At 68.2% G+C, this 56,138-nt stretch carries 52 protein-coding genes, 1 pseudogene and 1 riboswitch (1 of these 54 running past the window's edge); of the genes and pseudogenes, 23 read left to right on the forward strand and 30 right to left on the reverse strand.

The features are described from left to right. The first annotated feature begins 245 nt into the window (after positions 1-245). On the forward strand, positions 246-1,115 hold the full coding sequence (locus ACFUEJ_RS12640) for a hydrolase (RefSeq protein ID WP_205333192.1): 870 nt from the start codon (positions 246-248) through the stop codon (positions 1,113-1,115). Here the strand turns inward: ACFUEJ_RS12640 and galE are convergent. After that, entirely contained in the window at positions 1,100-2,119 is a 1,020-nt protein-coding gene (gene galE, locus ACFUEJ_RS12645) for a UDP-glucose 4-epimerase GalE (protein ID WP_065630506.1), read from the reverse strand. The two genes, ACFUEJ_RS12640 and galE, sit on opposite strands and share 16 nt — an antisense overlap. 182 nt (positions 2,120-2,301) lie before the next feature. Next, positions 2,302-3,306, reverse strand: coding sequence for a dTDP-glucose 4,6-dehydratase (rfbB, locus tag ACFUEJ_RS12650; protein ID WP_388029734.1), 1,005 nt, complete (start codon positions 3,304-3,306; stop codon positions 2,302-2,304). 130 nt (positions 3,307-3,436) lie between these two features. Between rfbB and rfbA the strand changes: the two genes are divergently transcribed. Beyond that, complete coding sequence (gene rfbA, locus ACFUEJ_RS12655) at positions 3,437-4,312, forward strand: glucose-1-phosphate thymidylyltransferase RfbA (RefSeq protein WP_388029736.1); 876 nt, start codon at positions 3,437-3,439, stop codon at positions 4,310-4,312. 52 nt (positions 4,313-4,364) lie between these two features. After that, positions 4,365-4,982 (forward strand): dTDP-4-dehydrorhamnose 3,5-epimerase family protein, encoded by a 618-nt coding sequence (locus ACFUEJ_RS12660; protein WP_068970630.1) that lies wholly within the window; start codon positions 4,365-4,367, stop codon positions 4,980-4,982. Between the two features lie 57 nt (positions 4,983-5,039). Here ACFUEJ_RS12660 and ACFUEJ_RS12665 read toward each other — a convergent pair whose 3' ends face one another. The 3 genes from ACFUEJ_RS12665 to ACFUEJ_RS12675 all read right to left on the reverse strand — a co-directional run bounded on the left by ACFUEJ_RS12665 (position 5,040) and on the right by ACFUEJ_RS12675 (position 7,459). Continuing rightward, a complete protein-coding gene (locus ACFUEJ_RS12665) occupies positions 5,040-5,834 on the reverse strand; it encodes an ABC transporter permease (RefSeq protein ID WP_058251389.1) in 795 nt (264 codons plus the stop codon). An 8-nt stretch (positions 5,835-5,842) separates the two neighbouring features. Then, positions 5,843-6,784, reverse strand: coding sequence for an ABC transporter ATP-binding protein (locus ACFUEJ_RS12670; RefSeq protein WP_388029740.1), 942 nt, complete (start codon positions 6,782-6,784; stop codon positions 5,843-5,845). Between the two features lie 132 nt (positions 6,785-6,916). Further along, entirely contained in the window at positions 6,917-7,459 is a 543-nt protein-coding gene (locus ACFUEJ_RS12675) for an EXLDI protein (protein WP_388029743.1), read from the reverse strand. 125 nt (positions 7,460-7,584) lie between these two features. Between ACFUEJ_RS12675 and ACFUEJ_RS12680 the strand changes: the two genes are divergently transcribed. Further along, the gene (locus tag ACFUEJ_RS12680) at positions 7,585-8,316 is read left to right on the forward strand and encodes a hypothetical protein (protein ID WP_388029746.1); all 732 of its coding nucleotides are present in this window, start codon (positions 7,585-7,587) and stop codon (positions 8,314-8,316) included. Here the strand turns inward: ACFUEJ_RS12680 and ACFUEJ_RS12685 are convergent. Next, entirely contained in the window at positions 8,313-8,666 is a 354-nt protein-coding gene (locus tag ACFUEJ_RS12685; protein ID WP_388029749.1) for a DUF2304 domain-containing protein, read from the reverse strand. The two genes, ACFUEJ_RS12680 and ACFUEJ_RS12685, sit on opposite strands and share 4 nt — an antisense overlap. A gap of 7 nt (positions 8,667-8,673) precedes the next feature. Further along, complete coding sequence (locus ACFUEJ_RS12690; RefSeq protein WP_065630497.1) at positions 8,674-9,375, reverse strand: glycosyltransferase family 2 protein; 702 nt, start codon at positions 9,373-9,375, stop codon at positions 8,674-8,676. Between the two features lie 91 nt (positions 9,376-9,466). On the opposite strand from ACFUEJ_RS12690, the gene ACFUEJ_RS12695 reads away from it, so the two are divergent. Next, positions 9,467-10,321, forward strand: a complete 855-nt coding sequence (locus ACFUEJ_RS12695; RefSeq protein WP_159369966.1) for a glycosyltransferase family 2 protein — start codon at positions 9,467-9,469, stop codon at positions 10,319-10,321. A gap of 297 nt (positions 10,322-10,618) precedes the next feature. Here the strand turns inward: ACFUEJ_RS12695 and ACFUEJ_RS12700 are convergent, their stop codons facing one another. Further along, a complete protein-coding gene (locus ACFUEJ_RS12700; RefSeq protein ID WP_058251382.1) occupies positions 10,619-11,887 on the reverse strand; it encodes a hypothetical protein in 1,269 nt (422 codons plus the stop codon). Between the two features lie 8 nt (positions 11,888-11,895). Continuing rightward, positions 11,896-13,263 (reverse strand): M1 family metallopeptidase, encoded by a 1,368-nt coding sequence (locus ACFUEJ_RS12705; RefSeq protein ID WP_058251381.1) that lies wholly within the window; start codon positions 13,261-13,263, stop codon positions 11,896-11,898. A gap of 222 nt (positions 13,264-13,485) precedes the next feature. Between ACFUEJ_RS12705 and ACFUEJ_RS12710 the strand changes: the two genes are divergently transcribed. Continuing rightward, a complete protein-coding gene (locus ACFUEJ_RS12710; protein WP_058251379.1) occupies positions 13,486-13,911 on the forward strand; it encodes a DoxX family protein in 426 nt (141 codons plus the stop codon). 4 nt (positions 13,912-13,915) lie between these two features. Here the strand turns inward: ACFUEJ_RS12710 and ACFUEJ_RS12715 are convergent, their stop codons facing one another. After that, positions 13,916-14,497, reverse strand: a complete 582-nt coding sequence (locus tag ACFUEJ_RS12715; RefSeq protein ID WP_175404303.1) for a hypothetical protein — start codon at positions 14,495-14,497, stop codon at positions 13,916-13,918. Between the two features lie 129 nt (positions 14,498-14,626). Between ACFUEJ_RS12715 and ACFUEJ_RS12720 the strand changes: the two genes are divergently transcribed. Beyond that, on the forward strand, positions 14,627-15,121 hold the full coding sequence (locus ACFUEJ_RS12720) for a DUF5709 domain-containing protein (protein ID WP_058251378.1): 495 nt from the start codon (positions 14,627-14,629) through the stop codon (positions 15,119-15,121). Between the two features lie 158 nt (positions 15,122-15,279). Here ACFUEJ_RS12720 and ACFUEJ_RS12725 read toward each other — a convergent pair. After that, a pseudogene (locus tag ACFUEJ_RS12725) lies at positions 15,280-16,005 on the reverse strand (Clp protease N-terminal domain-containing protein); the annotation flags it as partial. Positions 16,006-16,177: 172 nt separating this feature from the next. On the opposite strand from ACFUEJ_RS12725, the gene egtB reads away from it, so the two are divergent. Together egtB and egtD are read left to right on the forward strand one after the other, a co-directional pair. Next, on the forward strand, positions 16,178-17,491 hold the full coding sequence (egtB, locus tag ACFUEJ_RS12730; protein WP_058251377.1) for an ergothioneine biosynthesis protein EgtB: 1,314 nt from the start codon (positions 16,178-16,180) through the stop codon (positions 17,489-17,491). Further along, positions 17,488-18,477: an L-histidine N(alpha)-methyltransferase gene (gene egtD, locus ACFUEJ_RS12735; protein WP_058251376.1), complete on the forward strand. Its 990-nt coding sequence runs from the start codon at positions 17,488-17,490 to the stop codon at positions 18,475-18,477. The genes egtB and egtD overlap by 4 nt, the downstream gene beginning before the upstream one ends. Here egtD and ACFUEJ_RS12740 read toward each other — a convergent pair. Next, positions 18,458-19,522, reverse strand: coding sequence for an LLM class flavin-dependent oxidoreductase (locus ACFUEJ_RS12740; protein ID WP_388029757.1), 1,065 nt, complete (start codon positions 19,520-19,522; stop codon positions 18,458-18,460). The genes egtD and ACFUEJ_RS12740 overlap by 20 nt on opposite strands. 194 nt (positions 19,523-19,716) lie before the next feature. On the opposite strand from ACFUEJ_RS12740, the gene ACFUEJ_RS12745 reads away from it, so the two are divergent. Continuing rightward, entirely contained in the window at positions 19,717-20,106 is a 390-nt protein-coding gene (locus ACFUEJ_RS12745) for an SHOCT domain-containing protein (protein ID WP_065630488.1), read from the forward strand. A gap of 89 nt (positions 20,107-20,195) precedes the next feature. On the opposite strand, the gene thiD is transcribed toward ACFUEJ_RS12745, so the two are convergent. Both thiD and thiC read right to left on the reverse strand, forming a co-directional pair. Beyond that, complete coding sequence (gene thiD, locus ACFUEJ_RS12750) at positions 20,196-21,116, reverse strand: bifunctional hydroxymethylpyrimidine kinase/phosphomethylpyrimidine kinase (protein ID WP_388029761.1); 921 nt, start codon at positions 21,114-21,116, stop codon at positions 20,196-20,198. Beyond that, positions 21,116-22,840 (reverse strand): phosphomethylpyrimidine synthase ThiC, encoded by a 1,725-nt coding sequence (gene thiC, locus ACFUEJ_RS12755; protein ID WP_388029763.1) that lies wholly within the window; start codon positions 22,838-22,840, stop codon positions 21,116-21,118. Before thiC ends, thiD begins: the two co-directional genes overlap by 1 nt. A gap of 7 nt (positions 22,841-22,847) precedes the next feature. Beyond that, positions 22,848-22,937, reverse strand: a riboswitch (TPP riboswitch). Positions 22,938-23,156: 219 nt separating this feature from the next. On the opposite strand from thiC, the gene ACFUEJ_RS12760 reads away from it, so the two are divergent. Then, positions 23,157-23,504, forward strand: coding sequence for a GNAT family N-acetyltransferase (locus ACFUEJ_RS12760; protein ID WP_068971202.1), 348 nt, complete (start codon positions 23,157-23,159; stop codon positions 23,502-23,504). A gap of 166 nt (positions 23,505-23,670) precedes the next feature. On the opposite strand, the gene ACFUEJ_RS12765 is transcribed toward ACFUEJ_RS12760, so the two are convergent. Next, positions 23,671-25,341: a (2,3-dihydroxybenzoyl)adenylate synthase gene (locus ACFUEJ_RS12765; RefSeq protein ID WP_388029767.1), complete on the reverse strand. Its 1,671-nt coding sequence runs from the start codon at positions 25,339-25,341 to the stop codon at positions 23,671-23,673. Between the two features lie 157 nt (positions 25,342-25,498). Here ACFUEJ_RS12765 and ACFUEJ_RS12770 point away from each other — a divergent pair, with 157 nt between their 5' ends. The 6 genes from ACFUEJ_RS12770 (at position 25,499) to ACFUEJ_RS12795 (ending at position 31,679) form a co-directional block, all read left to right on the forward strand. Beyond that, the gene (locus ACFUEJ_RS12770; RefSeq protein ID WP_259935324.1) at positions 25,499-26,839 is read left to right on the forward strand and encodes a salicylate synthase; all 1,341 of its coding nucleotides are present in this window, start codon (positions 25,499-25,501) and stop codon (positions 26,837-26,839) included. A gap of 46 nt (positions 26,840-26,885) precedes the next feature. Further along, positions 26,886-27,134: an acyl carrier protein gene (locus tag ACFUEJ_RS12775; protein WP_058251371.1), complete on the forward strand. Its 249-nt coding sequence runs from the start codon at positions 26,886-26,888 to the stop codon at positions 27,132-27,134. Between the two features lie 17 nt (positions 27,135-27,151). Next, positions 27,152-28,333, forward strand: a complete 1,182-nt coding sequence (locus ACFUEJ_RS12780) for an acyl-CoA dehydrogenase family protein (RefSeq protein WP_388029772.1) — start codon at positions 27,152-27,154, stop codon at positions 28,331-28,333. Between the two features lie 41 nt (positions 28,334-28,374). Continuing rightward, positions 28,375-29,682, forward strand: coding sequence for a wax ester/triacylglycerol synthase domain-containing protein (locus ACFUEJ_RS12785; RefSeq protein WP_226512343.1), 1,308 nt, complete (start codon positions 28,375-28,377; stop codon positions 29,680-29,682). Between the two features lie 107 nt (positions 29,683-29,789). Beyond that, positions 29,790-30,641 (forward strand): hypothetical protein, encoded by an 852-nt coding sequence (locus tag ACFUEJ_RS12790; protein ID WP_165630650.1) that lies wholly within the window; start codon positions 29,790-29,792, stop codon positions 30,639-30,641. 63 nt (positions 30,642-30,704) lie between these two features. Further along, positions 30,705-31,679, forward strand: a complete 975-nt coding sequence (locus ACFUEJ_RS12795; protein ID WP_388029775.1) for an ABC transporter substrate-binding protein — start codon at positions 30,705-30,707, stop codon at positions 31,677-31,679. A gap of 268 nt (positions 31,680-31,947) precedes the next feature. On the opposite strand, the gene ACFUEJ_RS12800 is transcribed toward ACFUEJ_RS12795, so the two are convergent. From ACFUEJ_RS12800 to ACFUEJ_RS12830, 7 genes are read right to left on the reverse strand one after another with little or no spacing between them, the layout of a single operon-like run. Next, complete coding sequence (locus tag ACFUEJ_RS12800; protein WP_058251367.1) at positions 31,948-33,282, reverse strand: lysine N(6)-hydroxylase/L-ornithine N(5)-oxygenase family protein; 1,335 nt, start codon at positions 33,280-33,282, stop codon at positions 31,948-31,950. Continuing rightward, complete coding sequence (locus tag ACFUEJ_RS12805) at positions 33,279-34,823, reverse strand: pyridoxal-dependent decarboxylase (protein ID WP_058251366.1); 1,545 nt, start codon at positions 34,821-34,823, stop codon at positions 33,279-33,281. The genes ACFUEJ_RS12800 and ACFUEJ_RS12805 overlap by 4 nt, the downstream gene beginning before the upstream one ends. A 50-nt stretch (positions 34,824-34,873) precedes the next feature. Next, positions 34,874-36,334, reverse strand: a complete 1,461-nt coding sequence (locus ACFUEJ_RS12810) for a condensation domain-containing protein (RefSeq protein ID WP_058251365.1) — start codon at positions 36,332-36,334, stop codon at positions 34,874-34,876. Beyond that, complete coding sequence (locus ACFUEJ_RS12815) at positions 36,322-38,739, reverse strand: penicillin acylase family protein (protein ID WP_388029779.1); 2,418 nt, start codon at positions 38,737-38,739, stop codon at positions 36,322-36,324. Before ACFUEJ_RS12815 ends, ACFUEJ_RS12810 begins: the two co-directional genes overlap by 13 nt. A gap of 5 nt (positions 38,740-38,744) precedes the next feature. Next, positions 38,745-40,559 carry an IucA/IucC family protein gene (locus ACFUEJ_RS12820; RefSeq protein ID WP_388029782.1) on the reverse strand — a complete coding sequence of 605 codons (1,815 nt, stop codon included), beginning with the start codon at positions 40,557-40,559 and terminating at the stop codon, positions 38,745-38,747. Between the two features lie 4 nt (positions 40,560-40,563). Further along, entirely contained in the window at positions 40,564-41,172 is a 609-nt protein-coding gene (locus ACFUEJ_RS12825; protein ID WP_388029785.1) for a GNAT family N-acetyltransferase, read from the reverse strand. 57 nt (positions 41,173-41,229) lie between these two features. Further along, entirely contained in the window at positions 41,230-44,940 is a 3,711-nt protein-coding gene (locus ACFUEJ_RS12830; RefSeq protein ID WP_388029788.1) for an amino acid adenylation domain-containing protein, read from the reverse strand. A gap of 378 nt (positions 44,941-45,318) precedes the next feature. Between ACFUEJ_RS12830 and mbtM the strand changes: the two genes are divergently transcribed. Together mbtM and ACFUEJ_RS12840 are read left to right on the forward strand one after the other, a co-directional pair. Continuing rightward, complete coding sequence (gene mbtM, locus ACFUEJ_RS12835) at positions 45,319-46,968, forward strand: long-chain-fatty acid--ACP ligase MbtM (protein WP_078111733.1); 1,650 nt, start codon at positions 45,319-45,321, stop codon at positions 46,966-46,968. Positions 46,969-47,073: 105 nt separating this feature from the next. Then, positions 47,074-47,820 (forward strand): siderophore-interacting protein, encoded by a 747-nt coding sequence (locus tag ACFUEJ_RS12840; protein ID WP_388029792.1) that lies wholly within the window; start codon positions 47,074-47,076, stop codon positions 47,818-47,820. 158 nt (positions 47,821-47,978) lie between these two features. On the opposite strand, the gene ACFUEJ_RS12845 is transcribed toward ACFUEJ_RS12840, so the two are convergent. Genes ACFUEJ_RS12845 through ACFUEJ_RS12860 form a run of 4 tightly spaced genes read right to left on the reverse strand, consistent with a single transcriptional unit; the run spans position 47,979 to position 51,240 of the window. After that, entirely contained in the window at positions 47,979-48,767 is a 789-nt protein-coding gene (locus tag ACFUEJ_RS12845; RefSeq protein ID WP_338856686.1) for an exodeoxyribonuclease III, read from the reverse strand. Continuing rightward, entirely contained in the window at positions 48,764-49,747 is a 984-nt protein-coding gene (locus ACFUEJ_RS12850; RefSeq protein ID WP_388029795.1) for a GNAT family N-acetyltransferase, read from the reverse strand. The genes ACFUEJ_RS12845 and ACFUEJ_RS12850 overlap by 4 nt, the downstream gene beginning before the upstream one ends. Before the next feature lie 24 nt (positions 49,748-49,771). Next, complete coding sequence (locus tag ACFUEJ_RS12855) at positions 49,772-50,374, reverse strand: peptide deformylase (RefSeq protein WP_159369990.1); 603 nt, start codon at positions 50,372-50,374, stop codon at positions 49,772-49,774. A gap of 20 nt (positions 50,375-50,394) precedes the next feature. Next, entirely contained in the window at positions 50,395-51,240 is an 846-nt protein-coding gene (locus ACFUEJ_RS12860; protein WP_388029798.1) for an esterase/lipase family protein, read from the reverse strand. A 273-nt stretch (positions 51,241-51,513) separates the two neighbouring features. On the opposite strand from ACFUEJ_RS12860, the gene ACFUEJ_RS12865 reads away from it, so the two are divergent. From ACFUEJ_RS12865 to ACFUEJ_RS12880, 4 genes are all read left to right on the forward strand, one after another. After that, positions 51,514-51,879, forward strand: coding sequence for a DUF3263 domain-containing protein (locus ACFUEJ_RS12865; protein ID WP_065630471.1), 366 nt, complete (start codon positions 51,514-51,516; stop codon positions 51,877-51,879). A gap of 47 nt (positions 51,880-51,926) precedes the next feature. Continuing rightward, a complete protein-coding gene (locus tag ACFUEJ_RS12870) occupies positions 51,927-52,412 on the forward strand; it encodes a LytR C-terminal domain-containing protein (RefSeq protein WP_388029800.1) in 486 nt (161 codons plus the stop codon). 85 nt (positions 52,413-52,497) lie between these two features. Beyond that, positions 52,498-53,178 carry a superoxide dismutase family protein gene (locus ACFUEJ_RS12875; RefSeq protein WP_065630469.1) on the forward strand — a complete coding sequence of 227 codons (681 nt, stop codon included), beginning with the start codon at positions 52,498-52,500 and terminating at the stop codon, positions 53,176-53,178. A gap of 33 nt (positions 53,179-53,211) precedes the next feature. Next, entirely contained in the window at positions 53,212-54,339 is a 1,128-nt protein-coding gene (locus tag ACFUEJ_RS12880) for a glutamate--cysteine ligase (RefSeq protein ID WP_058251353.1), read from the forward strand. A gap of 38 nt (positions 54,340-54,377) precedes the next feature. Here the strand turns inward: ACFUEJ_RS12880 and ACFUEJ_RS12885 are convergent, their stop codons facing one another. The 4 genes from ACFUEJ_RS12885 to ACFUEJ_RS12900 form a co-directional block, all read right to left on the reverse strand. Further along, the gene (locus ACFUEJ_RS12885) at positions 54,378-54,767 is read right to left on the reverse strand and encodes a DUF1304 domain-containing protein (RefSeq protein ID WP_078111731.1); all 390 of its coding nucleotides are present in this window, start codon (positions 54,765-54,767) and stop codon (positions 54,378-54,380) included. 308 nt (positions 54,768-55,075) lie between these two features. Beyond that, positions 55,076-55,408: a monovalent cation/H(+) antiporter subunit G gene (gene mnhG / locus ACFUEJ_RS12890; protein ID WP_058251351.1), complete on the reverse strand. Its 333-nt coding sequence runs from the start codon at positions 55,406-55,408 to the stop codon at positions 55,076-55,078. Continuing rightward, entirely contained in the window at positions 55,405-55,668 is a 264-nt protein-coding gene (locus ACFUEJ_RS12895; protein ID WP_058251350.1) for a monovalent cation/H+ antiporter complex subunit F, read from the reverse strand. Before ACFUEJ_RS12895 ends, mnhG begins: the two co-directional genes overlap by 4 nt. Further along, positions 55,665-56,138: the 3' portion of a Na+/H+ antiporter subunit E gene (locus ACFUEJ_RS12900; protein ID WP_388029806.1), read on the reverse strand. The gene runs 384 nt beyond the window's last position; only the last 474 of its 858 coding nucleotides appear in the window; its start codon lies beyond the right edge, outside the window; the stop codon is at positions 55,665-55,667. The genes ACFUEJ_RS12895 and ACFUEJ_RS12900 overlap by 4 nt, the downstream gene beginning before the upstream one ends.

Consider the following 56,138-nt stretch of genomic DNA (forward strand, 5'->3'; position numbering starts at 1 on the left):
CCCCACCTAGATCGATCACCACGACCACACCCCGGAACCGACACATCCCCGCAGCAGGAACCTCAACCCAGGCTGGACCCTAATTCAGCAGGCTCTTAGGGAGCAGTGGGGCCGCGTCTTGCTCCTCGGAAGCAGTGGGGCCGCGTCTCGCTCCTCGGGGAGCAGTGGGGTCGCGTCTCGCACCTCACGGAGCGAGGGCGGCCATTCACCCCGTTCGACGAGCGGGCACGGGCTAGCGTCGGGACATGCGGCCCTGGATGTGTGTCTTCTGCGCCAACGAGTTCCCGCCGGGCGAGACGCCGCCCGCGATGTGCCCGATCTGCGACGACGACCGGCAGTGGCTTCCGGTCAGCGGTCCCAGCTGGACTCCGCTCGACGAGACCGCCGACAACGCGCTGACCGCCCACGAACTGGAGCCCGGTCTGACCGCGCTGACGGTGCAACCCTCCGTGGGGATCGGGCAGCGTGCCCTGCTCGTCGCGACTCCCGACGGGAACATCCTCTGGGAACCGCCGGGTTTCCTCGGGCCGTCCCTCGTCGACTGGCTGGAGCAGCACGGCGGGGTCGCCGCCATCGCCGCGAGTCACCCCCATCTGGTGGGCGCGAGCGTCTCGCTCAGTCATCGATTCGGTCGAGTTCCGGTGTACTACAACGACTCCGACCGGCGATGGGTCACCCGACCCGACCCCGTCGTGCGCTTCTGGTCGGACACCACCGAAGTCCTCGGCGGGGTGCGACTCGTCCAGTGCGGCGGTCATTTCCCCGGCAGCGCGGTGCTACACCTTCCCGACGCCGCCGACGGCCGGGGTGCGGTGCTGACCGGCGACACCATCAAGGGCGTGATGCAATCCGGCATGGTGACCTTCATGCGCAGCTACCCGAACATGATCCCGCTGTCACCGCGGCTCGTCCGCCACATCGTCGACCGGGTGAACGAACTTCGGTTCGACCGGCTCTACGACGCGTTCGGTGTCGTCGTGGCCGAGAACGCCCGGGACGTGGTGGACAGTTCGGCGCGGCGCTACATCGGCTGGGTCACCGACTCGATCGTCGATCCCGACGATCCGCACGCGCCGGCCCGAGGACCTGCCGGTTCGAGTCAGGCGTCCGGGTAGCCCTTCGGGTTGCCCGACTGCCAGCGCCAGGTGTCGGCGCACATGTCGTCGATTGTCTTGGCGGCGTGCCAGTTCAGGTCGTCGTTCGCCCGGGTCGGATCGGCGTAGGACGCGGCGATGTCGCCGGCCCGCCGCGGGGCGACCTCGTAGGGGATGGGGCGCCCACTGGCCTTCTCGAACGCGTGCACGACCTCCAAGACGGAAACACCTTGCCCCGTACCGAGATTCCAGGTCGACATGCCGGTCTCGCCGGTGCTGATGCGGTCGAGGGCCGCGACGTGGCCGGCGGCCAGGTCGTCGACGTGGATGTAGTCGCGCACGCCGGTGCCGTCGGGGGTGTCGTAGTCGTTGCCGAAGACCGCCAGCTTCTCGCGCCGGCCGACCGCGACCTGCGCGACGAACGGCATCAGGTTGTTCGGAATGCCCGACGGGTCCTCGCCGATCTGCCCGCTCGGATGCGCGCCCACCGGATTGAAGTACCGCAGTGCCGCGATGCGCCACACGTCCGAACTGGCGGCGACATCGCGCAGGATCTGCTCGATCATCACCTTGGTCCAGCCGTACGGGTTGGTCGCCGACGTGGGTAGGTCCTCGGTCATCGGCAACTGTGGCTCGGCGCCGTAGACCGTTGCCGACGACGAGAACACCAGCGTGTGCACGTCGTGGCGCTCCATCGCGCGGAGCAGGGCGAACGTGGTGCCGAGGTTGTTCTGGTAATAGTCGAGCGGCTTGGCCACCGACTCGCCTACCGCCTTGAACCCCGCGAAGTGGATGACCGCGTCGATGTCCTCGTGGGCGAAGAAGTGTTCGGTCTTGTCGACGTCGGCGAGGTCGAAGGCGTGGACGGGGATGGAACGGTCGGTCAGTGCCTCGAGCCGGCCGACGACGGCCGGCTTGGCGTTGCTGAAATCGTCGACGATGACGACGTCGTGTCCGGCCGAGACCAATTGGATGACGGTGTGCGAGCCGATGTAGCCCGCTCCTCCGCTCACGAGTACGCGCATGACGACCACCGTAAGCGGCGACCCTGGGAATGGGCCAAGTGGACTGCATGGAGGTCACCAGGTGGCTTCGACTCGGCGCCTCGCTTCGCTCGGGGCCGGCTCAACCAGCGGGGGGCCGGGTCAACCAGCGGAGGTGTCGGCTTAACCAGCGGAGGGGCCGGCTCGATCAGCGGAGGTGCCGGTCAGCCGGTGACGCGTTCGGTGGTGGCGTACTTCTGTTCGACGGCTTCCTTGGCGGGTTGCCACCAGCCGGGGTGGTCGCGGTACCAGTCGATGGTGGCGGCGAGGCCGGCGCGGAAGTCGAGGTAGTTGGGGGTCCAGCCGAGTTCGGTGCGCAGGCGGGTGGAGTCGATGGCGTAGCGGCGGTCGTGGCCGGGGCGGTCGGTGACGAAGTCGAAGGCGTCGGCGGGCTGGTCGAGGAGTTCGAGGATGGTTTCCACGACGGTGCGGTTGTCGACCTCGCCGTCGGCGCCGATGAGGTAGGTCTCGCCGATCTGGCCGCGGTCGATGATGGTCCACACGGCGTCGTTGTGGTCGTCGACGTGGATCCAGTCGCGGACGTTGCGGCCGTCGCCGTAGAGCTTGGGGCGCACCCCGGAGAGCACGTTGGTGATCTGGCGGGGGATGAACTTCTCGATGTGCTGGTACGGGCCGTAGTTGTTGGAGCAGTTGGAGATGGTCGCGGCCACGCCGAAGGAGCGGACCCAGGCGCGCACGAGCAGGTCGCTGCCGGCTTTGGTCGAGGAGTAGGGGCTCGACGGGTTGTAGGCGGTCTGTTCGGTGAAGCGGGCCGGGTCGTCTAGATCGAGGTCGCCGTAGACCTCGTCGGTGCTGATGTGGTGGTAGCGCACCTGGTGGGCGCGGACGGCTTCGAGCAGGGTGTAGGTGCCCACGAGGTTGGTGGAGACGAACGCCGACGGGTCGGCCAGGGAGTTGTCGTTGTGGGATTCGGCGGCGAAGTGCACGACGAGGTCTGCGTCGGCGACGAGTCGGCCGACCAGGGCGGCGTCGGTGATGTCGCCCTCGATGAGTTCGACGCGGTCGGCGACCGGGGCGAGGGTGTCGGGGTTGGCGGCGTAGGTGAGTTTGTCCAGGACCCGGATCGAGACGTCGGGGCGGGTCGTCAGGGTGCGCAGCACGAAGTTGGCGCCGATGAACCCGGCACCCCCGGTCACGAGAACACGCACGCGCGGCGCCTTTCGTCGAGGTCGATGGTCGCAGTCACTCTACCGAGCAGCTGACCTGCTCGCCTCGGGTGAGCGCAGCGGTGCGACTCGCGTGCCGTCGCGAAAGGCCGCGGGCATTACCCTGATCGCCATGAAAGGGATCATCCTGGCCGGCGGTACGGGCACGCGGCTGCACCCCATCACGCAGGGGGTGAGCAAGCAACTCGTCCCGGTCTACGACAAGCCGATGATCTATTACCCGCTCTCGACGCTCATGCTGGCCGGGATCCGCGACATCCTGATCATCACCACCCCGCACGACGCCCCGGCCTTCGAGAACCTGCTCGGCAACGGCGACCAGTTCGGCATCGACCTCACCTACAAGACCCAGACCTCCCCGGACGGACTCGCGCAGGCCTTTGTCCTCGGCGCCGACCACATCGGTACCGACTCGGTTGCTCTCGTCCTCGGCGACAACATCTTCTACGGCCCCGGACTCGGCAGCCGGTTGCAGGGTTTCGAGAACGTCGACGGCGGCGCGGTGTTCGCCTACTGGGTCGCCAACCCGGAGGCCTACGGGGTGGTCGACTTCGACGCCGACGGCACCGCCATCTCGCTGGAAGAGAAACCGGCACAACCGAAGTCGAACTTCGCGGTGCCCGGTCTGTACTTCTACGACAACGATGTCGTCGACATCGCCCGGAACCTGCGGCCCAGCGCCCGCGGCGAATACGAGATCACCGACGTCAACGCCCACTACCTCGACCGCGGCAAACTGTCGGTCACCGTCCTGCCGCGCGGCACGGCGTGGCTCGACACCGGCACGTTCGACAGCCTCCTCGACGCCGGCAACTTCGTCCGCACCGTCGAACAACGCCAGGGACTCAAAATCGCTGTCCCAGAAGAGATCGCGTGGCGGCAAGGCTATCTCTCCGACGAGGAGTTGCGGGCTCGTGCCGACAAACTCCGCAAGTCGGGTTACGGTGACTACCTGCTCGAACTGTTGCAGCGGGGCAAGGGTTTCTAAGCGCCGCCCCCGAGGCGCATGTCCGACGACCGACTCTGGGAAAGGTGTCCGCATGAAGGTCCGCCCGCTCGCCATCGACGGAGCGTGGGAGTTCACCCCGGTCCAACACGGCGATGCCCGTGGGTTGTTCGCCGAGGCGTTCAAGGCCGACGTGATCGCCGAGACCATCGGCCACCGCTTCGACCTCGCGCAGGTGAATCTCTCGGTGTCCGCGGCCGGGGTGCTGCGCGGCGTGCACTTCGCCGACGTCCCGCCCGGGCAGGCGAAATACGTCACCTGCCCCACCGGGGCGATTCTCGACGTCATCGTCGACATCCGCGTCGGCTCACCCACTTTCGGTACCTACGACACCGTCCTGCTCGATGACGTGGATCGTCGTGCGGTCTACCTGTCCGAGGGTCTCGGCCACGCGTTCTGCGCGCTCGCCGACAATTCGACCGTGACCTACCTCTGTTCCACCGGATACAACCCGACGGGTGAGCACGGCATCAACCCGCTTGATCCGGAATTGGGTATCGAATGGCCGACGCACGCCCGGGACGGTTCGCCGCTGGAGTTCGAACTCTCGCCGAAGGACACCGCGGCACCGGGGCTCACCGAGGCGCGCGAGTCGGGTCTGCTGCCGAACCACGACGAGGTGGCCGACTTCCTGGGTTCGCTGCGGGACTGAGGCGCGAACGCCGAAACGTGCACGGCGCGAGCCGTACACGTCGCAGGGCGGGAAGCGTCAGCCGGTAGTGGATCGCCGAAACGCGGTGACCGCCCAGAAGTAGCCGACCACCAGGAACACCACGCACCATCCCAGCGCCCACGGCCAGCGATCACTGATGTCGAGACCCATGAGGAGTCCGCGCAGCGTGTCGGCGATGGGACTGAACGGCTGGTACTCGGCGAACTGGCGGACACCGTTGGGCATGCTGTCGGTCGGGACCAGCCCACTGCCCAGATAGGGCAGGAACAGCAGCGGCAGCGGCATGTTGCTCGCACTCTCCGGATTCGGCGCGACGACGCCCATGGCAACCGCGATCCACACGAGGCCGGCGGTCAGTAGCAGGAGCAGTCCGCCGGCCGCGAACCAGTCGAGAAGGCTTGCGTCGGCACGGAAGCCCATCGCGAACGCGACTGCGAGCAGGAAGCAGACCGCGACCACACCTTGGATGAGGGCGCCGACGAAGTGTCCGGCCAGGATCGCTGTCGGCGGAGTTGCCAGTGATCGCAACCGATTGATGATGCCCTCGGTGACGTCCTGATTGACCGAGACCGCAACCGCCACCGTCAGGAACGACGGCACGAAGAGCAGTAGGCCGGGGAGAAGATAGTTGATGTACTTGCCGTCCAGCGGTCCGTCCGCGGCGAGGGCGCTCTCGATGGCACCGCCGAAGAAGTAGGTCATCATCAGCAGGATCACGACCGGCATCGCAATCGTGGAGAACATCATCGTGGGGTAGCGCCGTAGCCGGATCAGGTTGCGGCGCACCATCACCGCGGAGTCGGACAGGGTGTGGTCGAGCGTGGTGGTCATGACTTCTCCTAGTTGGCGGTGGTAGCGGCGGTGCGGCCGGTGATGGTGAGGAAGACGTCGTCGAGATCCGGTGTGTGGACCGAGATCCCGGCAGCGTCGATCCGGGCGTCGTCGAGGGTGGCGAGCACGCCGCGGACAGCGCCGACCCCGGCGCCACCGGGGACGGCGAGGGTGTTCTCGCCCGGGGTGTCGACCGCCGAGGGGAACTGCGACCGCGCCCGTTCGAGGTCGTCGGCGTTCGTGAAGTCGATCCGGATGTATCCGCCCGGCACGAGACGCTTCAGTTCGGCCGCCGTCCCCTCGGCCACGATGCGGCCGCGGTCGAGCACAGCGATCCGGTCCGCGAGGTGATCCGCTTCCTCGAGGTACTGCGTGGTGAGGAAGATGGTGGTGCCGCCGGCGACGAGACCGCGGACGGTGTCCCAGACCGCGCGGCGGGACCGTGGATCGAGTCCGGTCGTCGGCTCGTCGAGAAAGATGATCGACGGTTCGCCCACCAAAGTCATGGCCAGGTCGAGGCGCCTGGTCATACCGCCGGAGTATTCGGCGACCCGACGGTCCGCGGCGTCGGTGAGGTCGAAGTCGCGCAGCAACCGGTCGACCCGTTCGCGGGTCGCCGCTTGCGAGAGATGTCGCAGGCGGGCGACCATGGTGAGGTTCTCCCGCCCGGTCAGCAACGTGTCGACGGCGGCGAACTGCCCGGTCAGGCCGATCTGCGCGCAGATCTCGGCGCGGTCGGTCCGCGGATCGAGTCCGGCGACCTCCACCTCACCAGCGTCCTGTTGCGACAACGTGGACAGAATCTTCACGGTGGTCGTCTTCCCGGAGCCGTTGGGTCCGAGCAGGGCGAACACCGTGCCCGCCGGTACGTCGAGATCGATACCGTCGAGGACGGTGTGGTCGCCGAAGGACTTCGTGAGTCCGGAGGCGCGGATGGCGGTTGTTGTCATGATCGTGCTCCCAGTGGTTGATGGATCAATAAATAAACTCATGCGCATATATGCATGTGTGGGTAGACGACCGTCCCTGATGGACGTCGCCGGGAAGTACTCGGTGGTTCTAGCGGTGCGGTCGGGTGGGGTTCACACGTCCAGGTCTTCGACCTCGGGTCGGAGGGCGGCGGCGGTACGTGTGTAGAAGCGTTCGGGGACAAGCGGTTTGAGCTGGTCGGGAGAGTCGACGATGTCGACGCGGTAGTCACCCCAGTCGGGTAGATCGGCGGTGAACAGGCTGCGGACACTGGGAAGGCCGGTCAGGTCTTTCAGCCAGTTACCGGTCTTCTGGCGATGTGTCACCCCGTAGTTCGCCCAGTCGACGTGGTGGACCGCGAGGACGATCTTGCCGGTCCGCCCTTCGTATGCGGTCAATTTGGTTGCATTGCCGGTGGTTTCGTCGTACTCGGTCTCCTCGGCGAGGAGTCTGCCGAAGAACCGTTTACGACGCACTCCGTCGGGACCGTCGCGCAGGACGACCTCGTCGTAGCCGGCGTCGCGGTAGTCGGCCGCCCGCACGTACGCGCGCAATGCCTCCACGACTGCGCCGGAGAGATTGCCTCCCGACACCTGTTGAGCGCGTTCGAGGACTTTGAGGTCCTCGTCGGAGACGTAGATGGTCTTGTTGGGCATGCGGTAATTATATGTAGATGTATACGTAGACGCAAGGGGTTGGCGAAACTGCGTCCGGGGGGCAGTCCGGAAGGGTGACGGCTCCGAATCGTTCAGTAAGCTGAGCGATGGGAGGTGGCAAGCTGATGCTCACTGGACTGATGGGAAATTCGGCGATCATGGCCGCGATAGGGCTGGGGATGATCGCGTTGACCGCGTGTGCGTTCCGCCTGAGGCGGTCGGGTGGGGCCGTGACCTGGTTGGTGGTCTTGCTGGGCGTGGCAGTGACATTCGACAACATGGCGGTTGCGGTGGGACGGTTCGTCGGCTTCGGTGACCTCCTGTACGCGATCAATCTGCCCCGCTTCTGGATTCATGGGCTGATGACTCCGTTGATAGTCGTTGCCGCCGCCGTGCTGGCCTGGCGTCTGGGTGTGCGGTGGAGTCGCCCGGTGGTCGTGGTCGGGGCCGTTCTCGTCGCCGCGTTGGTGGTCGTCGGGATCGTCGAGTGCTTCGTGGCGCTGGAGCTGACGCCGGCGACCGACGGTGATGCGCTGCGGTACGCCAACGCCGCCGCTGCCGGCCCGCCGGTCCCCGCACTGGGCACCGTGCTGATCCTCATCGCGATCGGGATGACCGCGTGGCGTCAGGTGCGGTCGCTCTGGCTGTTGCTCGGCTCGGTGACGATGCTGTTCACCGCGGCCGCGGGCACGTCGATTCTCTGGCTCGGCAATTTCGGCGAGCTGGTGTTGTACGCCTCCATCGTCGCCACCATGTTCCAGGTGGCCGCCGCCGAAAGCCGTTCCGCCGCCGAAGGTGCGAACGATCGGCCGGAGTCGGGGAGGGCTGCGGCGCAGTCGATGACGGTCCGGAGCTAGTCGGCCGTTCCGGAATGGTTCTCGCGCTCCGCGTCCTGCAGCGCGATCGCGCGGGCCAGCCGCGCGTACTTGACCTCCAGGTCGCGGAACCGCAGATACGTCGACACCGTCGTGAAGGCGAATGCGATGACCAGCAGGAACAGGACCAGGTCGAGGCCGCGTTGGATGCCGATCTTGTTGGCCACCCATGTGACGTCGTCCTGCCGCAGCATCGCGTAGAGGCCGAAGCCGATGAACGCGACGAACAGCAGCTTCACGCCTGCCGACGCGCGGGCCGTGCCCCGGTTCACCACGAAGAACCCGACGAGCGCGACCAGACCGAGGATCGCGAGGATCTGGAACCAGATCATCGTGGCATCACTTCCTCATCCGGGTGTGGAACAGGCCGTCGGCGACGATGTTGACCCCGTTGATCAGCGACTGTCCCTTCGCCCGCGAGTAGTCGGTGTAGAGGATCGTCACCGGTTGTTCGGCCACCCGCCACCGGTGGTGATCGATGAGCGCGATGAACTCCGACGCGTGGCTCATCCCGCTCATGAGCAGGTCGAGCTGATCGGCCACGGTCTTGTTGAACGCCCGAAGTCCGTTGTGCGCGTCTGACAATCCGAGGCGACGAGTGCGCGGGCTCAGGAACACGATGGTGCGCAACGCCATCCGGCGCAGGATCGGAACCGATTCGCTGCGACCGTCGGCGAAGCGGGTCCCGACGATGATGTCGACCGGCTCGCGTCGTAAGCGCTCGATCATGGCCGACACGTCGTCGACCCGGTGCTGTCCGTCGGCGTCGAAGGTCACGAAGAACCGTGCCCCCGGCCGGCGACGCGCGTACTCGACGCCGGTCTGGATCGCGGCGCCCTGACCGAGGTTCACCGGGTGCCGAACCAGATGCACCCCGGCGGCCCGGATCTCCTCGGCCGAGTTGTCCGAGCTGCCGTCGTCGACGCAGACGATGTTGGGAAACGTCTCGCGGGCCTTGGCCGCCACCTCGCGGATCACCTGGCCCTCGTTGAAAACGGGTACCACCAGCCACACGTCGGCGTTGGTACTGGGGTCGGCCATGGTCAACAACCCTAACCCGCTTCCGCGCGGGGTCTGCCGCCCGGCACGCCTCGGGGGCCGCGTGGTGATCGGACCTGGTTAGTCTTGTGCGGTGACGATCGACGTGATGATGCCGTTCTACGGCGACGTCGCCCAGTTCCGGCAAGCCGTCACCAGTGTGCTCGACCAAGACGACCCGGACCTTCGGCTCGTCGTCGTCGACGACTGCTACCCGGATCCGACGCCGCGGCAATGGCTGGAGTCGCTCGGCGACGCCCGGGTCCAGTACCTCCGCAACGAGACCAACCTCGGTGTGAACGGGAACTTCCGGCGCTGCGTCGAGCTGGTCACCGCCGACTGGTTCGTGGTCATGGGGTGCGACGACGTGATGCACCGCGCCTACCTCGCCACCGTCCGTACGATGACCCGCCACCATCCCGACGCCGCGGTCATCGCGCCCGGCGTCGACGTCATCGACGAGAACGGGCAACCGGTCACGCCGCTCGGCGACCGGATCAAGTCGGTTCTCGCGCCGCCGCGGGCGACCGTGCTGTCCGGGGAACGGTTGGCCACCTCGCTGTACCACGGAAACTGGACCTATTTCCCGTCCCTGTTGTGGCGGACCGCCGCCGTCCGTGAGGTCGGGTTCCGGCCCGGACTCGAGATCGTCCTCGATCTCGCACTCCTCGTCGACCTCGCGAGTGCCGGCGGATCGCTGGTCTACGACCCCGAGGTGGTCTTCTCCTACCGCAGGCACCGCGCCTCGGTGAGTTCCGTGCAGGCCGTCGACGGTCGGCGGTTCGCCGAGGAGAACCGATTCTTCGCCGACGAAGCGCAGCGTTGCGAGGCGCACGGCTGGCCGAAGGCGGCACGCGCCGCCAGGTGGCACGCGACGTCGAGGCTGAACCACCTCTCGGCTCGCGTCGGGGCGGGGGTCGGCCGGTTGCGGGGTTCGGCCGGGAGCTAGGAGCGCCCCCGCTCCTCGAGGTGCGTGTGAAGCGAGCCCAACCCCTGCTCCCTGAGGTGCGGGCGAAGCGAGCTTAACCCCTGCTCCCTGAGGTGCGAGCGAAGCGAGCCTCGAAGGGCTCGTAGCGCGCCTCACCAGCCCTTCGAGGCTCGTCGCTTGCGCTCCTCGCACCTCAGGGAGCAGGGGGTATGCGGTTCTTTCGGTCAACGACGGCCGCGAGGCCGCAGGTACTGAGGAGCGAGCTTGCGAGCCGACCCCCTGCTCCCTGAGGAGCGAGCTTGCGAGCGTCACGAAGGGTCAGGCCCGCAGCACCCCGACGAGATGCACGCCGAGGCCGACCAGGGGTCCGACGACGAGGGCGACGCAGGTCCGGGTCGCGACGTCGAGCGGCAGCAACAACATCGCGATCGCGACCAGGGTCGACACCCACCATCCGGCCGCGTACCAGCGGTGGGCGCCCGCGGCGATCGCGGCGGCGCCGGTCACCGTCAGCAGCGCCAGGCACGTCGCGCCGAGCGTCAGCATCGCCACGACCACACCGTCGAGATCGAAGTCGGCGCCGAACACCGATCGCAGCAACCACGGGCCCACCAGCCACGCGGCCGTCACCCCGACGCCACCGACCGCGGCGACGATCCCGAGGGGAGCACCCAGCGCGGCGAGGCGGTGGTCCCGGCGGTCGACGAACCTCGAGATCAGCACACCCTGAAAGCTGTTGAGCGGCACCAGTAGTGGTGCGCGGGTCAGGGTGACGGCGAGGATCAGCGCGCCGATCGTCCGGACGTCGTCGGCGTCGGGGCCGCCACGCAGGTCGGTGGTCAGGTTGATGAGCACGGGAAAACCCATGACGAGGACGGCGCTCGCGGCGGCGGCGGCCATCGCGGTCAGGGTGTTGCCCGTCAGACGTCGGGGCGCGACGTCGCCGGCGACGCCGATCGCACGGCGGGCCGAGGCCGACACCACGAGCAGCAGGCACCACGACACCGACCCGACGACGGTGACGACCAGGAACGCGGTGACGCCCCAGCCGGCCGCCACCGCGACACCGGCACCAGCGAGCCGGATCAGCGCGTCGACCGACAGCAGCACCGCGAACGACGACCAGTCCAGCCGCCCCGACAACGCTCCGCACAGGTGCGCGTACACCGCGAAGCTCGCCACGCCGACGGCGAGCAGCAGCACCGACAGGCCGCGATCCGCGGTGAACACCCGTGAGCTCCACAACGGTGACGTCGCGACGACCAGAACGGCCAGGCCGAGCCCGATGCCCGCGTTGACCAGCAACGGGCGCGACCGGGCGAGCCCCTCCGATGCGGCGGTCCGGACCGCCCGCGTCGTCTCCTGCAGTTGCCCGTTCTGCGCCCCGGTCACCAGGCCGTAGGCAGCCCAGAACACGGCGAACACGCCGTAACCGACGGCCCCGAGATGCCTGGCCGCCAAGAGCAGGACGACATACCCCGACGCGGCCGCGACGATCGTCGCCATCGTGACCCGGCCCAGTGAACGTGCGTCGGTGTCGCCTGCCGAACCGGCGTCCGGACCCGGCGTCGTCGGATCGGTCGTCATCGAACGGATCAGGAAGGACCTGGGAACGGCGGCAACTCGGGCGTGAACAGCCAGTCGTCCCAGAGATCCTTGAGCGGCTTCGACGAGTGGGTGGCGGCGAGTGCCATGAAGTCCTCGGTGGTCACCGAGCCGTACCGATACTTGTCGGTCCACCGCTGCAGCAGCGCGAAGAAGTCGCCGTCACCGATGGTCAGCCGCAGTGCGTGCAGGGTGAGTGCGCCGCGTTTGTAGATCCAGTCGTCGAACATCTTGCGCGGACCGGGATCGGCGAGTGGCACACGCACCGGCGACGATTCGAGTTTCGCGTAGTAGTGACGCGCCCATTCGTCGGCGCTGCGGCCGCCCGAGTGCTGACTCCACAGCCATTCGGCGTAACAGGCGAAACCCTCGTGGAGCCAGATGTCGCGCCAGCGGGCCGCGGTCACCGAATTGCCGAACCACTGATGCGCGAGCTCGTGGGCGATCAACCGCTCCGCGTGCCGGCTGCCGTCGCAGTGATTGGCCCCGAAGGTGGAGAAACTCTGTGCCTCGATGGGGATCTCGAGTTCGTCGTCGGTGACCACGACGGTGTACCGGGGGAACGGATACGGCCCGAACATCTCGACGAACGCCGCCATCATCTCGGTCTGCTGACCGAAATCGACCCCGAAGTTCTCCTCGAGTCGCGAGGGGACGAGGCCCGAGACCGGAATCGGTTTGGACGCCAACGAGATCTGCTTGTACTGACCGATCTGGATCGACGCCAGGTAGGTGGGCATCGGTTCCACCTGCTCGTAGACCCAGGTGGTCTGCGCGGCGCGGACCCGCTTGGACTCCAGGACGCCGTTGGCGAGCGCGTGATACGGGCTGTCGGTGGTGATCGAGATCCGGTACGGCGCCTTGGCGCTCGGGTGGTCGTCGCAGGGGAACCACGACGCCGCCCCGTTGGGCTGGTTCGCACAGAGCGAGCCGTCGGTCAGTTCCTCCCAACCGACCTCACCCCACGGGCCGCGGATCGGATGCGGACTGCCGTGGTACCGGACGGTGACGGTCATCGCCCCGCCCGGGGGGAGTGGAGTGTCGGGGGTGATGGTCAGCTTGTGCCGACGATGCGAGTAGCGGGCGCGCTTGTCGTTGACCGACACCCGTTGCACCGACAGCGAGCTCGCCAGGTCGAGGGTGAAACGCTTGAGCTCGGCGTACGACGTCGCGGTCAGGATCGCGGTGCCCTCGAGTCGATTGCTCGACACCTTGTACTCGAGTTCCAGATCGTATCGAGAGATGCGATAGCCCAGATTGCCGTTGTCGGGCAGATATGTATCGAGGACGTCGGCGGGTGCCCCCAGCACGGGTTGCCCGGAGTTGCCACGTGAACCCAGCCCAGACTTTCCCGGCACTCTCGACTCCTACTCCGTTCTGCCCCGGCGGGCTGACGTGCGGCGGCGCGCCTCGACGAGTCGCGTCGGCGACGCGCTGCGACCGGTCACGAAGCGGTTGCGGTTCGGTGGTGACGTCTCGATTCGGCTGTTCACCCGCGACGGGGCGATGCTGTCCCGGACACTGAGAGAGTACCTGGCGGCGGCACGGCCGGCCCGCCCGATCGATACGAGGAGTGCGGAATGAGCGGATTCGGTAGTGTGGCGCAGTTTCTCGCGCGCCTGATACTCGGCATCATCTTCATCGCCCACGGGTGGCAGAAGCTGGTCACCCAGGGTATGGACGCCACCAAGGCGGCATTCGGCCCGGCCGGCATGGACATCCCCTACCCGGAGCTCGCCGCGTACTACGCGACATGGGTCGAGCTGATCGGCGGCATCCTGCTGATCCTCGGACTGCTGCTGCCGATCGTCGCGACCCTGCTGATCGCCGACATGATCGGCGCGATCGTGTTCGTGCACTGGGACGCCGGGTTCTGGAACATGGACGGCGGTTACGAGTGGCCGCTCGCGCTGATCGCGGGCCTGCTGGCCGTCGGCTACACGTCGGCCGGCCGGATGGGCGCCGACAGCTACATCATGCGACGCCGACGCCGAGACGTCGTCTGACGGCTCACACCAGAGCCAGACCGTCGATGGTGGCCGCGCTCGCCGGAGCGCCGCCACCATCGGCCAACCTCTCGACCAGGCGCGTGAGCAGTTCCCGTTCCTCGTCGGCATGACGGAGTCCGACACCGTCGATGAGCCCCGGCGAGATCAGCGCGAGGGGATCGGTGTCGTGCCGGTGGACCACCGCCGCGCCGAGCAGACGTTGCGCCTGGGCGGGATCGGACTCCCAGAGCGCGTCGGCGGTCAGCAGGTACAACCGGACGGCCGGCGAATAGTCGTGCAGGTGCACGAGCGCCCAGGCCCAGTGCTTCGCGACGTCGACCGTGTCGGCTTCGGCGCGCCCGTGCGTGCGCACGTACTTGCCGTGCAGTTCACGACACAGGTGGCTGGCGTCGGACCACAGCATGAGATGGGACATGCAGCGGACGCAGTCGTGCAGATTGGACAGGTACATCACCGAATACGGTCCCTCGCGGCGCGACCTGATCTCGCGGAGCACGGAGAACTCGGCCAGCGCGTGGTCGTATTCACCGGCCGAGAGCAGCGCCCGGGCCTCGGCCTGCATTTCCTCGATCACCCTCGACATTGTCGCCGATCCGGCACCCCGGCATCGGCGATTCGGCCGAACCGGGTGAGCACGACCGACACCGGCCGGCCAGGTAACACCATCGGGTCGTCCTGGCGGGACTCCCGGCGGGCTGGCATCGTGGCAAGGATGAAGGACGACATCGGTAGCACTCCGGAGGGTTCGGACGGCGAGTACAGCCTGGACGAGGACGACCAACTGCAGCCGGAGGACACTCTGGACGACCGCGGCGTCGACGACGTCCTCGACGAGGGGTACTCACCGCCCGACTATGCGCCCAAGGGTGCCGTCCACGGGCTGACCTCCCGGGAACAGGCCGAGGGCGAGACGCTCGACGAGCGGCTGGCCGAAGAGGAACCCGACGTCGGAGCGGTCGATCCGCTCGACGAGATCACCGCCGAGGAACGTGCGCGGACCGACTGGCGCGCACACGATTCCGATCGTGACGACGAGTTCGAGGAAGACGACGAGGTCGGGGACCGCCGCGCCGGACGTCTCATCGCCCCGGACGCCGGATCAGGTATCGACACCGAGTCGGACGCCGTCGCCGAGGACGCCGGGATCGACGGCGCCGGAGCCTCCGCGGAAGAGGCTGCGGTGCACTACATCTCCGATTCGGACTAGTCGGTCTGGTTCGGCCCGCTCCCTTCGCTCCCGGCGCCGGTTTGATTAGGCCCGCTCGCTTCGCTCCCGGCGCCGGTTTGATTCGGTCCGCTCGCTTCGCTCCCGGCGCCGGTTTGATTCGGCCCGCTCGCTTCGCTCCCGGCGCCGGGCTGCTCCAATACCTGCGCCAGCGTCGCGACGATGGTCGAGCGGACGGCGTCGGCCGTGAGGCCCAGCCCGCTCAACGCCTCGGCAAGCGTGCCATCGGCGAAGAAGCCGAGCAGGAGATGCTCCGTGCCGATGTAGTTGTGCCCGAGATCGAGGGCGGCAGCGACGGTCGACTCCAGGACCGACTTCGACGCGTCGTCGTAGGGCACCACGCTCGTTGCTTCGTCGTCGGCGATGTCCCGCGGTGCCGGGAGCAGTGGCGCGATGGCCGCACGCCAGGCGTCGGCGTCGACACCGGAGTCCCGCAGCACATGGAACACGAGGGACTTCGGTTCGGCCGTGAGGGCCTGCGCGATGTGGGCCGGGGTCACGTGCTCGGCACGGCCCGCGGCCGCTGCCGCGTTCGCGGCCATCAGTACGTTCGCGGCCCGGGGCGTGAAACGCGAGAACGGGTTGTCCGCGCCGGGTGCATCGTTCTCGCCCGCGGACGACACGCGGTCGACGAACCGCTTCTGAGCGGCCTGTTTGCTCACGCCCATGCTGGTGCCGATCGCGGTCCACGATGCTCCCGAGCGGCGGGCCTGGTCGACGAAGTGACCGATCAGGCTGTCGGCGATGTCGCCCAGGTGCTGCGCGGCCACCACCGCGTCGGAGAGTTGGTCCAGCGGGTCGTCGTGGACCTTGCGGATGGCATGGATCAGGTCGTCGAGGCGGATGGAGACTGAACTCTGGGGCATGCGTCAACCGTAGGTTGACGAGTTGATCGCGTCAACCCCGAGTTGACGACGACGCGTCGAGGCCGATCAAGCGCGTGTGCGTTGACAGGAACGGCAAGCGTCATGACGATGGATGCGGAGATCGGCGAAGTCGTCGCCGGCCGCTCCAGGCTTTGCCACGGGAGGTTATCCAGTGAGCATCACCGAACCGTCGGTTCGTCCCCAGTCCACAGACACCCGGTCCGCCGAGAGCCCGCCGGCGAACGGTGTCGTCACCGATGTCGCGCGTCGCTACCTCGACGTCCGCGCCCTGACCGACACGCTGTCCGAACGGCTTTCGCCCGAGGACCAGACACCGCAGTCGATGACCGAGGCGAGCCCGGCGAAATGGCATCGGGCGCACGTCACCTGGTTCTTCGAGGAGTTCATCCTGCGGCGTGACCCCGCGTACAAGGTCTACGACGACACGTTCCGGTACCTGTTCAACAGCTACTACGAGGCTGTGGGAGAACGGCATCCACGACCTGATCGCGGTCTCGTCACGCGGCCGGGTGTCCGCGATGTGACCCGCTACCGCGAGCATGTCGACGCCGCGATGGTGGATCTCCTCGAGCGCGGCGACCTCGACGAGGCCGCACTCGAACTCGTCGAACTCGGCTTCAATCACGAACAGCAGCACCAAGAGCTGCTGCTCATGGACATCAAGCATCTCTTCTCCACCAATACGTTCGGGCCGGTGTACGTCGATCGCGAACCCGACGAACCGGGCATCGCGAAAGCGTTGGGCTGGCGGCAGTTCGAGGGCGGCGTCAACGAGATCGGCGCGTTGGGCAGCGGATTCTCCTACGACAACGAGGGCCCCCGGCACCGGGTGTATCTCGAGGACTTCGAGATAGCCGACCGCGCGGTCACCAACGCCGACTGGCTGGAGTTCATGGCCGACAACGGTTACCGGCGCGCCGAATTCTGGTTGTCCGACGGGTGGGCGACCATCCGCCAGACCGGATGGGACGCACCGGGATACTGGCGCGACGAAACGGGTGCGCGCTCCACCGACCCGTCGGACTGGACGACGTACACCCTGTCCGGTCGGCGGCGGATCGTGCCCGACGAGCCCGTCCTGCACGTCTCGTTCTACGAGGCCGACGCCTACGCCCGCTGGGCGGGGGCCCGGCTGCCCACCGAATTCGAGTGGGAGATCGCTGCCGGCTCACTGGGTACCGAGCGCGGGGCCCTGCTCGACCCGGACCGATGTCATCCCGGCCGCGTCGGTGCGGCGATGATCGGGGATGTGTGGGAGTGGACTGCCAGTGCGTACCTGCCCTATCCCGGCTTCGTGCCCGCCAACGGCGCGGTGGGTGAATACAACGGCAAGTTCATGTCCGACCAGCATGTGCTGCGCGGGGCGAGCGCGGTGACGCCTGTGGGTCACGAACGACTGACGTACCGAAACTTCTTCCCGGCGCCGTCGCGCTGGGTCTTCTCGGGACTCCGGCTGGCCCGATGAGCCTCGACAGCGACACCCCGGTGACGGCGACCACCGGGGACACGGCCATCGGGGGCCTTGCCGCGGACGCACTCTCGGGATTGTGGCAGCAACCGCCGGTCCTCCCCACGAAGTGGTTGTACGACGAGCGCGGCAGCAAGCTCTTCGACGAGATCACCCGTCTGCCCGAGTACTATCCCACCCGCCGCGAGACCGCGATCCTGCGCGCGCGGTCGGCCGAGATCGCCTCGACGACCCGTGCCGACGTCATCGTCGAACTGGGCTCGGGCACATCGACCAAGACGCGTCTGCTGCTCGACGCCTTCGTGGACGCGGCCGCCGACGGTGAGCGTCCGACCTACGTCCCCGTCGACGTCAGCACCGAGATGCTCACGACGACAGCCGAAGTACTCGCCGTCGACTATCCCGGGATCGACGTCGTCCCCGTGGTCGCCGACTTCACCGAGCCCGACCTGGATCTCCCGCCCGCCGACGGCCCGCGCCTCGCGGTGTTCCTCGGTGGCACGATCGGCAACTTCGATCCTGCTGCGCGCGCGGAGTTCTATCGTTCGATGGTCGGCTCGTTGTCCCCGGGTGACTACTTCCTCCTCGGTACCGACCTCGTCAAGGACACCGGGCGGCTCGTCGCCGCCTACGACGACAGTGCCGGTGTGACCGCCGATTTCAACCGGAACATGATCGAGGTGCTCCGTGCCGGCCTCGACGCTCGCGGGCTCTACGCCGACGACTTCGAACACATCGCCCGCTGGAATCCGGGCGAGCACCGCGTCGAGATGTGGCTTCGCGCCCGGCGGGACGTCGACGCGTACTTCGGTGTGCTGGGCCGATCGTGGCGGGTGCCCGCGGGAACCGAGATCCACACCGAGATCAGCACCAAGTTCCAGCCCGGGGCGCTCGCGGAAGAACTCGAGTCGGCCGGACTGTCCGTCGTGTCGGCGTGGACCGATCCCGCAGGCGACTTCCAGCTCACCCTGACCCGACGCTGAGCAGTTCGCGCACCCGCGGGATGACCTGCGTTCCATAGAGTTCGATGCTGCGCATGAGCTCGGGGTGGCCGAGTGTCCCGTGCGAATACTTCAGGTCGAATCGGCTCAGTCCCAGCGCTTGGACGGTCGACGCGATCTTGCGGGCAACGGTGTCGGGCGACCCGACGTAGAGCGAGCCGCCGGGTCCCGTCGACCGCTCGAACTCGATGCGGGTCGGCGGCGGCCAACCGCGTTCGCGACCGATGCGTCCGACGTACTCGCGGTAGTGCGGCCATAGGGCGTCACGTGCCTGCGCGTCGGTGTCGGCGACATGTCCCGGTGAGTGCACGCCGACGGGCAATAGCGGCTTGTCCAACTCGCGCAGGGCGCGGTGATAGAGATCGACGTACGGCTTGAAGCGCAGCGGGTCGCCGCCGATGATCGCGAGCATGAGCGGCAGGCCGTACGACGCGGCACGTACCACCGACTCCGGGCTGCCGCCGACCGCGATCCACGTCGGCAGGGGAGGGTTCTCGAGTTCGGGGTAGACCGTCTGGGACTGCAGCGGACTGCGCGTGGAACCCGACCAGGAGACCGGTCGGCCGGTGCGCAGTTCGGCGAACAGGGCCAGCTTGTCGCTGAACAGTTCCTCGTAATCGGAGAGGTCGAAACCGAACAGCGGAAACGACTCGGTGAACGACCCGCGCCCGAGGATCACCTCGGCACGACCCGACGACAACGCATCGACTGTCGAGAACCGCTGGAACACGCGGATCGGATCATCGGAACTCAGGACGGTGACGGCCGAACCGAGACGCATCCGGGTGGTGCGCGCCGCGATGGCGCCGAGTACGACCTCGGGTGCCGACACCGCGTAGTCGTCCCGGTGATGCTCACCGACACCGAGGAAGTCGACGCCGACCGTGTCGGCGAGGATGGCCTGCTCGAGCAGATCGCGCAGGGTCTGCGACCCCGAGCGCAATGTGCCGTCGGGTTCGGCGGTGATGTCCCCGAACGTGTCGAGACCGAGCTCGACCTTCTCGATACCTACCGGGTGAGATTCCATGTCGCCCTTCGCGAAGTTGTGATCGTGCGGGGCGAAATCGGAGGAATTGCGCCCGCAATGGTCTTTTCACACGATTTCACGAACATCTTTCCAGTTCGTCACGGTGTCGAGGTCGGTGCTGTGTAATGCTTCATAACGGTTCATGTGCTCGGCTCTGAACTCGCCGATTTCTTCTAGACAAGGGAGACACTCCGATGTGGGATTCATTCTGGGACTTCATCTGGTACACGATCGTCATCTTCGCGTTCGTGGCCTACCTGATCGTCCTGTGGCACATCATCAGCGACCTGTTCCGGGACAAGGCCGCGTCGGGCTGGCAGAAGGCGGCCTGGATTGTCTTCTTGATCTTCCTCCCGTACCTCACCGCCATCGTGTACCTGCTCGCCAAGGGCAAGGGGATGGCCGAGCGTCAGCGTGAGGCCTACAGCGAGGCCAAGCAGGCGTCCGACGAGTACATCCGGTCCGTCGCAGGCACCTCGCCGACCCAGCAGATCGCCGACGCGAAGAACCTGCTCGACTCGGGCGCGATCACACCCCAGGAGTTCGAGCACCTGAAGAGCAAGGCCCTCAGCGGAACCGCCTGACGGTCCCTCGACACAGACAACGCTCCCCGATGGCGCCGGTCGCCGTCGGGGAGCGTTGTCTGTTTCTCGGGTTCGGAACCGGCGTCGCGTCAGTCCGCCGACCCGACGCCCACACGCCACAGCGGATTGACCGGACCGTGGCCGGCGCCCAGTGGATACGCAGCGGCCAGACAATGGGTCACCCAGTCCTTGCCGAAGCCGACCGCCTCGGGAACGTCGTACCCGTGTGCCAGCGCGCATGCGATCGCGGCGGCGAGGGTGTCGCCGGCGCCGTGGTCGTGCGGGGTGTCGATGCGTTCGTGGCTGAGCTCGATGAACTGGTGGCCGTCGTAGAGCAGATCGGGGGAGTGGTCCGAGGCTCGCAGGTGCCCGCCTTTGACCAGCGCCCAGCGCGGCCCGAGATCGAGCAATGCCTTGGCCGCGTCGCGTTGCGACGCGGCATCGGTGACCGTGATGCCGGTGATCAGGCGAACCTCGTCCAGGTTCGGGGTCACCACCGTCGCGAGGGGAAACAGGCTGTGCCGCAGGGTGTCGAGTGCCGAGTCGGCGAGCAGCTGGTTGCCGTGCATCGACGCGCACACCGGATCGACCACCAGCGGAAAGGATGTGTCCCGGCCGATACCGCTCGTGCGGCACTGCTCGACGATGGCCTCGATGATGGGCGCCGACGCGAGCATCCCGGTCTTCGCCGCGGCCACACCGATGTCACCGGACACGGAGTCGATCTGCGCCGCCACGGTCTGCGGTGAGATCTCCTCGAACCCACTGACGCCCAGCGAGTTCTGCACCGTCACGGCGGTGACCGCGACACATCCGTGCACCCCGAGCAGGGCGAACGTACGCATGTCCGCCTGAATCCCCGCGCCACCACCGGAATCCGAACCAGCGATGGTCAGGACCCGTACCGGGGCCGTTCCGGGCGGTGACAGCGGGAGTCCCGTGTAGGCCTGTTCGTCGACCGTGCGCTGATTCGCGTCGACTGTGCGTCGTCGTGCGTCGTCTGTGCGCATCAGGCGCCGCCGGTCGTCTGCTTGTCCATGCCCGCGCGGACGTCCTCGGCGATCTGGAGCGGGAGGTACACGCGGTTACCGGCCTCGGCGAACTCGGCCGACTTCGCGGCCATGCCCTCGGCGATAGTCCGGTCGATGTCGTCCGCGGTGACGAGACCGTGCTCCTCGGCGTAGGCGCGGACGTCCGCCGAGATCCGCATCGAGCAGAACTTGGGTCCGCACATCGAGCAGAAGTGGGCGGTCTTCGCGGGCTCGGCGGGCAGCGTCTCGTCGTGGTATGCGCGCGCGGTGTCGGGGTCGAGGGCGAGATTGAACTGGTCGGTCCAGCGGAACTCGAAGCGCGCCTTGCTCAGTGCGTCGTCGCGTTCCTGTGCCCGCGGGTGGCCTTTGGCCAGGTCGGCCGAGTGCGCCGCGATCTTGTACGTGATCACGCCGACCTTGACGTCGTCGCGGTCCGGAAGTCCTAGATGCTCTTTCGGAGTCACGTAGCACAGCATCGCGGTGCCGGCCTGAGCGATCATCGCCGCGCCGATGGCCGAGGTGATGTGGTCGTAGGCCGGCGCGATGTCGGTGGCGAGCGGACCCAGGGTGTAGAAGGGGGCCTCCTCGCACAACTCCTCCTCCAGGCGCACGTTCTCGGCGATCTTGTGCATCGGGACGTGCCCGGGGCCTTCGATCATGACCTGCACACCATGCGATTTGGCGATCGCGGTCAGCTCGCCGAGAGTGCGGAGTTCGGCGAACTGGGCCTCGTCGTTCGCGTCGGCGATCGATCCGGGGCGCAAGCCGTCGCCGAGGGAGAACGTGATGTCGTAGCGGCGGAAGATCTCGCACAACTCGTCGAAGTGCGTGTACAGGAACGACTCCCGGTGGTGCGCGAGACACCAGGCCGCCATGATCGAACCGCCGCGCGAGACGATGCCCGTCACCCGCTTCGCGGTCAGCGGAACGTAGCGCAGCAGGACACCGGCATGGACGGTCATATAATCGACGCCCTGCTCCGCCTGCTCGATGACGGTGTCGCGATACAGTTCCCAGGTCAGCGAGGCGGGATCGCCGTTGACCTTCTCCAGCGCCTGGTAGATCGGAACCGTCCCCACGGGGACCGGCGAGTTACGCATGATCCACTCGCGGGTGGTGTGGATGTCGGCGCCGGTCGAGAGATCCATGATCGTGTCGGCGCCCCAGCGGGTGGCCCACACCATCTTCTCGACCTCGTCGGAGATCGAGCTGCGCACCGCCGAATTACCGATGTTCGCATTGACTTTCACCGCGAAGTTCTTGCCTATGATCATCGGTTCGGACTCGGGGTGGCGGTGGTTGGCCGGGATGACCGCGCGGCCGATGGCGACCTCCGACCGGACCAGTTCGGCGTCGACGCCCTCCCGGGCGGCGATGAACCGCATCTCGTCGGTGATGATGCCGGCACGCGCCCAGGCCAGCTGGGTGCTCGCGCCGTCGATCGGGTCGGGCCGATGCCAGCTGTCGCGGGTGGGGGTGAGGCCCTTCTCGACGTCGATGTGCGCCGCCGTATCGGTGTAGGGGCCGGAGGTGTCGTAGACGTCGAGGTGTTCGCCGTTGGTGAGCTGGATTCGACGCTGCGGCACACGCAGGTCGCCGACCGTGAGGTAGTGCTTGGCGCTGCCCTCGATCGGGCCGAGGGTCAGGAACCCGGAATCGGCGGGTGCGCTGCTGTTGCGGGTGGTGGATACACGTGTGCCCATGGCTGGTCTCCCTACGCCGGCATTACCCGGACAGGTTCGAGCGGTCGGCGACCGCCCGTCGCCATCTCAGCCCTCGGTCATCGTGAGAGCCCCCGCGGTGTGTAGTTGTCGTGCGTCCGCCACCCTACATCGCATCGTCCGGTCGGGTCGTCCGGGTTCGCGAGACCGTATCGATTTGCGACGATCACACGATCGGGGTCGGCAGTTACGGTTCCGTAAGGTACCGTGTGACCCGGATCACAGGGGTGGCGCTGTCGCGTGTGGCAGGTACGCGCCGGTGATCCGATGTCCGCGATCACGAGGTGAGGAGGGTCGGGTGCTACGCAAGCATCGTCAGCGACCACCACAGTCGGCAAAGTCCATCCTGCAACAGATCTCGCAGGTGGTACACAATCCCGACCGCGACCGATTCGAACTCTGGGTCGCCGGCGACCTGGTCGGCGTGCTCGGCTACTCGACCGAGACGGTCGACGGTCAGACGACTATCACCGTGCTGCACACCGTGCTCTACGACGAATACAGCGGACACGGTCTCGCCACGCGACTCACCCGCACCGTCGTGCACTACACCCGCGAGCAGGGCGCCCGCCTGCGGCCCGTGTGCACCTTCACCAAGCACTATCTCGACGGCCATCCCGGGATCGTGACCCTCGCGCCGGTGTGATCCGAAGGTAAGCCTCGGCGGCTCCGGAACATTCCTCGCCGGACCCTTCGAGGCTCGTCGCTATCGCTCCTCGCACCTCAGGGAGCAGGGGTTATGCGCTTCCTTGGGATTATGGTGCGGTGGTCGCGCTCCTCGCGCCGGTGTGAGGAGCGGGCTCCGACTCGGCTCAGCCTGCCGACGGCTCCGACAGCAGTGTCTCGCGGAGCACCTTTTTGTCGATCTTGCCTACTGCGGTGACCGGGAGCGTGCGCACGACGCGGACCACGTCGGGCAGTTTGAAGGAGGCGAGTCCGCGGTCGGCGAGGAAGGTGCGGATCGCGGCCAGCTCGAGTGGTCGGGCCGGGGGGTGTTCGTGCGAGAGCACGACTGCCGCACAGATCTTCTCACCGAGCGCGTCGTCGGGCAGCCCGACCACCGCGACCTGCCGGACCGAATCGTGGGCGAGGAGGTTCTCCTCGACGTCGTCGGCGGCGACGTTCTCCCCGGCGCGCACGATGGTGTCCTTGATGCGGCCGGTCACGGCCAGGTGCCCCGACGGCAGCCGGGTGACCTTGTCCCCGGACCGGTAGAAGCCGTCCGGCGTGAAGGACTTCTCGTTGTGCGCCGTGGCGCGGTAGTAACCGCGGATCGTGTAGGGCCCCCGCACCAGCAGTTCACCTTCTTCCCCGTCGGGGACATCGGCTCCGCCCTCGTCGACGACCCGCACCTCGTCGAGCTCCGACATCGGTGCCCCTTGCACTTGGTGCACCAAGTCACGCGGGTCGTCGGTCCGGGTGTAGCAGATCAGCCCCTCGGCCATGCCGAAGACCTGCTGGACGACGGGGCCGAGGGCCGCGTCGAGGGCGACGGCGTCGGACTGTGCCAGCTTGGCGCCGCCCACCTGCAGCAGGCGCAGGGAGCTGATGTCCGCCGGCTCCCACTCGGTCGCCGCGCACCAGAGTTGCGCGAGCGCGGGGACGAGCGCGGTCACCGTGACGCGGTGCCGCTCGATGAGGTCGAAAGTGTTGTCCGGACTGGGGTTGTCGGCTAAGACGACGTGGCCGCCCGCACCGAAGACGCCCAGGATTCCCGGGCAGCACAGCGGAAAGTTGTGCGCGGCCGGCAGGGCGACGAGGTAGGTGTCGTCGGCGGTGAGGCCGGCGACGTCCGCGGACAGCCGGGCGTTGAGGTCGTAGTCGTCGTGCGTGCGCGCGATGAGTTTCGGCAGTCCGGTGGTGCCCCCCGACACGAGGAACAGGGCGGGTAGCCCGGCGTCGGGGGCAGCCGGGAGCTCGACCGAGGCGGGGTCGGCGTCGGGGAGCGGTGTGAATCGACCAGGTTCGCCGGAGATGAAGACCTGCGCGACGTCGGGCACCCGTGACTGCAGCTCGGTCGCGAGCTCGCGGTAGTCGAACCCCCGGCGGCCGTCCTCACCGATGTAGGCGACCGCGCCGGCACCGGCTGCGAGATGGGCGATCTCGGTGATCCGGTGCGCGGGCAGCGTCATCACCGGAACGACACCCGCGCGTAGGAGGCCGTACAGGGTGACCGCGAAGTCGAGGGAGTTGTTCAGCTGCAACACGACCCGTTGCGTCGGCCGCAGTCCGGCCGCGACGAAACCGGCGGCACGACGGAGGGTGGCGTCGCGGAACTCGGTATAGGTGAGCGTGCGCGGCCCGTCGGTGGAGGCGTCGGTCAGCGCAGGGGAGTCGGGAGTTCGCTCGGCGGCCAGATCGAGGCCGGCGAACAACGGGCGGTCGAGGAAGACGCCGGCGTCGCGGTACTTCTGTGCCTGTGCGTCGGTGTGGGGAGCGAAACCTTCGAGCAGATCGGTCGCGGCGTCGAGATGCGTCGGCATGAGTTCATTGAAACACAGGCAGGATAGGGTAACCTTACCGGTCGATGCAGGGCGGGAGGCCGGTTGTCGACCCGCGGGGGATTGTTTGATTAGGCTGCCCTAAGATTCCCTATGATCATCGGTGCTCGAGTGCATCACGACCGGAGGAACGAAGGACATGTCGCTGACAACCGAATCGCACGCCGCGCAGTTCGTCGACCTGCTCGCGCCGGCCTCGCCGCTGAGCGAGTTCGATGCCGCGCGGATCACGGCGGCCTGGGCCCGCTCCGGCGAATTCGGCGACCATGTCGTCTACGAGCGTGACCGGCGCTGGACCTTCGCAGCCGGTGTCCGCGCCCGCGTGGTGATCACACGCAGCGAGGTCATCGTCGACGATCAGGGCGACCGCACGACGACGCCCTGGCACGGCGACCCCGCCGACGCGCTCGCCGCCGCGACCGCGTCGCTGTCGATTCCCGACTGGCGCGTCTACGGCTGGGTCGGTTTCGACTTCTGCGCGCCCTATCACGGCATCCTCGAGCGCGTTCCCGAGGACACGGTGCTGGCGCACCTCATCGTTCCCGAGTTCGAGGCGACCGTCGATGCTGACGGGGTCGACACCGCGTCGCTCGACGCCGAGCGTGCCGGTCGTCTCCTCGAGATCGCTTCGCGAGCAACCGTTTCCGTCGAGTCGCGGCCGGTGGATGTGCAGTCCGACCCGGACGACTACCGCGGCCGTGTGGCCACGGCTGTCGCCGAGATCGAAGCCGGCCGGTACCAGAAGGTGATCCTCTCGCGTGCCGTCGACATCCCGTTCGAGGTCGACATCCCCGCCACCTACGCCCGCGGCCGCGCCGACAACAACCCCGCCCGGAGCTACCTGCTCTCGCTCGGTGACCTGCAGGCGGCCGGGTTCAGTCCCGAACTCGTGGTCGCGGTGCACGACGACCGGACCGTGGTCACCGAACCACTGGCCGGCACAAGGGCTTTCGGAATCTCGGAAGAGCAGGACGCGGCGGCCCGCGCCGACCTGCTCTCGGATGCCAAGGAGATCGCCGAGCACGCCATGTCGGTACGTGCGTGCTTCGACGAGATCTCCTCGATCGCCACTGCGGACACCACGGCCGTGAGCGAGTTCATGGAGGTTCGTGAGCGCGGGAGCGTCCAGCATCTGGCCTCGACCGTGCGCGGGACCCTCGCCGATCACGAAACGCCGTGGCGTGCACTCGAGGTGGTGTTCCCGTCGATCACCGCGTCGGGCATCCCCAAGACCCCGGCCGTGGAGGCGATCGACCGTCTCGAGCCCCGACGCCGCGGCCTGTACTCCGGCGCGATCCTCACCGCCTCGTCGACGGGCGAGCTCGAGGCGACCCTTGCCCTGCGCACCATCTTCTCGTCCGGGCAAGGCGCATGGCTGCGTGCCGGTGCCGGGATCGTCGCCCAGTCCACGCCGGAGCGCGAATTCACCGAGACCTGCGAGAAGCTGGCCAGCGTCGCCCCGTACGTGGTCCCGCGCTGACCGACCGATACTTTCGACCGAACATCACCACCCCAGGAGCCACCACATGTCCGACCACATCACCGAAGCCCTGCGCGGCATCCTCGAAGAGGACCTCGACCTCGCGCTCGGCGACATCAGCCGCGACTCGAAGCTGATCGACGACCTCGGGCTGGACTCGGTGGCGTTCGCCATCGGCGTGGTGGCGATCGAAGAGCGTCTCGGCGTGAAGCTGTCGGAACGGGAGCTCTTCGAGTCCAAGACCGTCGGCGACCTCGAGGACCTCATCCGGTCGAAGGCCGGCACCCCGGCCTGAGAGGACCCGGACCCGACATGACTGTGGAGACCCCAGTGCAGACGTACGCCGAACTGCTCGACGCCGCGTTCGACGAGCAGGTGACGGCCTGGACGGCGCAGGCCGAGCGGGATCACCGATTCCCGCGGCCCCTGCTCGAACACCTCGGTGCCGAGGGCGTCTTCGTCCGCAAGTGGGAGGACCGCAAGGTCACCGACCTCCACGACCATTTCGCCCTCGGCGCACATCTCGGCGCGCTGGGTTCCGCGGCCATCGGAGTGGGTGTGAGCCTGCACGATTCGGCCATCGCCATCCTCCGCCGCTTCGGCCGCAACGACTACCTCAGAGACCTGGCCCAGCGCGCCCTGACCGCCGAGACCGTGCTTTGCATCGGGGCCTCCGAGGAGCAGGGCGGCTCGGACCTACAGAACTCCGAGACCCGGATCCTGCCGGAGAACGGCGGGTTCCAAGTCGTCGGGCACAAGAAGTTCGTGTCTCTCTCGCCGATCGCGGACCACGTGTTCGTGGTCTGCCGGGGCGTCGACGACGGTCCCGACGTGGGCGGCAACGTGGCGCTGGCCGCCGTCCCGATCGAGTCGGTGACGGTGGGGAAGCCGTATGCGAAACTCGGCGCCGGGCCCCTCGACACCGCGCCGGTGACCATCGACGCCTGGATTCCCGACGAGGCGCTGATCGCCCGGCCGGGGACGGGCCTGGCGATCATCAGCTGGGGACTGGCGCACGAGCGGTACTCGGTGGCCGCCCAGATCGCCGCCGCGTGCGACGTGATGATCGGCGTGACGCTTGCCCGGATGGTGGAGCGCACGCAGTTCGGCAAGAAGCTCTACGACCATCAGGCGCTGCGCCTGCGCGTCGCCGACCTGCAGGCCAGCGTCGACGTCCTGCGCTACTCGCTGGCCGGAGTCGCCGCGGAGGGCAAGATCAACCTGCGCACCGCCGCGGCACTGAAGGCCACCGCCGCCAACCTCGGGGAAGAGGTCGCGTCGGAGTGCCTGCACATCTTCGGCGGGATCGGTTACCTCGAGACCGGATCCCCGATCGGTCGCTGGTGGCGGGACATGAAACTGGCCCGCGTCGGCGGCGGCACCGACGAGGTGCTGTGGGAACTGGTCGCGGCGGCGATGAAACCCGACACCGAGCGGTACCAGGCCATGTTCGTCGACTCCGAACTCCACGGCACCGGCTCGCCGGTGTCCTGAAGCGCTCGAGCCATCGTCCCTCTCACCCAGGCGGTCATCCCATGAACAGCCCAGCCAGCCAGGCACCGGCCGACGCGCGTGTCACCGAACTCGCGCCGCCCGACCACACCTACCTGCACATGGACAAAGACAGTGCGCCCATGCACTGGTCGATGATCCTGCAACTCGAGAGCGACGGCGGGTTGCTCGGCCTCGACGAGGTGCGGACGCGTGTCCGGGAGCGGGCCGGCCTGTTCGAGATCTTCCGGCTGGGCATCCGCAACGGCCGCTGGCGCAAGCCCGAGGTGGTGCTCGCCGACGACAGCTGGGACGCCGGCGAGCACGTGACCGAGTTCGGGTTCACCGACCGCGCCCATCTCCAGCGCCGGGTGACGAAACTGCTCGAGTCGCCGCTGCCGCGCCCGCGCCCGTTCTGGGACATCACCCTGTTCACGCCGTCGGCGGGTGCCGAAGGTGTCGGACAGTGGGTCCTGCTCCGGGTGCACCACAGCATCTCCGACGGCATTGCGGGCGCGGCCTTCGCCGCCCTCCTCGCCGACGGGGAGCCCGACGATCTCGCGGAGTTCGAGCGATTCGCCACCAGTCCGCGCTTCCGGATCAGCGGCATCGATCCCGAGGAACTCAAAGAGGCGAAGGCTGCCTATGGCGACCAGCACGCGGCCGGCGGTGGCAAGAAACGGGCCTGGCCCGCACTGACGAAGTCGGGCGAGCGCGAGTACGCCCTGTTCTCCGCGTCGACCCGGACGCTGCGCAAGGCGGCCAAGGGGAACGGCGCGACCGTCCACGAGTTCCTCCTCGCGGCCATCGGCCGGGCGATCAGCCTCAACCCGCCCGCCTCGCCACAGGCCGACGTCGTCCGCGTGACACTGCCCGTGACCCTCGACGACGAGTTCCGGCACACCGGCAACGCGGTATCCGTCGCGCTCCTCAACCTGCTCGGCAACGAGCCCGATCTGTCGCGTCAGATCGGCCGTGCGCGAAGCGAACTCGAGACCATCGCGACGCGGAAGCCGGAGCTGTACCTGGCCGCCGCCGACGATCTGCCGCGCGCCCCGCTGTGGGGTCTGCAGCGCGCGATCGTGAACGCGTCGATGTCCCACATGCACCCCGACATCCACATCGGCATCAACCCCGGGTTCTCGCGGGTCCGGTCGGTGCTGGGGCGCTCGATCGTCACCCTCACACCCTTGTCGCCGCTCGCGGGCTACTCGCTGTCGGTGACGACCCTGATCCTCGGACACACCACCACGTTCGGCGTCGTCACCGACGCGCAGGCGCTACCCGGATACGCCGAACGATTTGTGTCCGCGCTCGACGAAGTACTTCAGGAGGCCCTCCCGTCGACCTGACGGGGGTGCGAGCTTAGGCTTGCCTTGTAATCCGGGGTCCGAGGGCTGCAATATACAGGTGGCCGTCGGCTCGGCGGGGGCGAAGACATACACGGAGAAAGAACAACATGAGCAACGACGTCAACTACCAGGACCCGGCCGGGGCCGATTACTACTCGGGGGTCGATCACCGCGAGTCGGAGACCGGTTCGTCTCGCCGATCGGGCGGGGTCAGCGTCCCGACCGTCCTGGCGTCGGCAGGCGTCGCTGCCATCATCTCCGCGATCGTCGTGACGATCGGCGTGGTGGGCATCGTGGTGAGCGAGCGCAACGACTCCGCCACCGCCGCACAGCCGACCGTCGTCAACCTCGGTGCCGCGCAGACCGCGCTACCGCAGCAGGGCATTGCCGGCCAGCAGCCCGTCCCGGGTCAGCCCGCACCCGCCGGCGCACCGGCCGGAGCGCCGGCGGCGGCCCCGACGGAGAACGTGCCCGAAGGCGGCGGAGCGATCGGTGGACCGGTCGGTCCTCCCGGTGAAGGAGCCGCGCCGGCTCCGGGTGCGGCCCCCGCACCTGCTCCCGCGCCGGGCACCACGGCCGCCCCGCAGCAGAGCGTTGCCGCCGGCCCGGCCGCGCTGACGCCCGGACAGCTCAACACCAAAGTCCGCATCGTCATGAACTCCAACGGCAGCCGCGCCGCACGCGCCGCCGAACTCGAGGGCGGTGAGCGTGCGCTCCGTCAGATCGACCTCGTCGCCCGCGCGATCACGACCTACGGCAATGTCGGGCTCAGCTACCAGATGGTGGGACCCGTCCAGGTCAGCGGCAACACGCTGACCGCTCCGCTGCAGATCAGCGTGGTCGGCCGCGGTAGCCAGAATCGCTCGATGACGTTCGTGTGGAGCGGCAACAAGTGGAAGCTCTCCAACCGAAGCGTCTGCACCATCGCGGGATTCGTCCTGCTGCCCTGCTCGCTCTGACCGCGCGGGGTGACACGGTCCGGTCCGCCGGACGACACCGACAACCCATTGGGGGATCTTCACGTGATTTCACGACCACGCCTGGGCGCACTCGCCGCGAGTGCACTCCTGTTCGCGGGCCTGCTGGCCGGTTGCTCGAGCTCGGATGACGAATCCGCCGGTGGCACCGTTCAACTCAACTTGCCGGACGGCCGGTCGGTGACGATCCCGGACACCCCGGAGCGGATCGTGACCCTGGGTGATCAATGGACCGACGTCGTGCTGTCGTTCGGTGAGACGCCGGTGGGGTACTACGATTACTCGAAGTCGGCGACCGGCGAGATGCAGCCGTGGTACGGCGAGAAGCTGGCCGACGCGACGTTCGTCGATCCCACCAAGGGCGACGACGCGACGACCATCGCCAAGCTGAACCCGGACCTGATCTTCGCACCCGGCTTCGCCTCGGACAGTCCGGAGTTCCAGCAGATCTCGAAGCTGGCCCCGACGGTCAACGCCATCAGCGACCAGGAGATCGACCCCTGGCAGGACATGGTCACGGTGATGGGCACCGTGCTGCACGACCCGGAGAAGGCGAAGTCGATCATCGACGACACCAACGCGAAGATCGCGGCGGTGGCGCAGGAGTACCCGAACCTGAAGGGTAAGACCTACGCGTTCGCGTTCATGTACGGCAACGACCAGCTGTCGGTGCTCGGTGACGAGAACGACGGCGCCGGAGAGCTGTTCACCTCGCTCGGGATGAAGATGGCTCCCAAGCTGGTCGCCGAGTACCAGCGGACCGGCCAGCCGCGCTTCGGGCTGAGCACCGAGAACATCCCGATGCTCGACGCCGACGTACTCGTCGTGGCCACGGCCACCCCCGAGCAGGCGGAGACCCTGAAGTCGCTGCCCGGGTACAAGAACCTGAAGGCGGTCAAGGACAACGCCGTCACGTTCATGACCCAGTCGCAGATCACCGGTCTCAACGCGCCGACGCCGAACTCGATCCCGTACGTCCTCGACCTGCTGAAGCCGTCGTTCGCCGCGGCGTCCAACTGAGCTCGGTCTGAAACGAACTCGCCCTCCGCGGAATGTGGAGGGCGAGTTGGTTTTCGGGGTCGCCGGACCCTTCGTGGCTCGTCGCTATCGCTCCTCGCACCTCAGGGAGCAGGGGGTTGCTCGTCGCCATGGGCTCCTCAGGGAGCGGGGGCCCACCGCTGGTTGAGCAGGCGACGAGCGCAGTGAGGAGCCGTGTCGAAGCCACTTCGCAACAACGACAACGGCCCGAGCCGCACGTGGCGGATCGGGCCGTGAGCCGGCTAGCGGGTTACGGCGCGACGATGTCGTCGTCGTCCGAGGCGCCGAAACTGGTGAACGCGGTGTGCCTGGGCAGGCGGTAGGCCTCGCGGCCCAGCACGGTGTTCAGGATGCGTGCGTTGCGGACCGCGCCGATGTCGAGGTTCGGGGCCGAGACGCCGTGCGCGTGCTCCTCGGCATTGGCGACGAAGATCCGGTTGGTCAGGGCGTCGTCGGTCTCGATCTCGTGGTTGGCGCCGATGACCAGGCGTCCGCGCGAATCCCGGTGCAGCGCAGACTCGATCGGGGCCAGGAAGTCCGCCCTGCGGGCCTGGTAGCCGGTACTGGCGATGACCATGTCGGTGGTGTGGGCCAGCTCGGAGCCGGTGTCGAGGTGACGGCCGCGGACCCGGAGCTTGCCGTCGGCGAGGGTGTCGATGCCTTCGACCTCGACCGAGATCCGCAGCTGCACCGGGTTGAGCTTGTCCTGCAACTGGCGCCGGTACAGCAGGTCGTGCAGGCGCTCCAGGGTGTCGGTGGAGATGCCCTTGTGGAACTGCCAGTGCTGCGGGCGAACCCGATCCCGTGCGGCCTCGGGAAGGCTGTGGAAGTAGTCCATGTAGGCCGGCGTGGTCATCTCCAGCGAGAGCTTCGTGAAGTCCAGCGGCGCGAACCATGGTGTGCGCGTCCACCATCGGACCGCGGGGCCGCCGCGTAGGTTGGATTCCAGCAGATCGATGACGATCTCGGCACCCGACTGGCCGGAGCCGATGACGGTGACGGTGTCGGCGGCGAGCGCCTTCTCCTGGTTGAACAGGTAGTCGGAGCTGTGGACCACCGCGGGCGAGTCCGACGAGAGTGCCTGCGGGACGAACGGTTCGGTGCCGATGCCGACCACCACGTGTCGTGCGATGACCGTCGAGGAGGTGGTGCCGGTGTGCATGGTCACCCGGAACGCGTCGGCCTCGGCGTCCCAGGCCACCTCGTCGACGGTGGTGCCCCATCGGAGCGAGTCGAGCCGGGACACGCACCAGAGCAGGTAGGCCTCGTACTCGATGCGGGTCGGGAAAAAGTTCTCGCGTACCAGGAACCGGTACATGCGATCGATGTCGGCCATGTAGTTCAGGAACGACAGCGGATGGGTCGGGTCGACGAGCGTCACCAGGTCCGACAGGAAGCTCACCTGGAGGGTGGCGTCGTCGAACATCAGGCCCGGATGCCACCGGAACTCGTCTCGCGAGTCGACGACCAGGAGGTTCACGTCGTCGAGCGTCGAGGCGAGCGCGGCGAGGCCCAGATTGAATGGGCCGCAACCGATCGCGAGTACGTCTACATTCTCGACAGTGGTCTTCTCTTCTGGGGTCATTCGGACACTCTCACCATTTCTTCACTGTGGACTTCCGCGCCGGGTGCGGCGGTGCCTTCCGACTCCACCTCGAGCGCGACGCGCAACAGTTCGTCGAACAGCTCGTCGATGTCGCTCTCCGAGGTTTCCGGGTTGAGGAGGGTCAGCTTCAGGCAGGTCTGGGGCTCTTCCTCACCGGGCACCCGGACCTGGGTACGGCCGATGAGTGCCTTGCCGTCGGCGATCAACCGACGCCGCAGTTCGCCGTTGACCGCGTCGAGATCGGTGCACCGATACCGGAACACGACGGTGGTCAGCGTGACCGGCGCGATGAGCTCGAGCTGCAGTTCGGTGGCGATTCGCTGTTCGGCGTACACCGCGAGGTCGTTGCACTTGTCGAGCATGTCACCCAGAGTGCGGCGTCCGTAGGCGAGCAGGGTCGCCGCGACCTTGAGGACGTCGGGCCGTCGCGTCGTCTGCAGCGTCTGACCCAGGAGGCCGCTGTACCCGGCCTCCACGTCGTCGTCGGGGTTGAGGTAGGCCACCGAACGGTTCAGGGACACGAAGCGATCGGCGTCGGACAGCAGCATGAGGCTCGCGGCCGCCGGCTGCCAACCGACCTTGTGCAGGTCGAGGGTGACCGAGTCGGCGCGTTCGACGCCGGTGAGCAGACCGGCGAGGCGGTCGGAGAACAGCGAGCCGAAACCGTAGGCGGCGTCGACGTGCATCCAGATCTCGTGCCGCTCGGCGATGTCGGCGATCTCCCCGAGCGGGTCGATGGTACCGAAGTCGGTGGTACCCGCGGTGGCGACGATCGCCAGCGGTGTCGCCGCGCCGGCCTCGCGGATGGTCGCTTCCAGCGCCTCCGGGATCATCCGGTGATGCGAGTCGACCTCGACCGGGATGACCGCGGTCTCGCCCAGTCCCAGTGCCGCACAGGCGCGGTGAACCGAGAAGTGCGCCACGCGCGAGCAGAAGACGACCGGGCGGTGCAACGCGCCGACGCCGTCGTGCCGCACGTCGATGCCCCGCCGGGCAGCGGTGTGGTCGCGAGCGATCATGAGCGCCAGCAGATTCGAGATCGATCCACCGGGACTGAAGACACCGCCGGCATGTTCGCCGAACCCGGCCATACGAGCCAGCGACTGTACGGTCCAGGTCTCGAGCGCCAGTGTGGCCGGGCCGGAATCGTAGGTGTCGAGTGAGGCATTGGTGGCCGAGGCCAGGGCGTCGGCGGCGACCGCGACCGACAGCGGCGCGGGTTGCAGATGCGCCGCCGCCATCGGATGGGTGAGGTCCAGTCCGAACTCGGCCACCAGGCGGGCGAGCCGGGTCAGCGCCTGGGACTCCCCGATCCCGTTCTCCGGGACTCCGTGCGGGCCGAGTAGTGCCGTCACCCCGCCGAGCACCGCGACGGGGTCACCGCTCGGCAGCGGGGCGCCGTGGTGGTCGTCGCCGACCGCGGCCGCGACCTCCGCCAAGCCGCGCCCGACGTCGGCCCAGCCATCGCCGGGACGGGCGAATCGCGAGGCACCCCATACGGACTGGCGGTCTTCGGACACTGAGTTCCCCCCTGTTGACTCTGGCGCGCGGTGGCGCGGTGGCAGGCCGGTCATCCGGCGCTGCCCTTCTGTGGTGCGCTCTCGGCGAGGGTTTCGACGAGTGCGGAGACGTTCTGGTGCAACGACGTCGGAATCAGGTCGACGAGTGCGGTGAGTACTGCGGTGGCGCGGTCGGCCACCGCGTCGGGGACGATCCCCGGCTGGTGGTCGACCTCGACGTGGGTGCTCTCGTCGTCGGCCTCGAAGGCGATCGAGAGCGGGTAGTTGGCGATCCCGTTGAACACCGACCGGCAGGTGACCGGGGCGTCGGCGGGTTGTGGGATCCCGCGCAGCGGCGCGGGCCGGACCGACGCCATGATCTCGATGACGGGAAAACGGCCGCCCTGCTGCCGCAACGCGGTCAGGATCGGCCCGAAATCGGTGCCGGAGTGTTCCATCGATCGGTAGATGGCCGCACCCGCATCCCGCAGAGCCTGCTCGACCGTGGCGTCGGGGTCGATGCGGAACCGCATCGGGATGATGTTGCCGCAGTATCCGACGTTCTGGGGTGACTGCGTCCGACGACGGTTGTCGGCCGGCACCACCAGGACGTGGTCGGCGGCGCCGGTCAGGGCATACGCCGCCAGCGAACACACGCCGATCAGCAACGCGTTCGGGGTGGCGCCGACGGTCTGCGCGACCCGGCCGAAAGCGGCCAGCGAGTCGGCCGCAACCGGGGCGGCGACCTTGATGCCGTCCCGGTCGTCCATCGGCGAGAGCCAGCTGTCGGCGGCACTTTCGGTGGGCAACTCGCCGCTGAGCGGATAGCGGACGTCGTCGGCGGCCCAGGTCGTGAGCGCGTGGCGCACCGCGTCCTCGGCGGCTGCCGAGGCGGCCGCGGAATTTGGTGAGACCGGGCGGGAGTCGGCGTTGACGTCGCCGGGCCACGAACCTGACACCAGGGTGCCCAGCAGCAGCGGCCATGAGGTGTCGTCGACGGCGAGATGGTGCACGACGAGGATCATGGTGACGTCGCCGTCCGAGCCCGAGACCCGAAGCCGGAGTGGCACATCCGACGTCAGATCGAATGGCGTGCGGGTCAGCGCGGTCGCGATCGCGTCGGCATCGTCGACGGGTCCGGTTGCCTCCGCGTCCGGCAGGCCCCAGGTCCACACCGTGCCCGATGCGTCCCACGATCCCGCGTGCGAAACGGCGCGGCGACGCGGCGTGCCCGCGTTGTCGACCTCGACCACCGATTTCAGGACCCCGAAGCGCTCGACGAGTAGTTCGGCGGAGTCGACGACCGATCGGAGCGTTCGCGTACCGCCGAACTGCAGGACGAGTCCGATGTTGTGCGACACCGATTCCGGATCCAGTTCGTAGATCCGCCACATCCGCCGTTCGGCGGTGCCGAACTCGCCGAACGGCACGGAGGCCCTTGGTTCGTCAGCTGCGGCCGTGCGGGCGGGTTCGCCGGTCTGCGCGATTCGACGACGCAACAGCGTCAGTCGCGCTTCGGTCAACGCGGGCATGGCTCCCTCTCGGTCGATGTGGCGGTGGACGTCGTCGACGCTGCTGCGGTCTTGCCACGCAACACATCCCAATCGCGGACGACCTCGATCAGCTCGCCCGCCGCCCACCGCGGCGCCTGGTCCTGGAAGTGATCGGAACGGGGATCACCGCTCACGCCCAGCGGGACGATCCAACGGCTCGCCCCGCGGTCGGCGAGGTCCCACACGTAGCGTGCGGCGGCACCCGTGATGCACAGGTGGGTGCCGACCGCCGCGGCGTTGGCGAAGACGCACTCGGCGTCCCCCGCCAGGGGCAGGGGAGTCGGACGAAGGGTGGCGAACAGATCCGGGTGCTGCGGCGACGCGCCGACCAGGTCGAATCCGTGGATCGGTGCCAGGCGATGGACGCTGCCCCACGTGGGCGTCGAACCGAAGGTCCCGATCCGGGCCACCACGGCATCGAGGGCGGCGACCGCCACGGCCTCGATGTCGATGCCGATCCCCGCCGTGTTGGCGACGACGGAGGTCAGCGCGGTCGCGAGACGGGGCTCGGGCACGAACCACGGCTGGAACACCGCCGGGAATCCGTGCGGCCCGCGCAGCGGCGCGAGCACGTCGGTACTCGCGACCCCGAGAACCAACTGGGTACGGAACTCGGCATAGAGATACGCGTCGGTGCTGTCGGCGATCATCGACCGGTCCCACGCCACCAGGCGCTCCCGGATGCCTTCGGCCTCGGCGTCGGCGCCGCGTACACGTGACAGCAACTCCTGGACGACGGTCGCCTGCTCGAGCCGGACATCGGTGTGGATGTCGGCGCAATCCGCCGGACTCACCGAACCGAGATCGTCGAGTCGCGCGGTGATCCGGTCGGCCCGGAACGGTTCGACGCACTCACTCGTGAGCGGCTGCAACGCAGGCACATCGGACATCCGCTGGTTGGCGGTGACGGTGAAGGCGGGACCCTTCGAGACGCCCTCCGCAAGCTCCGGGCTCCTCAGGGAGCGGGGGGTGGCCTCCGCGAGCTCCGGATTCCTCAGGGAGCGGAGGGTCGCGTCGAAGCCGGGGTCACCGAGCGAACCCGCCTCGTATCCGCGCCACTGGTAGCGCTCGTCCCAGCCCGGGACCGGCAACCAGTAGTTCTCGGGCGCGCGGACCGGCACCCGGCCGGCCACGTGGGTGGCGACGGTGCCGTCGGTGTGGGCGATGACCGCGCGGTTGACCGGCTCGACCCACTTCGTCAGGGCTGCTTCGACATCGGCGACGGTGCGCACGAAGAGCAGGTCGATCGGCGCGTCGAAGGTGACCTCTTCGGTGAGCAGCGGGGACCGGATGCTCATCGCGAACGACTCGTCGGGGCCGCCGAAGACGACGGCACCGTTCGGGGTGGTGACGAGCTGCACGGCAACGGGTTCGGCATCCCGGACGAGGATCGTCTCGGTGCTCACCCCGGCCGGCACCCGCCCGCCGCCCGGTACCTCGACCAGGAGCGTGCCGGCCTCGTCGCGCGTCAATCGCTCGAGGTACAGATCCTGATAGTCGCCCATGGCATTCGTGATGCCCCAAGCGATGTCGTCGCCCTGACAGAAGTGCGGGACTCCCGGGACGCCGGCAAAGGCGAACCCGGCCATGTCGAATGCTTCGTGCGGACCTGTCGAGGCGAGGTGGAACTGCTGATAGATGCCCGGCAGTTCGAGGAATCGATGCGGGTCGCCGGCGACGATGGGTGCACCGGTCGAGCTCCGCTCGGCGGACACACCCCAGGCGTTGCTGCCCGACATCGGATCGCCGAGGTCCACCGCCGGGGCGGGTTGCTCGGGCGACGCCGGGCGGGTGATCGCGAGGATCTCCTCCAGGAACGCCTCATCGGGCATCGCGGGCACCGTGGGGTCGGTCTCCCGCGTCTCGAAGTCCCAGAACCGCAGCGCATCCAAACCGAGCGTGCGGCAGGCGTGCAGGCGGAAGAGTTTCGTGGTGAACCGGCCGAAGAGCACGTGGTGCATGATGAACACCGAGATCGGCGTCCACGGCCGCCACGGCAGCGGGCGATGCGCCAACGCCTCGAGTTCCGGTGCGGCAGCCGACGTCTCGAGGTCGCCGAGGGTGCTGTTCACGCCGTCGGCGTAGGCGGTGACCAGTTCCCGGGTGCGGGTGGACGATGCGTCGAAGATGCGTTTCGCCGCCACGTCGAGCTGGGCGCGGCGGGCGAAGGTGTCCCATTCGACGCAGCCGGCCCCGAAGACCTCGGCGGTGCGTCCCTCGGCGCGCAGCCGCATGAACTCGATCTGCCAGCGCCGGTCCTCGCCGCATGCCCGGCCCTGTCCGTACAGAGCTCCGCGCGGCGTCGAGGCGAGGACGTGCGGGATGCCGTGGCCATCACGCAGGATCTCCGCGTCGTCGGGTGCGTGGGTGCGGGTGGTGGTCATCTCCCTCACCGGTCCCTCGGCGGCGCAATCGGATTGACGAGCCGGTGACCCGCGTCGATCAGCGATGCGTAGGAGTCCTCGATGTCGACCATGCGCTTGTTGTTGCGCAGTTGCAGCCCGTTCATGTGCACCGCCCCGAACTCCGGTGCGGACAGATCCCAGCGAGCGAACCTGTCTTCCAGATCGGGGTGGGCCGCGACGAACTCACGCAGGCTCTCGGCCACCAGCGACCAGAACTCGTCGTCGCCGACGATGCCGTGCGTGTGCAGGATCTCGGCGAGTGGACGCAGGAAGTCGTCGAAGACGTCCGACAGCACACCCAGGTTGCGGATCTCGTCCGGTTCGGTGGTCCGGACGCGGGCGCAGCTCTCCGGGAGTCCGTCCGCCTCGCCGAACACCGAGACCTCCTCGCCGATGTCCTTGAGGATCGCTCGCACCGGGATGCCCTCGGCGAGAACGAGGATGAGGTTCTCCCCGTGCGGCGAGAACTTCAGCTCGTATCGGTAGAGCAGGTAGGCGATGGGATGTAGATAGGTGCGCAGGTAGCGACGGATCCACTCGGTCGCGGGGACACCCGAACGGTCGATGAACGCGCCGACCAGTGGCTCCCCCAGGTGGTCGATGTGAAGCAGCGCGGCCATGGTCGACAGTTGCTCGTCTGCGGCTGCCAGCGGCACCGGGCTCTGTCGCCACAGCGCGGACAGGATCTTGCGGTACTCCGACCCCGGCTGCGTGATCGGCGTGAACGTCGGGCTGCGGTAACCGATCGCCGCGACCTCGAAGATCATCTCGAAGCCGATCGCGGCGAGGTACTGGTCGTCGGCGACGAGTCCACGGACCCAGTTGTTGATCAGCGGCGTCGTCCGCATGTAGTCGGCCGACATCCCGCGTGTGAAACCCATGTTCACGATCGACAGTGCGACCTTGACGTAGTTGCGGGTCGGGGTGGTCGCGTTGAACACCGTGCGGATCGACTGCTGTGCCTGATAGAGGTCGGGGCTCGTGCCGACCTCGACGATGCGCTGGTCGGCGATGTCGGCGGAGTAGAGCTTGCGTACCTTCTCGACCCACTGCCAGGGATGCACCGGGAGGTATCGGTAATCGGCCGGTTCACAACCGACTTCGCGCAGGGCGTCCCCGAAGTCGGACAGCGTCTCGGGTCCGAGCTCGTCGAGGAGCAGCGCGTCGTAGTCGACGTCGCTGACGGTGGCAACGTCACAGTCCTCGCGACGGACGGCGAGCCAGACGAGCCGGAAGTGGTTGCCCACCTCGGGGGCGTAGCGCTCGATGTCGTCCGCGCTGAACCCAAGACGGCCGGCGTTGGCGACGATGCACGGGTGCCCCTCCGTCATCGTCGCCTCGATGGTCTGGAAGTCGGCGTGAGCGAGATCCGTTGCTGGGATGCGTCGTTCGTCCGGACGGTCGGCGCTGATCGCCAGGGTGTTGATGAACTCCTCGAGGTACTCCGGCAGCGCCTGGGGACCGATCCCCAGGAACGGTGCCAGGTCGACGACCATCGCCACCGCGTCGATCGGGAGTTCGGCGCCGTCGCGCACACGACGCAGCGTCGACTCGTCGATCGCCCAGCTGTCCAGGGCGAGCCGGTCGGCGCGGAAGTGGTAGTCGGTGCGGCCGTCGGCGGAGGAGACGACGTACCCGTCGCCGCTCGCCACCGGGTCGAGTGCCCGCTCGTGGGAGAACTCGGCGAGGATCTTCTTCGCGATCCTGGTGTGATACGTCTGGCGATGGCTTCGCGCACCCGACCCCCCGGCCGTGCGCGTCGCGAATCCCGGAATGGTCCCGATGTCCTGGAGAGTCAACGATCTACGCCCCCAGGTCCGTGACCTCGACGGGTCCGACGGACTTGCCGTTGTCGGTCACCTCGAGGAAGTCGGCTCGGGTGCAATAGCTCAGGTGCGCGGTCTTGTTCCCGACGGGGTAGTCGCCGTCGACGCGGAAGCCGACACTCGCGTTGAGGCGGTGCACGGCCTTGTTGCGGACGTCGGGCTCGACGACGACGCGCGCGGCGCCGACCTCCAGGATCGCGGTCCGCATGATGTGCAGCATCACCGCGCCGGTGAAGCCCGGCAGGGACTGTTCGGCGTGGGCGACCAGCAGGTGCATGCCGATGTCGCCGTCGGCGGGTACGTAACCGCTGGCGGGGTCGGCGAGTTCGCTGGTGGCCGGGTCGTAGAGCTCGAACAGGAACTGCGGGCGCCCGTCGTGGTAGCCCAGGCGCATTCCGTGGGGCGTGCCGGCGGTGGCCTCGGCCGACTCGCGAATCATCTTCTCCACGTCGGCAACCGAGCTGTCGAGCATGTCCCAGTACTTGGCCTTGGGATGGGTGAGCCATCCGTGGACCGTCGCGGCGTGCGATACGTCGTCGAGGGCGACCGAGGTCAGGTCGTAGGTCGGGGCGGAGGAAATGGTCATGATGCCTTTGCTCTGGGAGGTGGTCTGTTGGGGTGCCGGAGAAGGTGCCGAATGCGGTCAGCCGCGCGCGATCTCGGCCTCCACCTGTTCGTCGGTGAGTTGCAGGACGTCAAGGAAGGTCTGTGCCACGAACTCAGCGCGTTCCCCGCCGAGTTCGGTGAGTCGTCCGGCGAGCCCCGCGATCGTCCGCCGGGAGAAGATGTCGGCGACCGAGAGGCCGGGTGCGTCGAGCCACTGGCGCGTCAGTGCGACCACGCGGGTGGCCTGGACGGAATCGCCGCCGAGGGAGATGAAGTCCTCAGTGACGCTCGCGGGCGGTGTCGGCAGGACCTCCCCGAAGATCAGGGTGAGGGCCTCTTCGACCGGGCCGCGCGGCGCGACCGACTCGACGGCGTCGTCGTCGGACCGGACGCCGGCGGCGATGGCCTTGCGGTCATGCTTGCCGTTCGGAGTCAGCGGGAACCGGTCCAGGACCGTGATGGACCGCGGGACCATGTGCGGTGGAAGGGCTTCCGACAACCGGGCGCGCAGGTCGGCGTCGTCCTCGGTCGATCCGTCGGTGAGCACCACCGCGGCACGCAGGTCGCGACCGTCGGACCAGGCGACGGCCGAGCCCACCCCGGCCAGACCCAGCAACCCGGCCTCGACCTCACCGAGTTCGACGCGGTAGGCGCGGATCTTCACCATGTGATCGGCGCGGCCCAGGAAGTCGAGGAAGCCACCCGGGAGGTAACGCGCGAGATCGCCGGTGCGGTACCAACGCTGTCCCTCGTGCTCGACGAAACGATCGGCGGTGCGCTCGGGGTCGCCGCGGTAACCGTCGGCCACGCCGGCTCCGCCGATCCACAGTTCACCCGGCACGAGGTCGGGGCGGTCGCGGCCGGCGTCGTCGACGACCCGGCAGCGGACGCCGCGGAGCGGAATCCCGTACGGCACGAACGCCATTCCGGCCGGCACGGCATCCGCTTCGCAGATGGTGGAATGGATTGCCGTCTCGGTGGTCCCGCCGAGGCCGGCCACGCGACAATCGGGCAGCTGTGCGCCGACGCGCTCGAGCAGCGACACGTCGACCTTGTCGCCGCCCATGATGATCATCCGTAGCGACGCGGGCAGGGGGTTGAGATCGAGGAGCATGCCGAGGATCGACGGCACGCAGTTGAGCACGCTCACCGAGTGCTGGGTGAGCAGCCGCGCCCAGTCGTCGACCTTGGTCTGCTCGTCGTCGCCGGGCACGACGACGGCGCCGCCGACGGCGAGGAGGCCGAAGATGTCGAAGACCGAGAGGTCGAACTCCAGCGAGGACACCTGCAGGCTGCGATCGTCGGCTCCGATCGCATACCGGTCGACGAGGTCGGTGATCGTGGCGACCGCGGCCCGGTGCGGAACCTGGACGCCCTTGGGCAATCCGGTGGAGCCCGAGGTGAACAGGACGTAGGCGAGGGCGTCGCCGCTGACGGCGACCGGGTCGACCGGATCGGTGCGTCGGGCGTCGTTCACCTCGAGCACGGTGGCTTCGGCTGAGGTCCAGGCGGCGGGTTCGGAGGTAAGAATTGCGGCCGGGGTGGCGACGTCGACGATGCGCTCGCGGCGCGCCCGGGGCTGGGTGGGGGCGATCGGGACGTAGGCCGCGCCGGCGGCGAGCACTCCGAGCGCGGCGACGACCTGGTCGCCGCCCTTGGGCAGGTGGACGACGACCGTGTCACCCGGTGTGACCCCGGCTGCGACCAGGGCTCCGGCGACTCGGCGGGCCTCGTCGGCCAATTCGGCGTGGGTCCAGATGCGTGCGTCGGATACGACTGCCGGTGTCCCCGCACGCTCGGCGGCGCGGGCGAAGAAGTTTCCGTGCAGGGTGCCGTCGAAGGTGTCGGTGGCCGGTAGTGGACTCTCCACCGAAAGGCGCTGTGCTCGAACCTCGGCCGTGATCGGGTCCGGCGCGGGCGCATCCCACTCACCGTCGACGAGGAGCCCGAGCAGACGGACATAGTGGTCGAACATCGAACGTGCGGTGGTGAGTTCGAGGTCGGAGGCACGGACGTCCCAGTTGAGGAGCAGTCCGCCGGCAACCTCGGTCACCTGTGCGTCGAGCAGCACCTGCGGGCCCTGCGAGACGATCCACGACGGATCACCCAGCACGTCGGTTGCCTGTTGCGAGAAGAGGTCTCCCAGTCCCAGCGCGCTGGTGAACACGATCGGCGAGACCACCGGTTCGCCGCGGTGGCGACTCAGTTCGCGAAGCACGTCCAGTCCGTTCATCGAACCGTGCGCGGCGGCCTCGTGCATCGATGCCCGCATCGATCGCGCACGTTCGGCGAGCGTCGCCGGCTCGCTCAGGTCGACGCCCACGAGGATCGACGACGTGAAGTCGCCCACCACCCGCTCGACGTCAGGATGGACCTGAGGACGATCGAACAACGGCACCGTGAGCAGGAATCGCGAGGTGGCCGAATGCGTTCCGACGGCTTCGGCGAAGACTGCGGCCACCGCGGCCGCGGGGGTGACGCCGCGCCGGTGCGCGTGCTCCTCGAGTCGCTTCCAGTCCGACGCGGACACCGAATGGTGGAGGCGGACGCTGTGCGGTTCGACATCGCCGCGCATCGCACGTTCGTCGAGCGGGAGTTCGGGCGGGCCGGGGAGTGTGGGAATCCTTTCGCGCCACCAGGTCACGTCGTCGTCGCGGATCTCCCGCGACGTGCGATCCGCGGTGATCGTCGCGAAGGTGACGCCGAGTTCCGGCAGGGACTCGCCGCGGTACAGGCGAGCGAAGTCGTCGACGAGGACGCGGTAGCTCATCGCGTCGGCGGCGATCATGTCGACGTCGAGATGGACACGGGCCGAGTTCCCCGGCAGCAGACTCAGTTCGGCCCGGATCACCGCTCCCTCGTCGACCGGCAGTGCGCGGTGGGTGCCGTCCGCGCGACGGGCCGCCAGGACCTGCTCGACCGTCTCCGAGGAATGTTCCCGAAGGTCGTGCACCGCAATGGCTTCGGGGTGTGCCGGGCCGATCTCCTGGGTACCGTCGGGAAGCACTCGGACGCGCAGCATCGGGTGGCGTTCCAGCAGCGCGGCCATCGCCGAGGTGAAGCGGTCGGGATCGACGTCGGAACCGTCGAACTCGATGTAGAGGTGAGCGGCGACATTGCCGAACGCGTGGCTGTCCGACCTACCGATCCAGTAGGCGTGCTGCATCGGAGCGAGGGGGAACGGTCCTTCGGTCGGTTCCGATGACGAAGGTGCGAGGTCGTCGGTGGTCGGCGCGGGCGTGCCGCCCAGCAACGCCGCCCACGCGGTGATGGTCGGTTGCGCGGCGAGGCGGGCGAAGTCGACGTCGAGGCCGCGTTTGCGCCAGGTGCCGGCCAGTCGCATCATCCGCAGCGAGTCGAGTCCCTGTGCGATGAGGTCCTGCTCGGGGTCGATCGACTCGGGGGTCACGCCGAGCGCCGTGGCCACCTGGTCGCGGATGTCCGAAGTCGCGGCGGCGGCCGCGCCGGCACCGGCCGGGTTCGCGTCGCTCGGCCGACCGGCCGAGGAGCGCAGAAGTGCCGCCCAGGCCGTGACCGTGGGTTGTGCGGCGAGGCGGGCGAAGTCGACGTCGAGGCCGCGTTTGCGCCAGGTGCCGGCCAGTCGCATCATCCGCAGCGAGTCGAGTCCCTGGGCGATGAGGTCCTGCTCCGGGTCTATCGACTCGGGCGTCAGGCCGAGGGCCTCGGACACCTCGGCGACGATGTCGGCCGCGGTGACAAGATCCGTGGTCTGGGAATTCGTGGCCATCAGCCGGCGTGCCTCTCGCAGTTCGGTGAGATGTTTACTCAGTCCGGGGAACCCGCATTTAGGGTAGGTTATACTAACTAACCGCTCCGCCCAATCTCTGGGCAATGTCGGCGAGGGCCCCGCGAGCCGACGCGAATTAGGTTAGCCTAAGTTTCACGTATTGGTCTCATCGGATGACGCGGATCACGTAGTCGCGATGATCGACTCGGGGTCTTGTGTCCGAGAAAGATTAGGCTACCCTACCCAAATGGTGCGAGCAGTTGTGTTCGCCGAGACCAGCGGTCGGGGACGACCCGCGGTATGACCACTCGGTCGCTCACACGACCGGAAGACGATCAGACGACCGACGCCAGGTGCTGGCGAGAACGGGAAACGAGAATGTCGCAGAACAGCGTGATCCTGGAGGAAGCGGGCTCGACCAATGCGTTGGCGGCCACCGTTCGTGAGGCGATGCTGGCGGGGGATACGAGTCTGTCCGTCCTGGACTCCGACACCGGCGAGTGGGTGACGGCGCCGTGGCGCGAGGTCCATGCCCGCGCGGAGCAGATCGCGGTCCAGTTGCTGGCTGACAGCGAACTGCACGAGCCGCAGGCGCTCGGCCTCATCGGGGACCCCACGGTGGACCTGATCGCCGCCATCCAGGGCGCGTGGCTCGCCGGTGTTCCGGTCACCATCCTGCCGGGCCCCATCCGGGGGGCCGACGAGGAGCGATGGGCGCAGAACACCTACCACCGGTACGTGTCGATCGGCGTCGGCACCGTCCTCGGCAGCGGAGCCCAGCTCGACCTGCTGTCGAAGGTCGAGGGACGGCTGCACATCGCGCGAGTGGGCGAGTACGGCCTCGGCGCCGACACCACCGACTTCGTCGCCCGTAACGTCAACGGCAACACCATCGCCGTCCTCCAGGGAACCGCCGGATCGACCGGAGACCCCAAGACCGTCGCCCTGACGGCCTCGGCCGTCTACTCGAACGCCATCGAACTGGTCAGCCGGCTCGGCCTCCACCGCACCCGCGACACCGGGTTCAGCTGGCTGCCGCTCTACCACGACATGGGTCTGATGTTCCTGCTCGCCGGGATGACCACCGGCATCCCCGCCTACATCGTGCCGAACACCGCCTTCGCGGCGGCGCCCTTCAAGTGGATGCAGTGGCTCACCGAGACCAAGACGACCGTCACCGCGGCGCCGAACTTCGCCTACGACATCCTCGGCCGCTACGGCAAACTGCTGCGCGACATCGACCTCTCACACCTGCGCGTCGCGATCAGCGGCGGTGAGCCGATCGACGCCGATGCCTTCGACAAGTTCCTCGAGGCGACCGCGCCGTTCGGATTCGATCGTTCCGCCGCGGCACCCGCCTACGGTATGGCCGAATCCGCCTGCGCGGTGACGATGCCCGCGGTCGGCGAGGGGGTGCACTACGACGAGGTCACCGTGACCCCGCCCGGCGGTGGCGAGCCCATTCGCCGCCGGTACGCGATCCTCGGTAAGCCGCTGGGCGGCATGCAGGTTCGCATCGTCGAGCCGAATGTCGACGTCCCGGTCATCGACGGGCGCAACGTCGGACACGTGGAGATCCGCGGCGCGTCGATGATGCGCGGCTACCTGGGCGACGCCGATCTCGGTGCGGGCGAATGGTTCTCGACCGGCGACCTCGGTTACCTGATCGACGATCGGCTGGTGATCTGCGGCCGGGCCAAGGAGGTCATCATCGTCGCGGGCCGCAACCTGTTCCCGATCGAGATCGAGCGCGCGGCCGCCGAAGTCGCCGGTGTGCGTCGCGGCGGCGTCGTCGCCATGGCGCGGGGGGAGGGTTCGGCCCGGCCGGGCCTGGTGATCCTCGCCGAGTACAAGGGGTCCGATCCCGACCAGGCGCGTGCAGAGGTCAACTCCGAGGTCGCGTCGGCGTGCGGGATCATGCCCGCCGAGGTCATCTTCGTCGCGCCGGACTCGGTGCCGCGCACCACATCCGGCAAGATCCGTCGCCTCGAGGCCCGTCAGATGGTCGAGAACGGCACCTTCCAGTAGGTCCGGTTTTCCGTGGTGCGTCGTGTCATGCCGACGGTCACGAGAATGACAGTGTCTCCCCGGCCCGGACCCCGGGCCGGGGAGGCACTGTAGAGAGGTTCAGACATGAGCGAGGTATCCACGAAGGGGCGCGGCTGGCAGGGCGCCGTCATGAAGATCCTGGGCGGTGACGACTTCACCTTCACCCTCACCGGCAAAGAGGCGGTGACGGATCACTATCTGCGACTGCGCTTCCACGGTGGCGGGCTCCTCACCGGTTCCGCGATCCACCCGACCATGTGGGTGCGCCTCCGGTTCGCCGACGGCGGCAAGCTGCATCAGCGCGGGTACACGCTCGTCGATCCCGACCCGGCGACGGACACCTTCGACATCGAGTTCGCGATCCACGACGGCACCGCCGCCCGATGGGCTCAGGACGCACATGTGGGTGACGCCATCGGCGCGACCCTGATGGGCTCGAAGTTCGCGATCCCCGACCCCGCGCCGGCGGGATGGCTCGTCGCCGGCGACACCGCCTCGCTACCGGCGATCAATTCGCTGCTGGACTCGCTCGGCGACTCCGGGGCGGGTGCGACGATCTGGTTCGAGTATCAGCACGAGAGCGACAGGTTGCTGCCGCTGCGCGCCCGCGCGCAGGACACGGTGCACTGGCTTCCGCGTGAGCGCGACGGCGCGGCCCTCGTCGACGCGGTCCGATCCGCCGCCTTCGATGCCGCCGACCACTTCGGTTGGGTCGCACTCGATTCGACGAGCACCCGTGCAGTCGCGGGACTGTTCAAAGGCGAGTACGGGATCCCCAAGAAGTCGGTGAAGTCGCAGGCCTACTGGATCGTCGGGAAGTCGTTCGCCTGACGGCGCCCCTGCTCCCTGAGGTGCGAGCGAAGCGAGCCTCGAAGGGCCTCGCGACGCATCTCGCCGCGCCCTTCGTGGCTCGTCGCTATCGCTCCTCGCACCTCAGGGAGCATGGGGAGGTTCGCACCTGAGGGAGTAGTTGTGTTGCGCAGCCGCGGTCAGTCGGCGATGTCGAAGACCACCGGGGCGTGATCGCTGGCGCCCTTCGCTTTTCGCGCGGCGCGATCGACGACGGCGCCCATGATGCGGGTGTCGAGAGCGGGTGAGCAGAACGCGTAGTCGATGCGCATGCCCTCGTTCCGGGGGAACCGCAGCTGGGTGTAGTCCCAGAAGGTGTACCCCGGGGCGTACGGAAGGGCCGAGTCGACGAGGCCGGCCTCCAGGAACCCCTGCACTGCGGCGCGTTCGGGTGGGGTCACGTGTGTGCGTCCCTCGAAGTACTCGCGATCCCACACGTCGTCGTCGGTCTGGGCGACGTTCCAGTCGCCGGCGAGCATCATGTCCGCGGCGGGGTCGTGGGCCAGCCGCAGGGAGATGTGATTCCGCAGCGCGTCGAGCCAGGCGAGCTTGTAGGTGTAGTGCGGGTCGTCGGGTGTCCTGCCGTTGGGTACGTAGAGACTCCAGACGCGAACGCCGTTGCAGCGCGCGGAGATCGACCGCGCCTCCCGGATCGGCTGGCCGTCGACCGGGTGCGTCGGCACGCCGTCGAAGGAGATCTCGACCTCGTCGAGCCCGACCCGTGAGGCGATCGCGACACCGTTGTAGGCGCCTTGCCCGACGTGCGCGACGTCGTAACCGGCGGCGAGGAAACTCATCAGCGGGAACGCGTCGTCGTGACACTTGGTCTCCTGCATCGCGAGAACGTCGATGCCGGCGGTCTCCGCCCAGGCGACGACGGACTCGGACCGGGCGCGAATCGAGTTGACGTTCCAGGTGGCGATCCTCATCGGATGTCCTCCGACGCGGCCGGCACGTGCGGTGTCACATAGCGATAGGTGTGATGCAGCCAGAAACCCAGGCGGCGATACCACGATCCGGCCAACCGGTTGGTGGACTCGACCTGCAGGTAGACCGAGTCGGCGCCCTGCTCGACCCCCCACGCCGTCAGCGCCGCGACCACCGCGGAGGAGAGCCCGCCCCCGCGCGAGCCCGGGTCGGTCCACAGGGCGGTCAACCCCAGCCACCGGTGTCCGTCCGGCGACTCGGTCACCGAACCCCGCCCGATCGCTGCTGCATCGTCGACGGTCGCGAAGGTCATCGGGCCGTCCCCGGCGGTCACGACGCCGGCCACGGTGTCGAGTCCGCGCGACGCGCGCCCACCGGCGTATGCGCTCAACCAGCGGGTGTCCGGTTGCGGATCGAGTTGTACTGTCCGTCCGTGCATCTCGCCGGTGCGCGCGCGGAGCCCCGGCAGGTCGGCGGTCAGCATCTGTACCTCGACCCCGGGGTCTCCGGGAACGGAGCCCGACGGGATGAGGCGATCCGGGGAGGCGAGGAGCGGAGGGAGGCCGCGGTCGGCGTACCACTCACCGATATGTCGCAGGGTCGCGGCGTCGGGACGTGCGTGGCGTTCAAGGGGCACAGCTGAGTTGGCGCGTCTGCTGAATCCGTGACCGGCCCGCAGGAGCCAGCCGTCGACCCACTCCGTCTCGACACCGGGCCAGGCGACGGCGGCGGCGTGCTCGAGCGCGCGGATCTCGCTGTTGCGCACCGGTTTCGCGGACAACAGACGCACCGAGGTGATCGCCGCGAACGGGATCGACAACTCCTCGTCGTCGCGTCGTATCCGCAGCGGGTCGGAGTCGTCGAGCAGGACGCCCGTCACGTCCGACCGGGCGGCCGCGGGATCTCCCCGCCAATCGGCGGGGGTCGCATCGCCCAGCAGATAGCGAACGACGACGCGGTCGCCAGCGACGGCACCCGACAATGAGACCTCCACGCGGAAGCGAGATCAGTCGTCGTCGTGCCCGAACGGGTCGGCGACCTCGCCGGGCGTCCACGTCAGACCGGGGACCCCCCACTTGTTGCGTTTGATCGCCTTCTTCGCGGCCCGGGCGTTGCGCCCCACGAGCACGTCGACGTAGAGGAAGCCGTCGAGGTGGCCGACCTCGTGCTGGAGCATCCGGGCGAAGAACCCCTCGCCCTCGATGACGACCTCGGCGCCGGTCCGGTCGGTGCCGGTGACGCGGGCCCAGTCGGCACGGCCGGTGGGGAACTGCTCACCCGGCACCGACAGGCATCCCTCGTCGTTGTCGTCGGGATCCGGCATGGTCTCGGGGATCTCGGAGGTCTCGAGGACCGGGTTGATGACCTCGCCGCGGCGGCGGGCCGCCGAGCGGTCGCCGTCGGGGCAGTCGTAGACGAACACCCGGGACCCGACGCCCACCTGATTGGCGGCCAGGCCCACACCGTGGGCGGCGTCCATGGTCTCGTACATGTCGTCGATGAGGCCGACGACCTCATCGGACGGACGGCCGTCCGCGTCGAGGGGGACCGGAGTGGTCGGCTGGTGCAGGACCGGCTCGCCCACGATGCAGATCGGGAGAATCGCCATGGCGATCACCTTAGCGCTGCTCAGGGCGCAGGAACGACGCCGGGTACGGCGTCGCGGATGGCGTCACCGGCAGGGCCGGGAATGCCGGGGAACAGCGTCGACTGCCAGTCGAAGCTGTCGACCGGCTCGGTCACCACCGAGCCCGCGCACGACCCGCGCAGCGACGTCCGCACGTTGGCGATGATCGTCGGGTCGCGCATCTCGATGACGTGGTCGTACCCGGTGTTCGCCAGGGGGACCGGGGAGTATGCGCGGCACTGTGCGGTTCCGTCGAGGCGACCGTCGGTCCATTCGCCGTCGCTCTGCACCACCGAGTACCGGGTGGGGCCGGGGGCGTCGGGACCACGGTTGAGCTCGGTGACCGCGTCGGCGTACATGCAGGTGTCGTAACCGCCGTCGCGCGGCTGCGCGCAACCGCCGGGCGAGCCGTACTGGGCGGTCCCGATCGCGACGTACTCGTCGACGACGTCGGACCCGCCGAGGAACTTCAGGTAGTGCCGGGCGCCGAGCCCGCCCGCACTGTGGGTGACGAGCCCGATCGACTTCGCGGTGCCGACGAAAGGTGCGATCGTCCGCTGGATCAGCCGGGCGTCGGACGCCACGTCGCGTCCCCCGGCGTGCGCGTACACCACGGTGTTCCCGTCGGCGCGGATCGCCTCGGCCAGCGGACGGAACGTCTCCTCGTTCTGTGCGTTGCCGGCGTAGAGCTGCTGGCCGGGCACGATGACCACGACGCGCTCGGCGGGCGCGGCGGCAGCGGGCGCGGCGAGTGCCGCGGTCGCGACGGCGGCCGTGGAGGCCAGCGCCGCGATGGCTCCCATCACTGCTCGCCGGGTCCTCGCCACCCCGGATCCGGTTGTCGTCATCCCGACCGTCGTCATCTCTGTCCCCCGCCTCGACCCATCCCGGACGGGGATGAGTGAGGGCAGCCTAACAGCGGTCGCCGTCCGACGGAATGGTCGTGATGCGCGCCGTGGCGAGTCACACCGCGATCGGACCGGCCCGCCGTGGTTAGATTGGCTGCGAACCACACCGCTGTCATTCGTCTCCGTGAGGAGACGTCCGCGCCCGCGTCGCGTCGCGAATAGGTGCACGTCAGCGGTGGTGTGAGGTCGTCGACTGGTATCTGAGGGAGTGAGATGGACGGCGCAGCTGCGCGTAGCCAGAAACAGGGCGATCAAACCACCCCCGGCCAGGACGCAGAGGCCGGGGCGGCCGGCCGGCCGGTCGATCCGCACGAGGTCGGTGCGGACGGTCTGACCCGCCGCGAACACGACATCCTCGCGTTCGAGCGCCAGTGGTGGAAGTACGCCGGCGCCAAGGAAGAAGCGATCAAAGAGCTGTTCGGTTTGTCGGCGACCCGGTACTACCAGGTGCTCAACGCGCTGGTCGACCGGCCGGAGGCGCTCGCGGCCGATCCGATGCTCGTCAAGCGGCTCCGGCGCCTGCGCGCGACCCGTCAGAAGGCCCGTGCGGCGCGCCGTCTGGGCTTCGAGATCACCTGAGACGCTGAACCCGGACGCCCTCGCGCGGTGCGTTAAGGTCGTCGGTGATGAATGCAGATCGTGAGCCCAATCGCCTCCCGCTTCGTGCGGGGGCGATGATGCTCTTCGCAGTCGCCGTGGTCTTCATCGGCCTCGGCTGGCATTCCGCGGCGACCGCCGGGAACGACGCCCCGACGACCGAGGCCGCGACGACCGTGAGTTCGTCGCCCACGTCGAAGCCGGCGTCCACGAGTGCGGCGTCGACCGACAAGCGGCTCTGCGTGATCAACGCCGGCCAGGTCGCGGGCCTCGCCTCGGACGTGACCGATCTGCTGGAGGCCAGGGGTTACCAGATGGCGGAGCCCGGCAACTACACCGCGGGCGGGTTCAGCGAGAACACGGTCTTCCACGAGGACGACACGGACAAGGCCCAGGCCGACGAGGTCGCCGAGGCACTCGGCGGCCAGGTCGCGGTCGAGGAGCGGCCGGCCTCGTTCACCCGGTGCCGCGGCGGCATCCCGGTGGTCGTGGTGACCGCGGTCAGCGGCGCATGACCCGGGCCGAGCCGCGAACCTCTGAATCACGAAGCAGCTGAACCGAGAATTACCGAAAACCACTGTCCGCCAACCAAGGAGTGACATGTCCGGACGTTCCACACTCGCCGCGCCCCGCGCTCTCGCCGCGTTGTTCTCCGCAGGACTGATCGGCGTGACACTGGCCGGGTGCAGCCCCGACCAGGAACCCACGGACGTCCCGGGCACGACGCCGCCCGTCGTCAGCGATGCGCCGCTCCCGCCGGGCGCCGAGGACGACGTCGACGGCGAGCCCAGCGGCCAGATCGCCGTCGCCGAGATCAAGGACACCTCCGGCGAGGTCGTGGGCCAAGCAACCTTCACCGCGGCCACCGAAACCGCCGAGCCGGTCACCATCAACGTGCGCGTCACCGCCGGTGAGCTGCCGGCCGGGTTCCACGGCATGCACATCCACGAGACCGGCACCTGTGACGCGGGCGCCGGCGGCTCGCAGGCGTTCACCTCGGCGGGCGGACATCTGCAGGTGGACGGCAACACCGATCATCCCTCGAGCGGAGATCTGATCTCGATCAACATCCTCGAGGACCACACCGGCCGGACGGTCACCACGACCGACGCGGTGACCATCCAGCAGCTGATCGGCAAGTCGATCATGATCCACGAGAAGCCCGACAACTTCGGGAACATCCCGGCTGACAAGTACCCGGGCGGCCCGAACCCCGACACCCTGCGGACCGGCGACGCCGGCGCACGCATCGCGTGCGGTGTCATCGAAGAGGAGAGCTAGGGGTTCTGGCGCCGTCCGACGCCACCTGAGCACATGACACCGATCGAGTTCGACGGGTCACCGACCCCCACCCTCGGGGTCGAATGGGAGTTCGCCCTGACCGACAAGGGAACCGGCGATCTGTCGAACTCGGCGGCGGCGCTCTTCGCCGCCGTCGGCGAACACCATCCCGACTTCGCGGGCAGAATCCACAAGGAGCTGCTGCGCAACACCGTCGAGTTGGTGACCGGCATCTGCCGGACCGCGGGCGAGGCGATCGCCGACCTCACGGGCACGCTCGGCGTGGTGCGGGGGCTGACCGAGGACCTCGGCGTCGATCTGTACGGCGCCGGTACGCATCCGTTCGCGGAGTACTCGACCCAACTGCTCACCGAGGGTCACCGATACGCGGAGCTGATCGAGCGCACCCAGTGGTGGGGGCGGCAGATGCTGATCTGGGGCGTGCACGTCCACGTCGGGATCAGCCACCGCGACAAGGTGTTACCCGTTCTCGACGCGCTCCTGAACTACTATCCGCACCTGCTCGCACTGTCCTCGTCGTCGCCGATGTGGGCCGGTCAGGACACCGGATACGCGAGCAATCGCGCCATGATGTTCCAGCAACTCCCGACCGCCGGGCTGCCGTTCCAGTTCGAGACCTGGGAGCAGTTCGAGGCTTTCGTCGCAGACCAGAAGACGACCGGGATCATCGACCATCTCAACGAGATCCGCTGGGACATCCGGCCTTCCCCGCATCTGGGGACCATCGAGGTCCGCGTGTGCGACGGCATGACCAACCTCGGCGAGCTGTCGGCGATCGTGGCACTCATCCACTGCCTGGTCGTCGACCTGGACCGGCGGTTCTCGGCGGGCGAGAAGCTGCCGACGATGGCGCCCTGGCTCGTCCAGGAGAACAAATGGCGGGCAGCCCGCTACGGACTCGACGCCATCGTCATCCTCGACTCCGACTGCACCGAGAAACTCGTGACCGAGGACCTCACCGCTCTGCTCGAACGTCTCGAACCGATTGCGCGCGAACTCGATTGCGTCGACGAGCTGGCCGGCGTCGAGCGCATCATCGCCCAGGGCGCGAGCTATCAGCGGCAGCGTGACGTGCATCGTCGCACCGGTTCGCTACGCGAGGTGGTCGCGTCGGTGGTCGCCGAGCTGGACGCTCCCTGATCTCGGTCGGCGCGAGATCCGGGAGGCAGGGCCCGGGCTCAGCGGGCCAGACCAATGGCGAGCACGACGATTCCGAGAGCGGGAACCACACCCTGCTTCAGTGCGGCCGCGATCTTGTCGGGGCTCGACAGCGCCAGCACAAGTGCCGCGGCCGCCATCGAGGCCGTGCCGGTGATGACGAGTGTTGCGCCGATCGCGATGGATCCGCCGATGACAAAGGCGATCCCGACGAACACGGCGATCGCGAGGAACAGGTTGTAGAACCCCTGGTTGAACGCCAGTTCCTTTTGTGCGCTCGCCTGTTCCACCGTTCCGGTGCCGAACGTCGCGCGTGCGCGCGCGCTCGTCCATGCGATGGACTCCAGATAGAAGATGAAGACGTGGACGAGCGCAGCGATCGCGGCGAGCACCAGACCTGCGATGACCATTTCGTACTCCTCGTTGTCGACGGGCCCGTCGGAGAATAGCGTTCCGACCTTCGGATCGAAGCGAGGTCTCTTCGACGCGGCCGTACACAGTTATCTCGACGAGGTAGTCCGCCCGCGGCTGCGTCCACTGACCGCCGGCATCGTCGCGGCCGATGCCGCCGAGAACTACCTGAACGGGCTGCGATCGGCGCCGACCGATGACACGTCTCCGGCTCGCGAGGGCTGCCTGCTCATCAACACCGCCGGTGCCCCCATCGGGCGCGACGCTGCTGTCGCTCGGCGAGGGGCGTCGGACGATCGGTCCGCAGTCAGTCCCGGTCCGGTGACTCCATGTCCCGCTGATCCATGAGCCCGTCGCGGGCCCGTTGCTCCTGGTATGCGAGCCGGCCGATCCGATGCGCCACGACGGGCGCGGTGATCAGGGCGAAGAGCCCGGCGAGAATCAGCATCCCGCTGTCGACGTTGTCGCCGAGCCGGAGCACGGCGCCGAGCAGGATGAGGAGCAGGCCGAAGGTCTGCGGTTTGGTGGCCGCGTGCATCCGGCTCAGGGTGTCCGGGAACCGGACGAGTCCGATGGCGGCGGTGACCGCCATCAGGCATCCGAGGAGCAGCAGCGTCGCGCTGATGATGTCGATGATCATGTCTGGTCGTCCCGGACTCGGAACCGCGCGATCGACACCGACCCGACGAAGCTGAGGAGGGCCAGGGCCACGATCGCCGGGACCACCGTCGAATCACGGCTGAACGCCGCCCAGGTCCCCAGGCCGCACATGCACAGCGCGATGAGCACGTCGAGTGCGACGAGTCGGTCGAGCGTGGTCGGGCCGCGCAGGATGCGGATCATCGTCAGCACCGCGGCGACGAGCAGCATGGCGGCGGCGATCGTCCAGACGTAGCTCATAAGTCACCTCGTTCCCGCTCGGGCTCGCCCTGTCGACGTTCCGGTTCGGTGTCGTCGATCGACCGGGCGTTGTCCACCGACCGGTCCACCGTGCGGACGTGGTGGAAGTCCTCGTCGATGCCGTGGAACGGACTCGGATGCCATTCGCTGTCCCGCTCGAACGCCTTGATGAACATCCGCTCGACATAGGCGACCTGATCGTAGAAGGCCCGCACCTTCTTCTCCGAACGGACGTCGAAGACGTGCACGTAGAGCATCCGGCGTCGATGGTCGATCTCCAGGACCATGGTGCCCGGCACCAGGTTGAGGTAGTCGACGGCCAGGGTCAGCACCATGTCGGACTTGATCGCGACGCGCACCCGTACCACGGCGCCCAGCGGTGGCCGGCCGGGACGGATGGCCATCCAGCCGATCTGCACACTCGACACGAAGAAGTCGACGATCAGACGGCCGACGAGCTGCAGAACCGA

It is taken from the genome of Gordonia sp. NPDC057258, from assembly GCF_042668985.1.
Classification (GTDB): Bacteria; Actinomycetota; Actinomycetes; order Mycobacteriales; family Mycobacteriaceae; genus Gordonia; species Gordonia hongkongensis.

Bases quoted from the DNA above. Each gene is read 5' to 3' on its own strand.
- ACFUEJ_RS12640 (WP_205333192.1), top strand. From the start codon at position 246: ATGCGGCCCTGGATGTGTGTCTTCTGCGCCAACGAGTTCCCGCCGGGC.
- galE (WP_065630506.1), bottom strand. From the start codon at position 2,119: ATGCGCGTACTCGTGAGCGGAGGAGCGGGCTACATCGGCTCGCACACC.
- rfbA (WP_388029736.1), top strand. From the start codon at position 3,437: ATGAAAGGGATCATCCTGGCCGGCGGTACGGGCACGCGGCTGCACCCC.
- ACFUEJ_RS12660 (WP_068970630.1), top strand. From the start codon at position 4,365: ATGAAGGTCCGCCCGCTCGCCATCGACGGAGCGTGGGAGTTCACCCCG.
- ACFUEJ_RS12665 (WP_058251389.1), bottom strand. From the start codon at position 5,834: ATGACCACCACGCTCGACCACACCCTGTCCGACTCCGCGGTGATGGTG.
- ACFUEJ_RS12670 (WP_388029740.1), bottom strand. From the start codon at position 6,784: ATGACAACAACCGCCATCCGCGCCTCCGGACTCACGAAGTCCTTCGGC.
- ACFUEJ_RS12675 (WP_388029743.1), bottom strand. From the start codon at position 7,459: ATGCCCAACAAGACCATCTACGTCTCCGACGAGGACCTCAAAGTCCTC.
- ACFUEJ_RS12680 (WP_388029746.1), top strand. From the start codon at position 7,585: ATGCTCACTGGACTGATGGGAAATTCGGCGATCATGGCCGCGATAGGG.
- ACFUEJ_RS12685 (WP_388029749.1), bottom strand. From the start codon at position 8,666: ATGATCTGGTTCCAGATCCTCGCGATCCTCGGTCTGGTCGCGCTCGTC.
- ACFUEJ_RS12690 (WP_065630497.1), bottom strand. From the start codon at position 9,375: ATGGCCGACCCCAGTACCAACGCCGACGTGTGGCTGGTGGTACCCGTT.
- ACFUEJ_RS12700 (WP_058251382.1), bottom strand. From the start codon at position 11,887: ATGACGACCGATCCGACGACGCCGGGTCCGGACGCCGGTTCGGCAGGC.
- ACFUEJ_RS12710 (WP_058251379.1), top strand. From the start codon at position 13,486: ATGAGCGGATTCGGTAGTGTGGCGCAGTTTCTCGCGCGCCTGATACTC.
- ACFUEJ_RS12715 (WP_175404303.1), bottom strand. From the start codon at position 14,497: ATGTCGAGGGTGATCGAGGAAATGCAGGCCGAGGCCCGGGCGCTGCTC.
- ACFUEJ_RS12720 (WP_058251378.1), top strand. From the start codon at position 14,627: ATGAAGGACGACATCGGTAGCACTCCGGAGGGTTCGGACGGCGAGTAC.
- egtD (WP_058251376.1), top strand. From the start codon at position 17,488: ATGAGCCTCGACAGCGACACCCCGGTGACGGCGACCACCGGGGACACG.
- ACFUEJ_RS12740 (WP_388029757.1), bottom strand. From the start codon at position 19,522: ATGGAATCTCACCCGGTAGGTATCGAGAAGGTCGAGCTCGGTCTCGAC.
- ACFUEJ_RS12745 (WP_065630488.1), top strand. From the start codon at position 19,717: ATGTGGGATTCATTCTGGGACTTCATCTGGTACACGATCGTCATCTTC.
- thiD (WP_388029761.1), bottom strand. From the start codon at position 21,116: ATGCGCACAGACGACGCACGACGACGCACAGTCGACGCGAATCAGCGC.
- thiC (WP_388029763.1), bottom strand. From the start codon at position 22,840: ATGGGCACACGTGTATCCACCACCCGCAACAGCAGCGCACCCGCCGAT.
- ACFUEJ_RS12765 (WP_388029767.1), bottom strand. From the start codon at position 25,341: ATGCCGACGCATCTCGACGCCGCGACCGATCTGCTCGAAGGTTTCGCT.
- ACFUEJ_RS12770 (WP_259935324.1), top strand. From the start codon at position 25,499: ATGTCGCTGACAACCGAATCGCACGCCGCGCAGTTCGTCGACCTGCTC.
- ACFUEJ_RS12775 (WP_058251371.1), top strand. From the start codon at position 26,886: ATGTCCGACCACATCACCGAAGCCCTGCGCGGCATCCTCGAAGAGGAC.
- ACFUEJ_RS12780 (WP_388029772.1), top strand. From the start codon at position 27,152: ATGACTGTGGAGACCCCAGTGCAGACGTACGCCGAACTGCTCGACGCC.
- ACFUEJ_RS12785 (WP_226512343.1), top strand. From the start codon at position 28,375: ATGAACAGCCCAGCCAGCCAGGCACCGGCCGACGCGCGTGTCACCGAA.
- ACFUEJ_RS12790 (WP_165630650.1), top strand. From the start codon at position 29,790: ATGAGCAACGACGTCAACTACCAGGACCCGGCCGGGGCCGATTACTAC.
- ACFUEJ_RS12800 (WP_058251367.1), bottom strand. From the start codon at position 33,282: ATGACCCCAGAAGAGAAGACCACTGTCGAGAATGTAGACGTACTCGCG.
- ACFUEJ_RS12810 (WP_058251365.1), bottom strand. From the start codon at position 36,334: ATGCCCGCGTTGACCGAAGCGCGACTGACGCTGTTGCGTCGTCGAATC.
- ACFUEJ_RS12815 (WP_388029779.1), bottom strand. From the start codon at position 38,739: ATGACCACCACCCGCACCCACGCACCCGACGACGCGGAGATCCTGCGT.
- ACFUEJ_RS12825 (WP_388029785.1), bottom strand. From the start codon at position 41,172: ATGACCATTTCCTCCGCCCCGACCTACGACCTGACCTCGGTCGCCCTC.
- ACFUEJ_RS12830 (WP_388029788.1), bottom strand. From the start codon at position 44,940: ATGGCCACGAATTCCCAGACCACGGATCTTGTCACCGCGGCCGACATC.
- mbtM (WP_078111733.1), top strand. From the start codon at position 45,319: ATGTCGCAGAACAGCGTGATCCTGGAGGAAGCGGGCTCGACCAATGCG.
- ACFUEJ_RS12840 (WP_388029792.1), top strand. From the start codon at position 47,074: ATGAGCGAGGTATCCACGAAGGGGCGCGGCTGGCAGGGCGCCGTCATG.
- ACFUEJ_RS12845 (WP_338856686.1), bottom strand. From the start codon at position 48,767: ATGAGGATCGCCACCTGGAACGTCAACTCGATTCGCGCCCGGTCCGAG.
- ACFUEJ_RS12855 (WP_159369990.1), bottom strand. From the start codon at position 50,374: ATGGCGATTCTCCCGATCTGCATCGTGGGCGAGCCGGTCCTGCACCAG.
- ACFUEJ_RS12860 (WP_388029798.1), bottom strand. From the start codon at position 51,240: ATGACGACAACCGGATCCGGGGTGGCGAGGACCCGGCGAGCAGTGATG.
- ACFUEJ_RS12865 (WP_065630471.1), top strand. From the start codon at position 51,514: ATGGACGGCGCAGCTGCGCGTAGCCAGAAACAGGGCGATCAAACCACC.
- ACFUEJ_RS12870 (WP_388029800.1), top strand. From the start codon at position 51,927: ATGAATGCAGATCGTGAGCCCAATCGCCTCCCGCTTCGTGCGGGGGCG.
- ACFUEJ_RS12875 (WP_065630469.1), top strand. From the start codon at position 52,498: ATGTCCGGACGTTCCACACTCGCCGCGCCCCGCGCTCTCGCCGCGTTG.
- ACFUEJ_RS12880 (WP_058251353.1), top strand. From the start codon at position 53,212: ATGACACCGATCGAGTTCGACGGGTCACCGACCCCCACCCTCGGGGTC.
- ACFUEJ_RS12885 (WP_078111731.1), bottom strand. From the start codon at position 54,767: ATGGTCATCGCAGGTCTGGTGCTCGCCGCGATCGCTGCGCTCGTCCAC.
- mnhG (WP_058251351.1), bottom strand. From the start codon at position 55,408: ATGATCATCGACATCATCAGCGCGACGCTGCTGCTCCTCGGATGCCTG.
- ACFUEJ_RS12895 (WP_058251350.1), bottom strand. From the start codon at position 55,668: ATGAGCTACGTCTGGACGATCGCCGCCGCCATGCTGCTCGTCGCCGCG.